The sequence below is a fragment of the Zobellia sp. B3R18 genome (assembly GCF_018860715.1).
Classification (GTDB): Bacteria; Bacteroidota; Bacteroidia; order Flavobacteriales; family Flavobacteriaceae; genus Zobellia; species Zobellia russellii.
Map to the genome: position 1 here is coordinate 230,686 of NZ_JAHKQG010000010.1, position 57,671 is coordinate 288,356.

Below are 57,671 nucleotides of genomic sequence, written 5' to 3' on the forward strand. Positions count from 1 at the left end.
AATTAGACAGTTTCTTGATCAACTTTTAATGGAGTAGCAGATTATGACCTGTTCTTGAAATACTTAAAGGGAACGATTAGCATACCAAAACATTCCCCATCTTTTTTACCTAAGTGTTTATGATGCATTTTGTGAGCTCTGCGTACACCCTTGGCATACCAGTGGTTCGCATTTCTAAATAGTTTAAACCGTTGGTGAATAAAAATGTCGTGGACTAGAAAATAAGCTATGCCATAAACCAATATACCAAAGCCTAAGGGCCAACCGTACCAAAAAGATGTCTCTGCACCTAAGTAAAAGAGTACGATGCTTACGATGGCGTAAAAAACAAAAAAAGCATCATTTCTTTCAAACCATGAATCGTGGTCTTTTTTATGATGATCGCGGTGTAAATTCCAAAGAAAGCCATGCATAATATATTTATGGGTAAACCATGCCATAAATTCCATAAAGGAAAATGTGCCAACAAATAGGAGTATCCAAATAATCACTTTCATTTAAACCAAGTTCAATTTATAATTCACGTACGATTTGGCCAATACACCAAACTTCTCGTAGTTGGGAACACGAATACGCACTTTTCTAATCTCCAAAGAGGGTGTACGCTGTAGTTTTTTCAGTAATCTATAATAATACTTATAGGCTGTGTAGACGCCAAATTTGGCTTCATTAGGTAACTGAAGAATACCTGAGTAGGCCAGTTCAAAATCTGCTTTAATTTCATTTACGATTCTTGTTTTTGATTCTTCGTCCAACATAGCTAAATCCGTATTTGGAAAATAGCTTCGGTTTAAATCTTCAAAATCGCTTTTTAAATCTCTGAGAAAGTTCACCTTTTGAAAAGCGGAACCTAATGCCATAGCTGTCTCCTTTAGATTGTTGTATTTCTCCATATCGCCTTTTACAAAGACCTTTAAACACATGAGTCCCACTACATCTGCAGAGCCATAAATATACGCTTTGTACTCCTCATCTGTCCTATAGACATTCTTGTAGAGATCCATTCGCATACTCTTCATAAATGCTGCAACCAGTTCGTAAGGCAAGTCATATTTGTGATAGGTATGCTGAAATGAGTTGAGAATAGGATTAAGGCTTATTTTTTGTTCCAAAGCATCCTTTAGGCTTGCCTCAAACTGATTAAAAAGTTTTTCCTTGTTGTATTGATCAAACGTATCAACAATTTCGTCCGCAAAACGCACAAAGCCATATATGTTATAAATATCCGCTCTAATGGTAGGGGATAACATTTTGGTAGCCAATGTGAACGAGGTGCTGTAGGACTCTGTCACAATCTGACTACACTGGTAAGAAACTTTATCAAATAGGGCTTTCATAGTATTGGCTTTTAGACGTTCTTATTGATTAATTCGGATACGAGTTTGCCCGATATTAAAGCCGGAGGAACGCCAGGACCTGGAACGGTCAACTGGCCGGTAAAATATAGGTTTTTTACTTTTTTACTTTTTAGACTAGGTCTCAGAAAAGCTGTTTGACTGAGAGTATTGGCCATGCCGTAAGCATTTCCCTTATAGGAATTATATTGCTCAACAAAGTCATTTACACAAAAAGACTCTTTAAAGATAATGTTATTTTTTACGCTTTGGTCTGTTCGTTTTTCAAATCTATCTAAAATGATATCAAAATATTGCTCACGTAATTCAGGTGTGTCAGTTAAATTAGGGGCAATTGGTATAAGGAAAAATCCTGTTTCGCAACTCTTAGGAGCCATGCTCAAGTCTGTTACCGATGGGAAATTAGCATAGAACAAAGGGGCTTTGGGCCAACTTGGGTTATCGTAAATTTCCTGTGCATGACGTTCAAAATCGGTATCAAAGAATAGATTGTGGTGGTTTATGTTTTCTAGCTTCTTGTTGAAACCTATGTAGAACAATAATGAAGATGGAGCAAAAGTTTTCTTGTTCCAGTAGGCTTCTGAATATTGCCTGTGTTCGGGGTCTAACAAAGTTTCGGAATGATGATAGTCGGCTCCACTTAAAATTACATCGGCAGAAATATCTTTTCCGTTAATTGTAGCTCCAACGGCAATATTATTAACCACCTTTATTTTTTCTGCTGCTGCATCGGTACATATTTCTACGCCCAATTCTTCCGCTAGGTCATTCATGGCTTTAACCACCTGGTACATACCACCTTTTGGATGCCACGTTCCTAAACCAAAATCGGCATAGTTCATAAAGTTGTAGAAAGAAGGTGTACGATTGGGTTTAGCCCCTAGAAAAAGCACTGGAAACTCTAATGTAGAAACCAATTTAGGGTTCTTAAATTTTTTACGAACTTCTCCGCTAATCGTTTTAAAAAACTGATCTACTCTTAAGGCCGTCTCAGGGGTAATGAGCTCTAAAGGTGATAGACCTGGCCGTAACACAACTTTATTTATGGCTATATCATAGTTCTTCTCTGCCTTTGCAATGAAATCCTTTAGGTGATTAGCACTTCCAGGTTCAATACGTTCAAATTCTTTGCAAATATCATCCATGCAATCACCAACGGTGATATTGTCGTCCGTAAAAAATATTTTATAAGCAGGATTTAATTTATCTAGCTGATAAAAATCTGCTGTTTTCTTTCCAAAGTCATTGAAGAACGAGTCAAAAATGTCCGGCATCCAGTACCAACTGGGCCCCATATCAAAAGTGAATCCGTCTCTGACCAGTTGTCTGGCCCTACCACCTACGGTTTTGTTCTTCTCATATATGGTTACATCATGACCTGCTTGTGCCAAGTAGCATGAGGCCGATAGTGAAGAGAAACCTGAACCGATTATGGCAATCTTTTTTTTCATTATTAGAGTAGATTCATTTTAAAGCTGTTCAATAATTTTATCCATTGAATTAAAAATCTCTACGGTACCGGGTAAACTTTTTGAATCAATATGCTGGGTTTGGTGACCTAGTAACCAGAGCTTTTTATTTGAATAGTTTGATGCGAGTTTGTCAAATTGATAAACATAGTCGTTTATTTTGTCCTTGGTAGGTGAAACTGTAAAATAAGACACAAATGTTGTGTTTGAAAAGGTCTTCATTATTTCTTCTAGGTTCTCTAAGGGAACGGTTTGACCCAGGTAGACAGATTTGTACCCGTGCAGGGCAAATTCATAGTTAAGATAGAGCAATCCTAATTCATGAATTTCATTTTCCGGTAAATAGGCTACAAAAGTTGTGCTATTGTTGCTAGCGTCCCTTTCTTGAAGTTCTTGGCTGTTGATAAGAATTTTTTGTTTAATAAGGTTAGATACAAAATGCTCGTGAGCAGGACAAATGGTATCTGTTTGCCATAAAAGACCCAATTCGTTCAGGAGTGGTATAAAAACTTCTTTAAACACTTCAGAAAACGATTTTTCAAAAAGAAGAGTTCTATAGGTTTGGTTAAAGAGCTGTTGATCAAAATTGATCATAGCAAGTTTAAACTCATTAATAACATTACTCTTATCATTTTTAGAGGTTAACTCCGTAACCAACTTTGGAATCTTTCTCTCATCCAATTTGGCAATTTTTGATATTTTATGACCATAATTATAAAGTAGAGTGATGTTTAGAAGTTTTTGCAGGCTTTCTAGGCTATACCTTCTAATGTTAGTATCTGTTCGCTCCGGAGAAAGCAAGTTGTATCTTTTTTCCCATATTCTAATGGTATGAGCTTTTATTCCAGAGAGGTTCTCAAGATCCCGTATTGTGAAGGTTTTTTTTAAAGTGTTCATTCTTTTTGTAAAAATGTTAAACGAAATTACGTTTTTTTTCCCAAGATGCTCACTTGAAGTGTGCTCTTTCGCGGAAAAAATTGATTAGATAAGGAGAAGATAAGAAATATAGATAGAAAAAAACCATCAATGAATCTCATTGATGGTTTAATGTGCGCACGAGAAGACTCGAACTTCCACGGCCTAGTGGCCACCAGCCCCTCAAGCTGGCGCGTCTACCAATTCCGCCACGTGCGCATGAGGGTTTGTCAAAAACTTTGCAAAGATAGAATAACTTTCTAATTAAATTTTAATAAAAGTAAAGATAGTGGGATGTTTTATAATTGCTTGACCTGAGCATCAGAAGTAAACATTTCGTTAGTTTTAAGTATCATAAGGGTTCGTAAAGCTAGCCATTGATTGCTTAAAGGGCCTGCTTTTAGTTTTGAACGAATTTTATTTTCTATTGATTTAGGTAAATAAGCAATAATGAGCCTTCTCATTTTTCTTCTTGCAGACTGTGTTCTCTGATCCTTATTATAATTCTTTACTAATTTTTCAATAAAGGCTTCAGGAAAAATTCCTAGCTCTTTTTTCTGTTCCAATGATTCACAAATATAAGACTGTACTTCAGGAAGATTTAGAATTTGCCCAACCTCTTGAACGGCTTCTCTTTTTGCAAAAGGAATTTCGGGAAACATTTCAGAAACAATTGACCTCCATATCTTTTTATTTGTTCTTAGTTCAATTGGCACCTGTTGAATTGATGAAACAATCTTTTGACTGAGTAAAGGGTTGATAACTTCAACATAAGCAAGTTTTATATCTTCAAGAGCAGCTGTTGTAATTGGGGTTCTATGTTGCAACCATAACCTGTCTCTCCAATCTCCTAAGGATTCGTTTTCCTTCTGATGCAAATGTTCTGGAATATCTTCATAATTAACGATAAAATCTTCCGGAATATCCGAGGATGTATAGTCAAAACTTGTCATAAGATTGCATGTGCGCCTGACTTGATAGGAATTAGTGACGGGCGGCTTTCTACCAAAGGCATCATACCCTCTAATTACTCCTCTTCCAGAAGCAGATAGTTGTCCCCATAACTCTAAACCATCTAAATATGCAGCAAGATGGTCTAGCCGCCCCTCACCAGCAGCTAAAAATCTTTCGAGGAGAATAGGAAAGCTGTTAGGGTTAAAATCCATTTTTGCATAAGAATGTTCCATATTGCAATTTTGTGCTAGATTCTTTGCGATGGATGCGTCGCTGGTGGGTAAGTCTAAGGCTTTGTCTAATCCCCATGTTACGGCATTAAGATTTTTGCCTTTTAGATGGTATAGAAGACTTCTGCTGTCCATTCCGCCCGAAAGAGCTAATGTCCATTTAGAAGTGTCTAATTTTAGACCTTTAATTGTTTCTTCTACAGCATTTTTCAATTGGGCTTCATGTGATAATTCCGTTTTTTCTTCATTTTCGGTCCTATCAAAATTGAAGTTTTGATTATGGTCTATTTCAACCTTCCAATTACTGCGGTTTAATTTTAAGCGGGTTCTAGGCGGCACTATTTTTATTCTTTCGTCCCAAGAAAGGCCGGGTCCTAAGGTTCCAGTGCATAGAAACCAGCTACATGCTTTGCTGTTCAATTTAAAATCTCCCAAAAATGATACAATTAATCGTTGTGAGGTAGACGCCATAAAAATTTCATTATCATGGTAATACCATAAAGTTCTTGAAGCTGCATAATCTGATGCTATTTCGACTCTTTCCTTTTCTACACGGAATAAAGCATAGCTACCGTTTGGTAAAGGAGCGTTATATTTGAATAGTGAATCATCATGTTCACATGTGCCTAGGCAATAATTTACACCATCTTTTAGTATAGTTAATGCTGGATTGTATATTAGGCTGATGGTATTTTCATTTTTTGAAATATATGGTTGTTCGGCATGTACATTATTCGGTTCTATACGCTTTGCAATTTTTTTGGCAAGGGTTGAAATATCCTTTTTAACAGGGTTTTTAAAACAGACGGTTATCGCTTTGGCCATAATTTGTTAAGGAATTTTATTGAAAATGAGTGTTTGAGTAGACAATGAGCCAACTCATATAGTCTAAAGAAAATAAGGGGGAGTTGTCTAAAATAACGTATTTGTCTGATATTGAATACTAAAACTATATTTTTGTTAAAATTTACTTTCTGATTTGAGTTATCCTTAAATAGTTTTAACCAATATAATTTTCCATTCGTCTACAGTTGTAGGCTATTCGTCTACACCTAATAAAAATTACATTATTTATTTAAGAGTTTTGTAGTTCACATTAATAATGAGGCTATGGATATTTTATTGATTGAAGACGATGCTATTGAAGTAATGAAATTACAGCGAACTGTAAAGAAACTAGAACTCAAGCATAATATCATTGAAACGAAGAACGGTGAAGATGCTTTAAAAATCTTAAAATCAGGGAACAGATTACCGGATATTATTCTACTTGATTTAAATATGCCTAGAATGAACGGTATTGAGTTTTTAAGTATTCTAAGGGCAGATGATGTTTTAAAATACCTTCCTACAGTTATTCTTACAACTTCCGAAAATAGAGCGGATTTATTGGAGTGTTATAAAATTGGAGTGGCGGGCTACGTTATTAAGCCTTTGAAATACGAAGAGTACGAATCCAAACTACATAAAGTTCTTGACTATTGGAACATCAACCAATTAGTGAAAGGCTAACAATATATTGACTTTCACAACAAAAATTCGTTAGTACATACTACTTTTCCTACTTTTATTAATAAATAGAAGTATATGAAAGGTATAGTTTTTACGGAATTTTTGGAAATGGTAGAGTCTAAGTTCGGTCTTGAGACTCTAGATAACATTATAGAAAATGGTCAGTTGGCCTCAGAAGGTGTTTATACATCTGTAGGTACGTACGAATTTAATGAGATGGTTACGCTCATAACCAACCTTAGTGAAGAAACTAAAATTCCGGTTGGTGATCTTATATATGCGTTTGGTCTATACCTTTTTGCAGGTCTGGCCAACTCGCATCCTGAGGTTATTAAAAATTACAACACTCCACTAGGTCTACTTTATTGTATTGAAGACCATATTCATGTGCATGTCAAAAAGTTGTATCCTGATGCGGAACTACCTTCTTTTAAAATTTTGGAAAAAACGGACACCACAATTTCTATGGTATATTCTTCTTCTAGGGGTTTGTATCGCTTAGCACATGGTCTAATAGAAAAAGCTTTTGAACATTTTGGTGGTACGGCAACAATTACCTATGACCTCTTGAAGGAAGATGGAACCGAGGTTAAATTTGATATTGTTCAAAATGGATAGCAGTAAAGAGATTGAACTTCTTAAAAAAGCCTTAGAACGTCAGAAAAAAGCGCGCCAACAAGCTGAAAAAATCTTAGAGCAAAAATCTACAGAGCTCTATGAAACGGCACAGCGCTTAAAAGAGGCCAATGGCAAGTTAGAAAATTTGCTTACAGAAAAAGTTTCGGAGTTAGATGGTGTATTCGTTAATATTATAGATCCTTATGTAGTCATGGATCTGCAAGCCAACGTTATAAAGATGAATACTTCGGCCAAAGATTTTCTAGGGTATGACAATACCAAGGAAGACGTTAACTTAACAGGCCTTGTACATAAAAAATACCTTCAATATACTGCTGAATCTTTCAAATACCTTTTAGAAGTAGGGACACTTAAAAATTACCGAGCAAAAATTAATGTTAAGAACGGTGATGAGAAATGGATAGAGATTAATAGTAGTCTTATTTATAATACCAAACAAGAACCCATAGGGGCTCAAGGTATCATTAGAGATATTACCCAAGAAATGGAAATCAAGGAGTTGTTGGCACAACAACGCAAGCAACTGGATGTCATTGTGGAAAACTCGCCTTTAGGCATTGTTCTAAGCGTTGGAGGTGAAATCATAAAAGCAAATACTACCTTCACGGAACTTCTGGGCTATTCGGAAAGTGAACTCAAAACCATGAAGTTGGATGACTTTTCCAAGGAGGAGGAAAGTTCTGGATCAGAAGATGTTGTACAGCAAATGCAGGAAGGAAAAACCGATAAGGCAGTTGTAATAAAAAGATACTTCAAAAAAGGAGGAGGCTGTTTGGTTGCAAAGACATCCGTAAGTGCTGTTAGAGGCGGAGACGGTAAGTTAAAGTACTTGTTGGCCATGATAGAAGATATTACAAGAGAGCGTGAGGCCGAGGAAAGACTGAGATACGAACGGGAAAAATATGCAAACATCATTGCAAACATGAATCTTGGTCTGGTAGAGGTAGATACAGATGATGTCATACAACTGGTAAACCAGAGCTTCTGTAACATGAGCGGTTTTAAAGAAGAAGAACTTTTAGGTAAAAAGGGAACCGAGATGCTAAGGGTACAGAATAAGAACGTTTTAGAGCACGAGGATGAAAAACGAATGCGGGGCGAACCCGATTCGTATGAGCTGGAGGTTATTGATAAAAGCGGAAAAAAGAAACATTGGTTAGTTAGTGGAGCTCCACGTTATGATAATAATAAAAAACTAATTGGTTCTGTAGGAATACATCTAGATGTCACTAAGCAAAAGTTACTGGAACTTCAAAAGGAACAATTGGTAAAAGAATTAGAACAAAGCAACCAAGGTCTTCAGGAATATGCACATATTGTTTCCCATGACTTAAAATCCCCTTTACGGAGTATAAGTGCATTGGCAACATGGATTCAGGATGATTATAAAGATGTACTGGACGAAGCAGGCCAGCAGAACTTAACCTTAATGCAAGAGAAAGTTGCCTCTATGGATAAGTTAATTCAAGGTATCTTGGAGTATTCTACCGCAAATAATTCGGAACTGGACAATTCCAGTGTTGATTTAAATGAAGTAGTAGAAAATATTAAAGAGAGCATCTTTATTCCAGAGCATGTATCCCTTGTGGTGCCCAAGGTCTTACCAACAATTGTTGCGGATAGTACAAAGATGCATCAGCTGTTCCAGAATATACTTTCTAATGCAGTGGTTCACATAGAAAAGGAAGTAGGGTTGGTAGAGGTGTTATACGTAGAAAATACTACGCACTGGCAGTTCTCTATAAAAGATAATGGTGTTGGGATTCCAAAGGAATACCATAAAAAAATATTCGAAATTTTTCAGTCTATCGGAGCAAATGAAAGATCAACAGGAATAGGGCTTTCTATTGTTAAAAAAATAATTGACCGCTATGAAGGCGAAGTATGGGTAGAGAGTGAAAAGGACATGGGTACGGAGTTTCACTTTACCATAAAAAAAGAACCAACTAACCTTAATAGCTAAAAATGAAGATCAAACAGGCCGTAAAGGAACCGGGGCAACCGTTCAAAATTGTATCAAAAGTAGAATCTACTTTAAAGGAACCTCTTGTTTTGGTCTTTGGAAATAGATACGCGTTGGAAGATGCCAAGCTTTATGATGAAGTAAGAAGTATATTTCCGGACGGACATATTGTGTTTGGTAGCACGGCTGGTGAAATCATAGGCGATTCCGTAAGGGAAAATACAGTCTCCTTGACCGCTATTGAATTTGAAAAATGCTCATATTCCATAAAGAGAAAGAACATATTGGAAATTGAAGATGATTTTAAATTAGGCGAAACTCTTCTTGAGGAATTTCCTAAGGAAGGTTTAAAACATATATTCTTGGTATCCGAAGGAAGTTCTGTTAACGGCAGTGCTTTAATCCAAGGTTTTGAGGGTGTTAGGATAGATAATATTGGCCTTTCGGGAGGTTTGTGCGGAGATGATGACCGTTTTGAAAGAACTCTCGCTTCCTACAATGAAAGCCCAAAGGAAGGCGAAATTATCGCTATCGGGTTTTATGGGGAGTCCCTAGAAATTACAAGCGCCAATTTTGGCGGGTGGACCCCTTTTGGTCCCGAACGGATTATTACAAAATCTAAGAACAATATACTTTATGAACTAGATGGTCAGCCGGCATTAGATCTTTATAAAAAATATCTGGGGGATAAAGCAAAAGAATTGCCAACATCGGCTTTGCTATATCCGCTTAATGTACGCATTAACGAAGACGAGGAACCTCTGGTTCGTACCATTCTTACCATTGATAATACTGCAAATACTATGACCTTGGCAGGAGACGTGCCTGAGGGAGCCCGTGTGCAATTAATGATGTCTACTGTAGATGATATAGCAGATGGGGCAAATACGGCCGCTCAATTTGCTATGAAGGACAGAAAAAATAAACCGGAACTGGCTATCTTAATAAGTTGCGTAGGAAGAAAATTGGTAATGGATCAGAGAACGGAAGAAGAGGTAGAGGAAGTAATATCCGTCATTGGTGATAATGCAGCGGTTACTGGATTCTATTCTTATGGAGAAATGGCACCATTTGCTGGCCAAGATGCCTGTAAGTTACATAACCAAACTATGACATTAACCTTATTTAGCGAATAATGCACGCTCTACTTAAAAGACAGCTAAAGAAAAACCTACCGGCCCACCTTATTGAAAATGAGGAGATGCAGGAGTTTTTTGCTGCTGTAGAAAGGTCATATGAAAATTATGATGATAAGTTAAGTATGATACAAAGGGCTACCGCCATTAGCTCAGAAGAATTGTTCGAAGCCAATAAGGAGTTAAGAAAAGAAGCGGAGAGACAGAAAAAAATATTAGCGTCTTTGGAATTGGCAATGAACAGCTTAAATTCAAATTTGGATGCGGGCGAGCAATTTCAGAACAATTCCGATCAACAGTTTGATGTAGAAAAACTGGCCAAGCACATTAGCCATTTGGCCGAGGAGGTAACCAAAATTTCAGAAGAAAAAAAACTGCTTTTACAGGATTTAGAGACTAGGAACGAATCTCTTAATAATTACGTGCAAATGGTATCGCACGATTTAAAGTCGCCTATTCGCAATGTAAACGCCCTGTTGAGTTGGATCAAGGACGATAATGAAAATACCCTTACCCATGACAGTAAGGAAAATATAGAGTTGGCATCAAGTAATTTGATTAAAATGGACAATTTAATCAATGGTATTCTGGAACATGCCACAATAGGCATCAATATGGAATCCAAGATGAATGTTGATGTAAATACTCTTCTAAAAGAAATAGAAAGTTATGTGCCTTTGCCGGAAAATGTATCTATGGTTTATGGGGCTGGTTTTCCTGTAATTCATATTGAAAAACATTTGATAGAGCAGATTTTTGCCTATTTGATAACAAATGCAATCACAGCTACAAAACATCTGGAAAAGGGCTTGATTACCATAAGTTTTGAAGATGAAGATCAGTTTTGGAAATTCTCGGTAAAAGACAATGGAAAAGGAATACCCCAAAAGCACCAATCCTCTATTTTTGAAATGTTTAAAAAACTTGAAAACAATGACAGTGCCGCAGGTGTAGGCCTGGCATTGGCCAAGAAAATAGTAAAGTTGTACAACGGTTCCATAGAATTGGAATCAGAAGAGAATAAGGGAGCCAATTTTTCGTTTACGATTAAAAAATAATACTATGGAACAGCCCAACCTTAAATATATAAAGGAGTTATCCGGAGATGATATTGAGTTTGAAGAGAAATTTATTTCTATCTTAAAGGACGAATTTCCTTCGGAGAAGGCATCGTATCAAGAACACATAGTCAACAAAGAACTAGCTTTGGCCGCTGATGTTGTGCATAAACTGAAACATAAGTTCAATATTTTGAGCATGGAAGACGCGTATAGGTTTGCGGTTACATTTGAAGAACAGTTAAGAGCCGGAACAGCTGATATGGATTCGGATTTTTTAGTAATTTTAAACAAAATAGAAGATTTTCTAAAAACCATTTAATAGTATGACCTGTATTATCGTAGACGACGAAGCAACGGCACGCGCCATAGTGGAAAAGCATTGCTCTACCGTGGCAGATTTAAATGTCGTTGGTGAGTTTGATAATGCCATAGATGCTATTAAATTCCTAAATCAGCAAGATGTAGATGTGGTTTTTTTGGATATACACATGCCCGGATTTAGTGGTGTAGATTTTGTTCAGACCTTAAAAAATTGTCCTAAAGTAGTGTTGACCACATCAGATACGGAATTTGCCATAGCTGCTTATGAATATGAATCTATTGTAGATTATATGGTCAAGCCCCTAACGGCGGACCGGTTCAATAAGTCTATTCAGAAAATAAAAAATGCACTCGCCAAAAAAGAAACTCCTGTTACGGATATTAAGGCCAAAAGTAGTTCAGATACCGCTCAAGATCTATATATTAATATAGACAAAAGGCTTATAAAGCTTAAGTTTGATGAAATTTTGGTCGTTAAGGCGCAAGGCGATTATATTGATATTAACACAGAGGCAAAAGACTATCGCGTACATACCACGCTTAAAAAAATAAAGGATAAATTACCTGAGAAAACATTTCTACAAATACACAGGTCCTACATAATTAACTTTACGAAAATAATTGATATTGAAGACAACAGCGTCCTCATTAAAAAAATGGTAATTCCCATTAGTCGATCAAATCGTCCGGAACTCATGAGACGATTAAATTTAGTTTAGATTATTTCTACAGTTTTACACCGTTCACCTATAGGTTAAAGCAATTCATCGTAAGTGCTTTCCTATTTTTGAACATGAGGTGTAAATTTGTAATGAATATTTAAGCCATCTACACATGAAAGCAAATCTTTTATACATTTTAAGCTCAAAAGGAGCCGCTATACGTTTGATAGGTGTACTTGCTTCTGTTATTATAGGAATTGTTTTGGCTATTGTTAGCCTATGGAACTATTAAAACTTAGAACCGGTTGGTTCTAAGGATTACACTTTTCAATTCTAAATCTTCACGTAAGATTAAAATCTATAATTAGGAGCTAGAGTTCCTAGAAAATATTCTCATTTTAATTTGGGTTCGTGAGAATACATTTTGTCTCAAGACAATCTTGCTTAATTGACAGGTTGTCTTTTTTGGTTAGACCGATTTTTTTTGTGCAAGTACTATTTGGCGATTTTCTTATAGAATAAAGGTTTTTTGGTCATTAGCCACTTTAATTTTAACCCGATTTCCGTAAACTCAAAACCAGCTGCCGTGGCCGAAGCAATATTGCTATACTTCCCGTAAATGTTGCCGGTAAAGCGTTTAGAAAATTTATGGGTTACACCGGCTTCAGCCCTAAAAATCACTGTATTGGGGTCTTCTTCTACTTGTTGCAAACCTGTAGCAGCACTCATCATATATTGGGTGTTCTTAGAAAAATCCCCTCTAAGGTCACCAAAAATCTCTACGGCTTGGTATTTTTCTGGACTAAAATATATAGTAGGTACTTGTTCCGCAAAAGAAAGGTACTGATAATTGAGCCCAACTTTCAAAGCTGGTTTCTTCATTACGTTATAATATAATGAAGTAAATAAAAGGTTACGGGTATTATTGTCACTTTGGGTAGTGTGTATGGCCTGCGTGTACCAACCCAAATTAAAATTAGTACCCAGGTTATAATTCAACCCAAAATGGTTCATGACAATTTCCCGTTCAATTAGGTCTGCATTAAAGCTTTGAATTTCTCGTTTGTAACCTAATTCCAGGTTTTGCAGTTTAAAGGGCTGCAATAGTAGTTTAGCATCTATTACCGGTTGGGAATAGGACTCAGAACCAAAACTGGATTTATTCAAACCTAATACCCCTTTAAATAATGTTTTAGGGAACAGCTTATAATCCAACCCTGCGGAAAGCACATGGGAGCTCGCCTTATTATCTGTAATGGAATTTGAGGTTGTTCTAAAGTTATAAGATAAGTTGGTGCTTAACTTTGTGGATAACGGTACAGTAGCCGTGGTATTCGTTGAAAAAGCAACATTTTTACCATTATCAAAAGTATAGGCAAGGTGTTCTTCTAGAGTAGGGGTAAAGGATATGTTCAACTTATCTATAAATCCTAAAGCGTCTTTTTGGTCTTTGAAAACCTTTAAAGTTCCAAATGCAGCTTTGTAAGCTGGAATTATACGATCAGCAGCAAAAAGTGCATTGGCTTTACCTAGATTTCCATCAAAAGATGCACTGTCATTTTTTAAAATAGCATCGTAATTGGCGCCACTCTTTTTTGGTGAGCCCGTATAAAGACCGTGCATAGCTTTTAAAGCATAAATCCAATTACGGTTCTCGTATTTGGTTTCTAATACTTCTATTTCTGCTTTTGCCTTTACATACTTTTGATTCCATATCAAGGCTTGAACATAACGGTCATACGTTTGTTCCTTCAACTTTTCATCATCAACTAACTCAACTTTTTGTTTTGCAGTCGTTGCTACAGTTAAAGCTTGTTTATCATCTTCTGCTATATGTTCGGCAAGGGCAATTCCGTTTAGTGCGGTAATGGAATCTTTTTGAGAAGTAGCTAAACGCCTGTAAGTTGATTTTGCCTTTTCGGTACTTTTTGTAATTAAATAAAGGTTGGCAAGGTTAAGTAATGCATCTTTATCTTCGGGAAAATCAACAAATATTTCTTTTAAAAGCGTTTCTCCCTTTTTGTAATTCTGTTTGTTCACATAAGCATTGGCGTAGCCTAACCTCATATACTTTCTTGAAGTTTTAGCACTTGGGTTATCTGGTTGTATTTCTAAAGCCTTTTCTACCCATTGTAAAGCTTTTTCATATTTTTGGAGGTTACTCAGTGTATTAGCATAGCCTAAGACAGCGCCAAAGTTTTCAGGGTACTCTTTTACGAGTTGGGCATACAAAGGTTCTGCTTCTTTAAATTTTTTGGCCCAAAGGAAAGATTCGTTATAGTTTATCTGTATTTCAAAATCTCCTGGATAATCTTCTAAAAGATTGGCGAACATTCCTGTAGATTTCTCAGGTTCTCCACTTAGACCAACTGCACGTCCATAACACAGTAGAGCAGTTTTATTCGTTGGGTCATCTATAAGGTAGTCTTTAAAAAAAGTTTCGGCTTGCTCAAAATCCCCTTTTTCCAACAGGGTAAATCCGGGTTGAAGCGGACTTTGTGCTATTCCATAGAGCGATAATAACAGGAAGAAGCAGAATAATTTAAATTTAAACATTAAAGTAGGGTTTTTACCACAAAGATATAACGCCCTTAAAACTGATTTATTGGTGTTCAGTGGATAAATGTTGAGAAAACCTTTTTCAGGGTTAGATACAATAAAAGTTTCTCATTTACAGTTATTTAAAGTCCATTAATAATGCTTTTTGATCTCTTAAGACCTATTTTGTTATTTATTGTGCTACGAGCGAAAATTAACCTACAAAACTTTAAGATATGCCATTACAAATTACAGAAGCACGTGGAATATTCTGCGTCCATGGAAACTTGAACAGTACTAATGCAACCATTCTTATTCGTCACATTGGTAGATATTTGGGGTCGGATAAGCAGATAGTGCTCAACTTGGAACGTTTAAAAGGGATGGATGCGAACGGAGCAAACGCATTGAGGCAGTTTTATGATTATGCCATAAATAAGAATAGGCAAATAACAATTTTAGGAAAGACCAATGAAAATGTGCTTTCATCTTTACAAAAGATAAATTCTACTTACATTCTTGGGGCTAATCAAGCCTAGTTTTCTTATATGTAAATTTTGTTTGATTGAAAAAGTCGTGGTTTGACTTCATAAAATCGACTCTTTTACGGTTGGTTGTTTATGAAAATATCGTAAACGGGCTTTTTCTCACCATTATCGTCCAATAGGCCAAAATGACGCTGGCGGACTTTTCGCCACGGTAGCCGGCCAACAACCGAAGTGGGAATATTTCTGAAATCATAGAGTGTCCATATCATATGGGACAGGTTCTCTTTTTCTACCACGTTTTGAATCGTCTCCATATATTCTTTTTGCTTTTTGTCCGATCCAGTATAAGCGTTCCATATTCCGTCGTAGGAAGAATATCCGTATTCTTGCAATAGCAAGGGCTTATCGGCTATTTTATTTTTTAAGGTCGTAAAGGCTTTTTCAAATTCTAGAGCTTCACGGTAATAGTGAAAAGAGACAATATCCAGCTTATCCTTTAAGTTTGTTGCCGCCTCCGGACTAGACCATCCTATAGTTATAGCATGTTTTGGGTCTATTTTGCGAATACGTTCCACAGTCTGCTCCAACCATGCCAATACCTGTTCTTTCCCTCTAGATTCAAAATCCAGATCGGGTTCGTTTTTAACGTCCCAAGCAATTATTGCTTTATGGTCTTTTAAAGCATCTACAACTTGGTCTACATGCCGGTTGGTCATTGTCCAATCATGAATACTGTAATTACCATAGAAATCAAAAAGTGTGGGCATGATGTCCAATCCATTTTTCTCTGCTATATCTAAGGTGAGTTTTACCTTTTCTATTTTTTCTTGGTTTACATATTCTTTGCCAAAGGATTCGTAAGGAATAAAGATTCGTAAGCTGTTTACACCCATTTTGGCCATGAGCTTAAAATCATGCTCGATAATGGAGTCATTGAATTTTTTACCGAACATATCCCATGGAGTATCCTGTGGATAATAATTGATACCCTTAAAATGGAAGTTGTCTAGATTCTGAACCTGAGATTCTACGGCTTTAGGCTCTTCTGGTAAAGAGGTTTCCACCAACTGCCGTATTCTCCAAAAACCGTCTTCCAACAAAAGCATTACTTTGTAATCCGATAGCAGTTTTCGTTTGGTAACCAAGCTTTCGTTTTGGTACACTTCTTCATAGGCTTCAACGTTTTTATCCGTGAAAACCACAAGTTTTCCGTCTGTACTGTAAAATTCCAATTTAGGGTGATGTTCTAGCGTAGTGGTCTTTAAGGTTACCTTTTTTTTAAGGTTGAGGTCTGTGATTTTAAATAGCTCGGTACGCATACTATCGGTATAATAATCGGCTATACCATAAGGCACATTGTTAGCATATGCTGCGTTGCGCACTTGCCAAGCACTCATGTAATCTCTCTCAATTTCTCCTAGTGTCTGTTCTTCCATGGGCCTACCTTCGTTCATCGCAATCTCCCACTTTATTTTTGGTAAATAGCTAGCGGAAATATCCTCATGCAAATGAAGCATAGAGGTACGGTCCGCACCCGTATTCAAATACGTCCACGCGCTACTAATGCCGAAAAGAATTAAACCGTTGAGGGCTAAAAACGTTACCAGCAGAAAAATGCGATATAAAGTTCTGTTTATTTTCATTTTAGTTCTACTGATTTTGTCTTTGTTATTCCGGCAGTTTTTATCTGTAACTCATAATTTCCCGGAGGAAAGAAATCCGGTGACAGCTCAAATTTTCCTTCACCCTGTATTGATGTGGTTCTAAGTACGTCCAATACTTTTGCATCCGAATTTTTGACCGTTAAGGACATTGGCATTCCATCGGGTACCAATTGATTCATGAAACTTTTTAGCGGCCCGATAATCAGGGTTCTGTAATTGTCCAAGAAGCGGATATCGTAGTCGGTCACCGAAGCCTTAAAGGCAATTGTTACGGGTTTGCTCCTTGCTGCACCGGTAACAAAAGCTTCAACGGACCAAGTAGCTTTATGTTCAGGATGCAACAATCGTGCTTCCGCCTTTCCATTCAGGGTCGTACCCTGAGCTTTAAGTTTTGCTCCTTTATCGTCCGTAATGATAAAGGAAACCAAAGTACCTTCACTGGCAACATTACCAAAGGTGTCCCTGATAATATCGGTTCTGAAAGTAATGACTTGGTTACCATCTGCATATTCATGGTTTCGTTCATAGAAAATAGTAAAGTCTACCGGATTTGCAGGATAGATAATGGTTGTAAATTCTTTGGAGTCCGTTTCATTGCATGCTGCGGAAATGAGCATACGACCGGATTGCTCTGGTGACCGTACCTTGGTCCATGCCATGAGGTTTTTAGAACGTAAGACTTTTTCCGATTGAATGTCTTGAAACTGAACTTTACTCAAAATGGCGGTACTATCGTTTAGTGGATTGTCATATAAATCTGTGGCCACCATAACGAACATGGAGTAATCTTCAGGACCTGCCGTAAGGCTCCTTGGACCTAGATAAGATTCTAAAAATGTACCTCTTTTGGTGTTCACCTGAATGTTTAACTTCCCGCTCATTTTCTCTTGGGAATTGGAAATTAATGACCAATAGCAAATACCCGATTTTTCATAGAAATTTTTGGGGACGTCAAATTCTAGGGTATCATCAGTATACGAAGCGTTTAGAAGGGTAGTTCCCACAGCATTTCTAAAGACCAAATGCGGACTAACTTTTTCCGAAGCTTTAAATTTTAGGGAAAAAGGTTCTCCGGCGATAAAATTTTCTTTGTTTGTGAGCAGTTCAAAATGTGCATCTGCATCTTTTTTTACTTCTTCCGGTTCTTTTGAACACCCTAGAAATAGCATAATAACCAAAATACCAATATGTAGAAGGTGCGTTCTCATTTGGGATTCCCTATGTAACTGTTCAACTCAAATTTTAAATAGTCAAAACCATTTCCGGAATAAGGTTGGAGTTGGTCTTCCGCATGCGATGTATCTCTATCGGGAAAAAGCTTTTTACTGATTTCCGAGTTGGGACTTCCGTTTACGAAACAATTCTCTAGGCTGCTGTTTATAAGTTTTATATCCGTTAAACAAGCGGGTTCATACTCAAAATAACGCTTTCTTTGAATTCGTACTCCATCGGTCAAAAACTCGTGTTCCACCCACAAAAGGTCTTTGTTTTCACCATAATAGGAAATCAAAAGCTGAGGGATGGTCACTTCCTGTATTCCGGAATTAAACAGCGTCCCGCTGATTTTATCGCCTTCAAAAACCAATTCCTGTAGGCTTACCTGTTTGTATAAATCTGTATTAGCAACATTACCTGCACATTGTAAATTGAATTTAGTGGGTTGCTCTTCAAACGTCATTGGGGTAAACTGGTCAGGATTGAATGTAGGGGGCAAAGTATCCTTTGTAGAAGACCATGCGATACCTTCAAAATCTATCCTGAACGTAGTAGTTTCTTTGGGCATTAACTTATGTTTGGCTACGTCCTTGGCATTGTAAGTAGCCAATTCTTTGTTCAGATCATTGTATAAAGTTCCTTTTATAACCACATCCGCAGGAACATGGTCTACATTTTGCAACTCGCCTATGATGCTATAGCTCCCTTGGTACTGCACTAGTTTGGCTTTTAGTACCTCAAGAACCGGTTGTTTCAACACATCTTCATGATGCGTTTGCTGGGTGGTTATTTTTCTCCTACCATGATTAAAGAAAGTAGTGTTGTTAGAAGTAAACAATTGGTCCGGAGGCAAATCATTATCTAACGAAGAGGGTTCAATATACCACTTACCCTTCTTTTTTATAAGACTGTGATAATAGTCTTTGTTTATACTTTCCAAAGGGGTAATCCATCGTGTGGCCGCTTTTACTCGTGCACTGGTATCGTTTTCCTGTAAAAATTCAATACCCAATGAATCCAATTTGGCATAAGAGCTAAGAATGCCATCCGTAACGGAAACTTCTAGCATGTACTGCGCAATGGTTTTTCCGCTATCGGGATTCAGAAATGAATGTGCTTTGTTGAACTCTTTAAAATCCAAGGCATCATAATAGGCTTCCACTACATTGGTAGGAGCTATTTGGTCTACATTTTTGATATAGAATAGGTAAATACCGTACCCAAGCACGATTAATAGTATAAAGGCCCAAATGTGATTTATAACCACTAGTTTCTTTGGAAAATTTTTGTGCTCAATGGCATACTTCATAAATTCTCCTTGCGGCAAAGCTTTAGCCTTTAACGCCCTGATCCATATCCATTGAATATTGATCACAAATGCAATCAGCACGGTTAAAATGGGAATGATGCCCCACATCACCTTTAACGCCACGTGAACATCTTCCTTGGGCATAATGGTTGGAAAGGGCGGAACGTTCAGCTTTTCCCAGACCATGATACCGTTCTCCAATTGTTGCAGTCGTTGCCATCCGCAGAAATAGAGAATGGGATCATAGAATTTATCGTTGGAAAAAATGTATTTCAGGTTGTATTTTTCGGGTACGGTCAAAAATTGCTGTAATGAACCAATACCTTCTACGCCCCTAAATTTTGAATTTTCAAGACGTTCAATAGCTCTTGTGGTCAACTCGGGTAAACGCCGTGCAGAATGGTAATTTCCGTCTACGGTCATAGCTCTGGTCTGTGCCGATAACCATGCCATTTGATCTCCGAATCCCAAGGGTAGATAGCGCCAATGGTCATGTGAATCCTGACTCAAGAAATTAACAATAGGCTGCATCTTTATTTTCTGCGGTTGCGATGGTCTAAAATAACCCAAGCTCATAGTGAAAATAACCATGAACAAGATACCACCCATAATGACGCCACCAAGCATACGGTGGTAAACGCGCCCCCAATTTTCTTGAATACGATCTTTTAGGTCTCCTTCAACCATACGGTAGGCAAACTCCCCAAAAAGTGGCAATGCCATTATGGTAGCCCAGAGTGTAAAGCGGTCCAACGTCAAAATATTAAAAGCAGTTTCACCCAACAGTATTAGGGGAAGAGGTGTTGTTCCTCCTGTACCCAAGAGTGTAAGTGCGGAAAAGGATAAACCAAAAAAGATGTATCGCCTGCTGTAATATCTATAGAATAGAAAAGGTAGGATAAACGTTAAAATCCCCCAAGGGATAACAAAAAACACGAGTCCGGATGAAGTAACCTCAAGAAAATTATCACGGGAACCATGTGGTATGGGTACTTGGGTAATCGGGTTTTTCTTTGAATTTATCCAGTAGGGCAGGATACAAGTAACGATAAGTACTAAAGAGGAAAATCCAAAAATAACTATTCTCCAAAAGCACTTTTTAAATTGTTTGAAAAAGACCCAAAAACGAACTTCCTTAAAACTATTTACCTGATCTCTGGCAGAATCCATTACAGCCATCCCCAGAAGCGGGAATATAAAAAAAACCATGCCGAATATTGGGGTAACATGATGAGAAGTTACGGTTACCGCTATTAACGACAGACTGGTGGCTATGTATCTGGATTTTCCGGTTTTTACCCATAGATATATCTCTGGCAAGGAGTGCAGAAGCACCGATAAACCAACGATACTGGGCAATTGGCCAAAAATATGAAGGGTTTCCACAAACGTGGAAGAAAATACCGCTAGAAGCGCTGTGTACCCGGCAATTTTTCTGTCTCCGGTCATGAGAAGCCCAAACCTATAGGCGCCCGTAATAAAAAGGATAATGCCAACCAGTGCTACGCTGAACATTCCAAATTTGAGTCCGCCAATATAAGATAAGATTCCAATGGACTGATGTACGAGTGGAGGATAGGCCTGTACCGTAAAACCTGTATACCAACGATAATCCCAAGGTTCAAACCAACTATTGGCGTAATGGTCCGCAAAAAATAGATGTATCAAAGCGTCATAGGTAGTCTCAAGGGTAAAGAAGATACTAGACCCGTGAAAAGCGATACCTATGACCAGTGCTAAGATTAATAAAACATTGGTGCGTTGCATTCCTGAATAATTATCAGAAAATATAACATTATAATGCTATTAATATTGTATTTCGTCGATGGTATTGCTTGTCTATTGCTTTAAGCCATTCATCTACGGTTAAGTGTAGATGGACTTTTATAGGTCTAAATTACGGTAGATTGACTGAAATTTGTTTTAAAAAAACGGCCTATCTAAAGCCATTAAAGAACTGTTTTAGTTTCCAATTATTGATTTTAAAGGGTTCTATAACAGACGTTAGAAGGCATCCTTGGAATAAATCATTAATACTCTAATGAAATATGAAGGTTCTGCTTTTGCATGTACATTTTATCGATAAAATGCCGATTAGTTCTATGAAATGCTACATTTTATCGATTATAAGTTTAATCCTACAATAATCTTATAAAATTCCGTTTAGGTATCAAGCTTATATTTTGAACAAAATATTGCTGCTACATATTTGAATCCCAGATAGCTATATATTTTAAATACTAAAAATGTTCAAGAAAGCACATAATAAAATAAATACAGCATAAACTAAGACCACACCAACTATGACCGCCATTAAGTTAATGTTTAAGAAAGTTTCTCAGGAACAATTGTTCATGGGAAGCGTGCTTTTGGTCAATGGGGGAAACTACTTGTATAACCTTTTATTAGGTAGGCTATTAGGGCCGGCTGCATTTTCAGAAGCGGCACTTCTTGTCACCTTATTATTGGTACTATCATTTATGGGAATGACCTTTCAACTGGCAACGGCAAAATTCGCGGTTATATTCTCTGGTAAGGAATGGGACATTTTTAAGAATATAACCTATCGTCAAGCTAGTGTAGTTGGTCTCATCATTGGAGTACTCATTCTTATTTTTTCTAAACAATTACAAGCACTTTTCAATACGGAAAGTCATTGGATGTTTATCATATTTGGTCTAGGTATACCTATTTACTTTTTTATGAGTGTAAATAGAGGAGCATACCAGGGCAGACAGGAATTTGGAAAACTGTCGATCACCTACCAGACGGAGATGTGGAGTAGGTTAGTACTTACAATGCTTTTACTTTTTCTTTTGGATATTGAACCAGGAACATTGGTGGCATTAGGTATATTTCTATCTTTTCTGTTTGGACTTTTTCCATCTGACAGTACCTCGGTATCCTTTAGGGAATCTAGAAAACTCGATGATGAAAATGCTAAGCGGGTTTCACAGTTTATTTGGTTGACCGCCTGCTATGAGTTTACACAAATTATAATCAATAATAGCGATGTGCTCTTGGTAAAGCATTATTTTGAACCTATGGAAGCCGGTCTTTACGCTTCACTGGCCTTAATTGGTAGGGTGGTGTATTTTGTAGCATGGATGTTTGTAATGTTGTTACTTCCGGTAGTAGTGCAAAAGCAAAAAAATGGTGAGCCAACAGCGCCGGTTTTATTTAAATATGTATCCTATATAGGCTTACTATCCGCAGGTATTGTAGTAGTATGTTATTTATTTCCCGAACTGATAATAACATTGATGTTCGGTGATTCCTATATTGCTATGTCCAGTTTATTATGGCAATATGCTTTGGCAACATCGCTCTTTGCCATCTCCAATATTTTCGCTTATTATTTTTTATCGTTGGATCATTATGTGCCGGTTATATTATCCGGTGTATTGGGTCTTTCGCAAATTGTGTTAGTGGTATTGTATCATGACACTTTAGAAAGTGTGGTGTATATGCAATTAATAGCCATGAGTATATTATTGGTAGTCCAGTTGATGTATTTTTCGAATAAAGAAATAAGAAAGAAAAGTATATCCGAAAGTTGAAAAAATTAAAATCCAGAAATATAATTAAATAGTCCCAAATCTATCAAACCTATAGTATGAAACTAGCCATTGTAACTGCATATCCGCCCAGTAAGGTAACCTTAACGGAGTACGGATATTATCTTGTAAAGCATTTTAGATTACAAGAAGAAGTAACTGAAATCATTTTAATGACGGATAAGACCAAAGCTCCAAAGGATCTTTCTTTTGAAGGGGAAGGTTGTAAGATAACCGTTTCGGAATGCTGGGAGTTCAATAGCTATTCTAATTTACTTACAGTAAACAAAGCTATTAAAACCCATAAGCCAGATGCCGTACTTTATAATTTACAGTTCCTGAAATTCGGTGATAAAAAAATACCTGCAGCTTTAGGATTAATGCTGCCTTATGCAACCAAATCTAAAGGAATTCCTACCATATCATTACTGCATAATATTTTAGAGCAGGTAGATTTGGATAGTGCCGGGTTTACCAAAAGCAAAATACTACAAAGCATATATGGTTTTATAGGTACGACCTTGACCAAGTTTGTTCTTGCATCGGATATTTTAGCCGTGACCATAAGCAAATACGTAACCATCCTTGAGAAGAAATATAAAGCAAAAAATATAGCATTAATTCCTCACGGCTCTTTTGAAACTCCACCAGAACCGGATTTTAATCTTCCAGCTGGACCAAAACAGGTAATGGCTTTCGGGAAGTTCGGGACCTATAAAAAGGTTGAGGTACTTATTGAGGCAATAGAGGTAATTCGTAATAGGAGCAATGAAGATATAGAAATTGTAATTGCCGGAACGGATAGTCCTAATACACCAGGCTACCTTAAGAAGATGGAAGAAATATACAGCCATGTATCGCAAATACGATTTACAGGCTATGTAGCCGAAGAGGACGTCCCCGTTATTTTTGGAGAAAGTGCGGTAGTGGTCTTCCCGTATACCTCTACCACAGGTAGTTCGGGTGTATTGCATCAAGCAGGAAGCTACGGGAAAGCAGTTGCTCTTCCTGATTTGGGAGACTTGAGCGTACTAGTTAAGGAAGAAGGGTATAGGGGCGAGTTCTTTTTACCCGAGGACAAAAATTCATTAGCGGACGCCATAGAAAAAATACTCACGGATGATGCCTATAGAACGGAGTTGGCCCAAACCAATTATGCGGCTGCATGTTCATTGCCTATGAGTACCATTACCCAAATGTATCTGGATTATTTTAAGGCTATTCAGGTTCAAAAATCCAAAGGGCAGATTATAGACGTTAACGCCATTGGACTAACCCACGAAAAAGTAAAAGCATAAAAAAAAGGTTCCCACTTCTTAATAAAATATACCACCATGAAAATATTAACCATAGACGACCAGCAATTGATTTTGCTTTCAGTTGAAAAGAGACTATTAGAATTAGGTTATGAGGTTAAAACGGCCAGTTCTGGAGAGCAGGGCATAGAAGTATTTGATAGTTTTCAGCCAGATTTAGTTTTGGTAGATATAAATATGCCGGGCATGTCAGGCCTTAGGGTAGTTGAGCATATAAGGATTGAAAAGAAATCCGAAACACCTATTCTGGTCATGTCAGGTAATACCGATGAAAAAATCATTGTAGATGGTTTTGATTTAGGAATTAACGATTACATGAAAAAGCCTGTGAGCCTAGACGAAATGGCGGCACGTATAAAACGAATTATCGGGGCACCTGATATTCAGAAAGAAACGGTAGCGAGTGATAATGCACGTATGCTTCAAAAGAATTGCGTGGGTGTAATAATTCCTTGCTATAATGAAGAAGACCGTTTGTCCGGTCCTGAATTTAAGGAATTTGCACACAAGAATTTGGGCTACCATTTATGCTTTGTAAATGATGGAAGTACAGACAGAACTTTAGAAGTACTGCATGAACTACGCAAAGGACATGAATCCAATATAAGCGTTTATGATTGTGAAAAGAACGGTGGTAAGGCAGAAGCGGTACGACAGGGAATCTTGCACATGATAAAAGATGAGCAGTTAGATTATCTAGGATATTTAGATGCTGATCTTTCAACTGATTTTAGGGATTTTGATGATTTAGTAAAAACCATTGAAAACTCGGATTTTAAAATTGTAAGTGGTTCCAGAATCAGTAGAATGGGGGCGAACATCACCAAGGAGTCGGCTCGTAAAATTATAAGCATGACCATCAATATGATCATACAGACTATTCTTGGTATGCCATTTAAGGACACCCAATGTGGAGCCAAAATAATGGACCGTGAGATAGCTTCTACCATGTTCAACAAAAAATTTATTACCAAATGGCTCTTTGATGTGGAGATTTTTATGCGCATGAGAAAACACTATGGTAAAGAAGAAGCAAAACGCGTTATTTGTGAGCAACCATTAAAACGATGGATTCATGCAGACGGTTCCAAACTTTCTATGAAGGATTCAGTTAAAATTGTTGGCCAACTCGCCAAGATTGCTGTATCGTACAGATAATTCAATATATTCCTTAATTAGTTGACAGTTCAAAATTTTAATTCATGGGGCTATGAATTAAAGGTTTGAGCTGTTTTTTTATGCCCCAAAGCTAAAGTATTCTTAATTTTTTGTTCGTTTCAAAGCAAGTGCTTAGTTTTGTATCGTAGTTTAGAAATAATGGCTAGAAAAAAACAATATAACGAAGATGAAGTAATTGAAAAGGCCACTGCTCTTTTTTGGAGAAATGGTTATGAGGCTACTACGGTTCGTATGCTTGAAAAGGAAATGGGGATCAACCAATTTTCTATTTATTCTAGCTTTGGGAATAAGCAAGGGGTTTTTGTTGAAAGCATTAATGCCTACCGGAAACGTGTACGCGTCATAACGGATAAACTTTCTAAGTCTAATAATGGTAAGGAAGGTATTAAGCAATATTTTTATGATTTCTTGGAGTTTGCAAAGGAAGATGGGAAGAATAAGGGATGTTTGGTAACCAATACCGTAAATGAAATTAACGCAGATGCAGACCCAGTAATTATGGAACAGTTAATAGAATTTGCCAATAGCATCAAGCAACTATTTGTAGATAATCTTTTGCAAGAGGAAGGAAAAACTCAAGAAGAAGCTATTAGGCAGTCAAATTATTTAATGAATACTTTGTTGGGTTTGTCAGTTTCATCAAAAGTTTTCGACCAAAACCAAATCAATGATACGATTGAAATAACGTTTTTAAACATTTAAAAATTTTTTAACCCTAAACTAAGCGTTTGCTTAGAAATATAAATAAATTAAAATTAGAACTATGAGTACATTAACGATTCACACTTTAGAAACCGCACCGGAAGATAGCAAGCCATTATTGGAAAAATCAATAAAGGCGTATGGTAACATACCTAATCTACATGGCGTATTGGCCTCGGCACCTGGTCTTTTGGAAGCATACCAATCTATACACGAGCTTTTTGTAAACTCTTCATTTGATAATGATGAACTTACGGTAGTATGGCAAACCATTAACGTGGAGCACGAATGTCATTATTGTGTACCGGCACATACCGCAATCGCAAAAATGATGAAGGTAGATGATGCTATTACGGAAGCATTAAGAAACGGAACTCAATTGCCATCCGAAAAGTTACAGGTACTTCATGAGACTACCCTTAAAATTGTTCGCAATAGAGGGTATATTGACCCTAAAGATGTTAAAGCATTTTATGCAGCGGGTTATGAGGAAAGACAATTGTTGGAAATCATTTTGGGACTTTCTCAAAAAGTAATCAGTAACTATGTGAACCACATTGCAGAAACTCCGGTTGACGCTGCGTTCGAGAAATTTGCTTGGAAAAAGGAAAACGAAGTTGCCTAATGTTGTAAGCTAATGAAGCTTGATGGCAACATATAAACCTTCCGTTTTATGCGGGAGGTTTATTTTTTCATTTATAAATAAGGATTGAACACACAATGCTTATCAATTTTTTCGCATAGGTGGTCTATTCATCAACTTTTTAAAAAAAAGTATTATGATAAAGTTAACCGTAATGTACCCGAACAGTGAAGATTTAGAGTTCGATAAAGAATATTACACAACAAAACACAGTCAATTATTGGAAGACTTAATGGGGGATGCCATTAAGGGGTCGGATATTAATTTTGGACTTACCGGAGCAACCCCTGCGGATTAAGCCCCATACGCGGTTATTGCGAATTTACTTTTTGACTCGTTAGAATCCTTCCAAGAATCGTTCGGTTCCAATGCAGAAAAGATTTTAAGCGATTTACCTAATTTTACAAATGCTAAACCTCAAGTTCAAATTAGTAAGGTTGTATAGGCAAAATCGTCTTAGATAGAGAGTTTGCCAAACGAGTTCGGCAAATTGTTTATTGGTTAAAAATGATATGATATAAATTATGGCAGAAAAGATAAAGATAGATTTGGTTTCGGATGTGGTTTGTCCTTGGTGTGTAATTGGTTACAAGCGTTTAGAACGTGCTATTTCCGAGTTGGGTGTTGAGGATAAAATCGAATTGGAGTGGCAGCCTTTTGAACTAAACCCGAATATGCCTGCAGAAGGACAAAATGTTCAAGAACATATTGCCGAAAAATATGGTTCATCTCTTGAGGAACAAAAATTGTCTCAGGAACGTATGACGGAATTTGGTGAAGATTTAGGTTTTACATTCGATTATTTTGATGAAATGAGAATGGCCAATACCCGAGATGCACATGTTCTGTTGGAATACGCTCATGAAAAAGGAAAGCAGACCGAACTTAAGATGCGTTTGGTTGCCGCATTTTTTAGCGAAAGAAAGAATGTGTCCGATAGAGAAGTTCTAGCTCAAGAATTGAAAGCCGTTGGCTTAAATGTGGAAGAAGCAATGTCCCGTTTAGATGATGATACCGCCCGTTACGAGGTAGCTTCCAAGGAACAGTATTGGCAAGGGCTTGGCGTATCTTCCGTGCCCACTTTTGTTTTTGATAAAAAGAGCGCACTTACAGGTGCACAACCCGTAGAAACGTTTAAGAAGGTACTTGAAGACCTTATAGAAAAGTAGACCGGAACGGGGTACGCAAAATTGTGAGTTACTCATAAACGAATGCCTGTTTGGCCTGAAAGCCATAAACTAATTTTAGTTTATGGCTTTTTTTAGTGAGCTGTTTAAAGAAATAGGGTTGGAGAAATGAATTTCTTATTCTATTTTCGGACTTGCGGTAAAATATGCTGTACTGTCTTTAGGCGGATCAATGGGCAATAAAATGCCTTTTTAATATAAGATTCCCTAGAGTGTTCAGTTCAAAAGCCAATCTGCTTAATTAATTAACCTATGTCAATGAAAATACATTCATTCTCCAGAACACATTTTTTAGTATCAAAGTGCATCACTATGTTGGCACTGCCCGTATTTTTTATAGTATCAAGCTGTAATGTGTCCAAAACCGGTACGGACAATTCAAGAAGCGAATCAGAACCGGTAGCCACAGAAGTATCAACTGTAGACTCTAATACCGCCCAAACCATCAACACTAAAATATCTAGTGGAATTTACCGGCAATGGCACACGGTAGAAATAGATTTTGAAGGTCCTGAAACTTCTGAGGATGCAGAAGACAATCCGTTTTTAAATTATCGTCTAGAGGTGGTTTTTACAAATGCACAGACCAGCTATAAAATTAGAGGGTTTTATGCGGCAGATGGGAATGCTTCGGAGACTAGCTCAAAAAAAGGAAATATTTGGAGGGTACGTTTTTCACCGGATTTGCTGGGAGATTGGAGTTATTCCGCAAAATTGTACCACAAAGACAGCATCGCCATTCAGGAAAACGTGTCAGAAGCAAAAGAGGTGTCTATTTCAAATGCCAAAGGCATTTTTAAAGTAATTGAATCCGATAAAGAAGGTGCGGATTTCAGGGCAAATGGTAGGCTTGTGGTCTCCAAGGGCTACTACAAATTTAAAAATACGGACACCTATTGGTTAAAAGTAGGGGCCAACAGTCCAGAAAATCTGCTAGGCTACGTAGATTTTGATGGTACGTATAGGATAGCTTCTTCTAACGATGAAGGAGAGGCGAGCACTACAGATGAAATACATTCCTATCCATCTCACATAACTGACTGGAAAGCGGGAGACCCAACGTGGAAGGATGGTAAAGGAAAAGCTTTGATCGGGGCTTTAAATTACCTTGCAGATACAGGAATGAATACCGTTTATTTCTTGACCATGAATATTCTTGGTGATGGAAAAGACGTATGGCCATATACAAAACCGGAGGAGCTTAGCCGTTTTGATGTGAGCAAACTGGAGCAATGGGAAATTGTTTTTCGTCATATGCAATCAAAGGGGTTGATGCTTCACGTTGTATTACAAGAAACAGAGAATGAAACGCTATTGGATAATGGAGAAACCGGGCCAATGCGAAAGCTTTATTTAAGCGAGTTGATAGCCCGTTTTGGCCACCATTTGGGCCTTACTTGGAACTTGGGAGAAGAAAATGGACCTGCGGAATGGTCGCCTTTGGGCCAGAACGATGCGCAAAGAAAAGCTATGGCCAAATTTATTAAGGAGACAGACCCTTACAATCATCCGCTGTTGTTACATACGCATGCTCATGCCCCTTTGAGAAGCGAAATTCTAGACTCTATTGTGGGCTATAGATATGTAGATGGGCTCTCATTACAGCAAGACGAAAGAAAGCATGCTGCTAATGTTGTTGAAGAATGGAGGACGAAATCTAAGGAAACGGGTCATGAATGGATGATTACCATGGATGAGATTGGGAAATGGTTTCAGGGTGCTGTTTTGGATAGTGAAGATCCAACCCATGAAACTTTACGAAAATACGTGCTTTGGGGAAGTTTACTTTCTGGTGGAGCCGGAGTGGAGTGGTACTTTGGAGCCAAGCATCCGCACAATGATCTTACTTCAGAAGATTGGCGCCAACGGGATAGACTTTGGAAAATATCAAATCACGCACGTTCGTTCTTTCAAGAAAACCTGCCGTATTGGAACATGCAGCCACAGCACGATTTGGTCAATATAGATGAGGCGTATTGTTTGAGGGAAAAAGGTAAGGTCTATGCGGCATTCCTTCCCAAAGTAAAAGAGGCCACAATCAACCTTTCAGAGGAATCAGGAGAGTTTGAGGTTTTTTGGTTTGACCCTTTAAATGGAGGAGAACTTCAAAAAGGCTCTATCCCGATCGTTGCCGGAGGTGCTGTTAGAACTCTCGGAAATCCGCCGGCTACATCCGGATTAGTACATGAAGACTGGGTGGCTCTTTTAAAAAAGATGTAACCGTCGTCCGGTCAGTCTGGTTTTAATTTTAGTAATTGAGGCTTAATTAGCTGTTGGCACATTCAAGGAAGTGGGAAGCTCAAAAACCTCTAAATTAAAATAGGGCAATGCGGCCAAGAGGTGGTCAAAAATATCGGCCATGATATACTCGTAATTTTCCCAGCGCTTATCCGCACTAAAAGCATATATTTCCAAAGGAATACCTTGTGCTGTTGGTGCTAGTTGGCGTACCATTAAGGTCATACCCTTATTTACGGCAGAATGTTTTTGAAGATAATCATTTACGTATTTTCGGAATACACCAATATTGGTCAGGTTCCTGCCGTTAATAGCTAGATTTTTATCTATTTTATTGGTGGTATTGTATGAGTTGATTTGCTGATTCTGATTGATAAGATAAGGCTGTATAAGCTGAATTTTTTCAAGTGATTCCATATCCTCATCGGTTAGAAAACGTATGCTTTTTTGACTGATGATCAAAGCTCTTTTAATGCGTCTTCCACCTGAAACTTCCATACCTCTCCAGTTTTTAAAAGAATCGGAAATTAGGGAATAGGTAGGAATGGTGGTAATGGTCTTATCAAAATTCTGGACTTTTACGGTGGCCAAGGTAATTTCTATAACGTCGCCGTCTGCACCAAATTTTTCAAAGGTAATCCAGTCACCAATACGCACCATATCGTTTATACTAACCTGTATGCTGGCAACCAGACCTAAAATGGAATCTTTGAATATGAGAAGAATAACGGCCGAGCCTGCACCAAGTGCCGTGAAAAACTTCCAGATGAGAACATCTGTGATTATGGCAAATATGGTTAGGATACCAATGAACCATGCAAAAATCATAAAAACTTGAATGTAACTGTCCATTGGTTTATCTCTAAACCTAGGCTTGGTCTTTAAGTAATCATTGGTACTTGTAAAGAGACTTTTAACTATTAAGATCGTTAGGACAACAAATAAAATCTGCAGCAATTTAAGCGCCAGTTGGCCTGCATAGTCAAAATGAAAAAATGCAAAAGGAATAAACTCGAACAGAATTAGCAGAGGGATTATGTGGGCTACGTAGCGAGGTACTTTGTTGACTACAAGAAAGTTGTCAAAGTTGGTTTTTGACTTTCGGGCAAACCTTAAAGAGATGTAGCGTAAAACGCGCCAAATAATTAGGTCTAAGAACCAGGCTAGGATAAGTGCGACCACCAGTACTATTCCTAAATTTAGGTATGATGCTAGGCTGTCGCTCATTCCTGTTTTTAATAGGTAATCGTATAGTAATCTGTGTAAACCTTCTTCCATGGAGTTTATGCTCTTTATTGCCGGTGCAAAATTACATCAAAGAAAGAATAAAGGACGGATAAAAGGGGCAATAATTAACGGGTTTAGAAAGGTGATAGACAGATGTAAATCTGCTCTTATAAGGTAGTTTAACAGACGTGTTCTACTTATCATTTAATGCGAGTACGGGTATATTTTCAAAATAGCCTAATTTGCCCAATGTATGTTTTCCAAAACCTAGCCTCTCCCAAAACGTTCGTTTTTTATTAACGTAACTTACCATGTTACTTTTTCTAATTTTAACGAAACAGTTTAATGCAATATCCATTTTTGCATTATGTACTATGTTGAAGCCAAGATCTATATCTTCAAAATATTTGATAAGCATTATTTTATTCTCTTTTTGCTTAGGATTTAAAGTAGCATCGCTTTCTAAACTGAGTACTTGAATACTGGATTTGTTCAATTTTGCTATTTCAGCCAATTGCTTAACATCAAAAAAATTGAAATCGGTTTTAAAGTCCGTAGCAAGAACGATTTCTTTTGGATGATTAAAGATTGCATTTCTAGGCACTACTAAAACAGGACATTTTCTAACGCTTTCTATTACAGAGAGTGTGGTCTTTCCGTATTTTCCAGTTCGCTTGTTTGTCATGCCTTTGGCCCCCATGATGACCATGTTTATATGCAGAGATTTAATAATATTATCTATGGCATCTAATAGCAGTGTGGAACGAGAAAGAACATGAAAGGCATGTTTGGGGTTTTTATCCTCAAAAGTCAAGTGAGTTAAAATATCTCCTAAACCTTGTTTTGAACGTTTTTCGGATAGCTTATTAAAAGCATCGTCCGGGTCTAGACGGTTGAGGCTATCAAGGCCATATCTATCTTGGGAATAGATGTTGAGAATATAAAAATCGCATTTTTCATGCGCATATAGTTTTATGGCATATTCAATTGCGTTCAAAGAATTTTTTGAAAAATCTGTTGGTAATAGAAGCTTTTTCCCCATGATCATAATTTTTTAATTGTTTTCCTCAATCCAAGATGAGTAGGTCTTGGATTTCACAAACTTCTGTTTACGGTATTTAGATGTACTAAGACCTTATGGTTTTCATAGATTAGTATGAAGTATGGGGAACAAGTACATTCTTTTCTATGATACCTAAAGAATTATAAGCAAAGAGCGTGCCTTTGTATGTTATTTTTGATTTAAACAATTGATTGTAAGTGAATTATATTATTTTCTTAACGAATGATTATATAACCGAGTGAGGAAAATTTACCCGGTTGATTCATTATAGGCCAATGGATAGTTGGACCTTTCTAAAGGGGTAAGATTAAAATTTATGGGTTTAACTGTAAAAACCTCGTAAATCCATGATTTACGAGGTTTTTACTTTAGGTTTTTCCCAAATTGTGACCTGGCTGGGGCTCGAACCCAGGACCCTCTCCTTAAAAGGGAGATGCTCTACCAACTGAGCTACCAGGTCATAATGTCAAAAATTAATGTGTGTATTTTTCTAAAAAAAACGGCTCACATAATTAAATAAAAAAGCCTCTTTATTTGTTCAAGAGGCTGTTATTTAATTGGTGACCTGGCTGGGGCTCGAACCCAGGACCCTCTCCTTAAAAGGGAGATGCTCTACCAACTGAGCTACCAGGTCAATAACAAATAAGGATTGATTCCCTCAATGCGGGTGCAAATATAAGTCGATTACTTTATTTTCCAAGCCCTTTTTGAGATAAATTTATTTTTTTTTGAAAACCCCTAGAAATAAGCCACTTTTACATTAAAATAAAATTGTGAAAATAGTATTGTTGGGTTATATGGGTAGTGGCAAGAGCACAATTGGCAAGTTGCTATCCCAAGAAAGAGGTTTAGAATTTATAGATCTAGATAACTACATTGAGGAAGCAGAGCAAATATCCGTACCCGATATTTTCAAAACTAAAGGCGAACTTTATTTTAGAAAAAGGGAATACGCATACCTAAACGAAGTACTTGCCCAAAAGGACAATTTTGTTTTATCCTTAGGAGGTGGTACCCCGTGTTATGGTAATAATATGCAAGCAGTTCTGGATGCTACAAAAAATGCTATTTATCTAAAGGTATCTATAGCAGAACTTGTTAATCGTCTTTTAAAGGAAAAGGACCAACGTCCGTTAATAATGAATATACCGGAAGATGAATTACCGGAGTTTATTGGTAAGCACCTTTTTGAAAGAAGTTATTTCTATAACCAAACAGATAAGGTCATTAGTTCGGACGGAAAAAACCCAGACGAAATTGTGGCCGAAATGGGAGCCTTATTAGTCTAGGTAGACCATATCATTTTTAGCCTGAAACAGTACATGTACATGCTCTTGCAGTGAGGTAGATAAGGAAATACCTTTATAATCTGCTTTCACAGGATATTTTTTATGGTTTCTATTTACTAGAACAGCGGTCTTAAGTTGTTTTACCGGTGTTTTTAGAAAATGATGAACACCGTAAATAAGGGTAGTACCGGAGTTAAGCACATCATCTACCAACACAATGGATTTATCTGTGTATTCCGATTCTGGAATAGAAGTCTGTACGCCACTTTGTAATGGATTTTCTTTGTCCATCATAACCTTGCAAAGTGTTATTTCGGCATCGGTTACTTTTTTGAGTACCCGTTGCAATTTTTTGGCAAAATTGAGTCCTCCACCATCTATACCTGCAATAATAATTTCTTTTTCCTCAACATTGGCCTCGTATATCTGATAAGCTATACGCTCTATTTTATGCTGTATTTGCTGGTGGGTAAGTATTTTGTTCTCCATAAACGGGTATTTTCAATTCAAAGATAGCCAACGCTATGCAAATTCGCTCTTTTTATTCTGTGCTTTTAAAATCTTCAGGAGCTTGGTTCGGGTCTTCCAAATACTCCTCAATATCACGACGGTCTTTTTTAGTAGGTCTTCCGGTTCCTTTCTTGCGATAATGTTCTTTGGCCTGTTTAAGAAGTTCGTTATGTTCAAAAGCTTCTTTAGGAGTCGTATCCGTACGGTAAATATCAACCAATTTGGCGCCCACTCTGCTTTTAGGAATGTCCAGAACCGTTAGTTGTAGGTTAATTTGTTCCTTCCTCACTATAATTTTATCCATTGGGTACACTTCTCGAGAAGGTTTCGCCACTTGGTCATTAATTCTTACCTGACCTTTTTTACAGGCCGTAGAGGCAATGTTTCGGGTCTTAAAATAACGGGTACTCCACAAGTACTTATCAATTCGCATAACTATTAAAAATCTTTGTTAAGGCTCTCTACAAAAATAAGGGAAAATTGTATCTTGCCGCCTGTAAAAATGAATTGATGAATTTGAATCGAATAGTTGCCTTATCGGCGTTAGTGGTTGTACTGTACTCTTGTAATAATGATGATGGAGGTGTAACGATTGAACCACCAAGACCGTTAAGTGAAGTTTTAAGTGAAGATGAAGCGGAGATTCAAGAATATCTTAAAACGCATTATTACAATTACGCAGAGTTTGAAAACCCCGCTGAGGATTTTGATTTTAAAATTGAAATAAAGGAAATAGGTGAGGGTGATTCTGATAAAACACCTCTTTTGGACCAAGTGGTTCCTGTTGAAGTAAACGTACCTTCTACACATTTCTTGATTTCTGGGGAAGAAACGAATACAAAACACACGTTGTACTATTTGGAAGCTCGGGAGGGTGTTGGTGATGCTTTAAGCGTGGCCGATTCTGCTTTTGTACGCTACAGTGGAAATCTTATTGATGGTACTGTCTTTGACGATAATAATGAAAATGATCCAGTATGGTTTGATTTGGCAAGTTTACAAGCGCCCGCAACATCCACTGTTTCAGGTACTCCTGCTAGGGGTTTTTCTGAGGGAGCGGCACTTCTAAAAGGAGGAGCACCTGCGGAGATTAATGAAGATGGTACGTATTCTGTAAACGGATATGGTGTTGGAATGATAATTTTTCCATCTGGTTTGGGTTATTTCAATATAGCAAGAGGTAGTATACCTGCCTACAGCCCATTAATTTTTAAGATGGATATGTTTGCGGTAAATCAGTCAGACCATGATGGTGATGGTATTCCGTCTATTGAAGAGGACACGAACAAAGACGGTTACTTGTTCAACGATGATGCCGATGGAGATGGTATTCCTGATTATCTAGATGCCGATACAAACTAAGAAGTAGAATTATTTACTACCTATAAATAAAAAGAAATCCCGAAACATATGTTTCGGGATTTCTTTTTATAATAACAGTTTCATTATAACGTCAAAGATAAACTAACGATCAACTGGTCTGGGCGCGCATCTACACGACTAGGGCCTAAGTTGGTAATGTTCGTATTGATAAAGGTAGCCTCGTTGCTGTTAAAACCTCTTTCGTACCTAATATCAATTCCCAGCTTTCCTAAATCTACACCGGCGCCTATATTGGCTCCTACGCTAAAATCATTTTCAATATCATCTATTGAGATACCATCAAACTCGGTATCAAGAATATACTGAAACGAAGGACCTGCAAATACGTGCAGCGGACCTATAATTTTTACACCTACCAGTAAGGGCATGTCTAACTTACTTATGTCAAACTTATCACCGCTATAATCAGACTTGGTTTTGGTGTACATTAACTCAGGTCTAAAATAGATGCGATTAACGCCTATTTTAGTGAAAAGACCTAAGTGGTAACCCATGTTTCGGTCTGGATCTCTGGCCGCATCACCAATAGATTCAAAATAATCTCCGTTGGCGCTATAGTTAAGACCGGCCTTAACGCCAATTTCAACTAAATCTTTTTGTGAAAATGCAGCAATGCTTATCAAAGCAAAAACTGCCGTAAGGAGTGTTTTTCTCATATGTTCTCGTTTTTAATACCACAACAGTATCAAAAACGATACCATTGTTATTTCCTTTTCAATACCTTTAAAACGGCCTTTTCAATAGCTTTATTGTTTAAACCGTACTTCTCCATAAGCTGTTCAGGAGTACCACTTTCACCAAAAGTATCTTGGGTTGCAACAAACTCTTGAGGCGTAGGATTATGAATACTAAGGGTTCTAGCAACACTCTCTCCAAGTCCGCCTAAGAAATTGTGCTCTTCAGCAGATACAACACAACCTGTTTTTTTAACGGATTTTAACAGAGCTTCCTCATCAAAAGGCTTAATCGTATGGAAATTGATAACCTCTGCAGAAATACCTTGCTCTTCCAATTTCTCAGCAGCGATCAGCGCTTCCCAAACTAAATGTCCTGTAGCAACGATGGTAACATCTGTACCTTCGCTAAGCATAAGTGCTTTTCCAATTTCGAACTTTTGGTCAACCGGAGTAAAGTTGGCCACTTTAGGTCTACCAAAACGTAGGTAAACAGGTCCTTCATGCTCGGCAATGGCCAAGGTAGCTGCTTTTGTCTGGTTGTAATCACATGGGTTGATAACGGTCATGCCCGGAAGCATTTTCATCATACCGATATCCTCTAAAATCTGGTGGGTGGCACCATCTTCACCAAGGGTTACACCAGCATGCGAAGCACATATTTTTACGTTCTTTCCAGAGTAGGCGATAGACTGACGGATCTGGTCGTAAACCCTACCTGTGGCAAAGTTGGCGAATGTACTGGCAAAAGGAATCTTTCCACCAATGGTAAGTCCGGCAGCGATACCCATCATGTTGGCTTCGGCTATACCTATTTGAAAGAATCTCTCGGGATTCTCGTCAATAAAAGGTTGTATTTTTAAAGAACCTACTAAATCGGCACAAAGGGCTACTACATTAGGGTTGGTTCTTCCCAACTCGGTCATGGCGTCTCCGTAGCCACTTCTAGTATCGTTTTTTCCTTGATCTATATATTTTGTCATTTTATTCAGTTTTTGTCGTTTCCGAGGCGGAAAGCTAAAATTTTAAGATAGTTTCGGAATTTTAATAATCACCTAAGGTTTCAGGGTTCTGGCTTAAAGCGTTCGCTAATTGCTCATCGCTAGGTGCTTTACCGTGCCATGCGTGGGTGTGCATCATAAAATCTACACCGTTGCCCATCATGGTATCTAGAATGATACATACGGGTTTTCCTTTTCCTGTTCTGCTCTTGGCCTCGTTCAATCCGTTGATTATGGCTTCAAGGTTGTTGCCTTCGGCTACTTCAAGAACATCCCATCCGAAAACTTCGAATTTCTCTTTTAGGTTTCCTAAAGGAAGTACCTCTTCGGTAGGGCCGTCGATCTGTTGTCCGTTCCTATCTATGGTAGAGATCAAGTTGTCTACTTTATTTCCTGCAGCGTACATAATGGCTTCCCAGTTTTGGCCTTCCTGTAATTCGCCATCACCGTGAAGACTATAGACCAAATGGTCGTCTCCGTTCAATTTCTTGGCCAATGCCGCACCGATCGCTACAGACATTCCTTGACCTAAAGATCCCGATGCTACACGGACCCCTGGTAGGCCTTCGTGGGTAGTCGGGTGTCCTTGAAGACGGGAGTTCAATAAACGGAAGGTGTTCAATTCTTCCACGGGAAAGTACCCCTTTCTTGCCAAAACACTGTAAAATACAGGTGATATGTGACCGTTTGAAAGAAAGAAAAGGTCTTCGTCCTTACCGTCCATATCAAAACCTTCTTTAAGGTCCATTACTTCATTGTAAAGCGCGACCAAAAATTCGGTACAGCCCAAAGAGCCCCCTGGATGACCTGAATTTACCTTGTGTACCATGCGTAGAATATCCCTTCGGGTCTGTACTACGATATCTTGTAGTTCGTCTAATTTTGCCATTTGTAAATGTTCGTTTTTAGTAGTTTTCAAATGTAATCGCAATCTTTTGGGAATACAAATCGCACCTTGTTTATTTTTGCCCTCAAATCAAAAAAAGAGTGATAAAAGCAACAGTTGGCAAGGTTTTGGCCTAGAGCCGTTTATTTGGACGGAATTTATTGAAAGAGAGAGGCAAGGGCAGTGAAAAAGCCAGATTTGGTAGTTGGAAACCCGGGTATAGGACAAACTTTATTTTTTCCTTAGGCCTTTTATGCTAGGCAGTTGTTTATCTTTGCGCCCATAAATAATATTTTGAAGTTTACCTTACACCATACAGACCCTAAGAGTAAAGCCCGTGCCGGAACCATGGTTACCGATCACGGCGTAATAGAAACACCCATATTCATGCCGGTAGGTACCGTTGCTTCGGTAAAAAGTGTGCACCAGCGTGAATTGAAGGAAGATATCAATCCCGATATTATTTTGGGAAATACCTATCACCTTTTCCTTCGGCCCAAGACGGAAATTCTAAAGAAGGCCGGGGGACTCCATAAGTTTATGGGCTGGGATAGGAACATCCTTACCGACAGTGGGGGGTATCAAGTGTATTCCCTTTCGGGCAACCGTAAGATAAAGGAAGAAGGGGTGAAGTTCAAGTCGCATATAGACGGTTCTACACACCTTTTTACACCGGAAAACGTAATGGAAATACAGCGTGTGATCGGGGCCGATATTATCATGGCCTTTGATGAATGCACACCTTACCCCTGTGATTACCGGTATGCAGAACGTTCTATGCACATGACACATAGATGGTTGGAGCGTTGTATTGCGCACTTAAAGAAAACACCTTTTGAGTACGATTATTCTCAAACGTTCTTTCCTATTGTACAAGGTTCTACCTATAAAGATTTAAGAAAACGCTCTGCGGAGTACATTGCCGGCGTTGGTGCCGAAGGTAATGCCATAGGCGGTCTATCCGTTGGGGAACCTGCGGAAGAAATGTATGGTATGACCGAGGTGGTCTGTGAAATTTTACCGGAAGACAAACCCAGATATTTAATGGGGGTAGGTACGCCTATTAATATTTTGGAGAACATAGCCTTAGGAATTGATATGTTTGATTGTGTGATGCCTACGCGAAACGCTAGAAACGGAATGTTGTTTACCGCTCATGGCACTATAAATATTAAGAACAAAAAGTGGGAAGATGATTTTTCTCCGGTAGATGAAATGGGAATTACCTTTGTAGACCTAGAGTATTCAAAGGCCTATTTGCGTCATTTGTTCGTAGCTAAGGAGTATTTGGGCAAACAAATAGCCACTATTCACAACCTAGGATTTTATCTTTGGTTGGTTCGTGAAGCTCGAAAGCATATTTTAGCAGGAGATTTTACGGAATGGAAAGACCGTATGGTTAAACAAATGGATAAACGATTGTAGTGCTTACCATATTAGATAAATATATACTTAAGCGATATTTGGTCACTTTCTCGGTGATGATCTTGCTATTTATTCCTATTGGGATCATGGCGCATTTGGCCGAGCAGATTGGAAAAATGCAAGCCAATGAAGCTCCGTTGGATGAAATACTCGTCTATTTTGGAAACTTTACTATCTATATAGGAAGTCTTCTATTTCCTATTTTCCTCTTTCTGTCTATAATTTTCTTTACCTCTAAATTGGCGGGAAATACGGAAATTGTGGCCATTCTTAGTTCAGGTGTATCGTACTCTAGATTCTTGCGCCCCTATATTATTGGAGCCTCTATTATTGCGGTAATTATGTTTGTTATGGGTATGTTCATAGTACCTAATGCTAGCAAGGGTTTTAACGAGTTTAAATACAAGTATCTTAAGAAAGGAAAGCAGGACCGGGTTACCAATAATATTTTTACACAGTTAAACGCCAATGATTTTATTTATGTGAGCAGTTTTGATCCTGCTAGACAGATTGGATACAACTTTACTTTTGAAAGGTTTAACGAAGAAAATGAGTTGGAGTTCAAAATATCGGCGGCCAATATCAGATATGTAGATAAGGATAGTGTGTACCGTTTAACTACCTATAAAAAACGAAAGATTCTCAATGATACGGCTTTGGTGGAAACCAAGCGTCGTTTAGATACCCTTTTCTCTTTTCAAATTGGAGACCTTACCCCGGTGTCCTATGCCGCGGAAACCAAGAATATTTTTGAACTGAACCGGTTTATAAAGGACCAAAGGTTAAAAGGGGCATCCAACATCAATACCTATATCTTGGTAAAGTATAAAAGATGGGCTCTGCCTATTACAGCTTTTATATTAACGATAATCGCTGTAGCTGTGTCGTCCGTAAAGAGGCGTGGAGGTATGGGGGTTAACCTTGCCTTTGGAATTATAGTGGCCTTTGTCTTTGTTTTCTTTGATAAAGTTTTTGGTACGCTTGCGGAGCAGTCTGGCTTTTCGCCTTTATTGGCAGTACTTATACCCAATATGATTTTTGGAGTGCTGGCTGTAGTTTTACTGCAAAAGGCAAAGCGGTAACGCGTTTTCCTTTAAATAGGCTTTTATGGGGGCTCAGCTAAAAAATTACCTGCACTTACATCTTATTGTTTTTATTTGGGGCTTTACGGCAGTACTGGGTAAACTTATTACGTTAGAGGCTATGCCTTTGGTATGGTACCGGATGCTTATCGCCTCAATATTTATCTTGATCTATGTTATAGCCAAGAAATACTCCTTAAAGGTTTCGAAGGGTATGTTTTGGGCACTTATAGGAGCAGGAATCGTAATAGCGCTACACTGGGTAACTTTCTTTTTGGCCATTAAGGTATCTAATGTGTCCATTGCTTTGGCCACGATTTCTACGGGTGCTTTTTTTACGGCGATAATTGAGCCCTTTTGGTACAAGCGGAAGATGATTTGGTATGAAATTGTTTTTGGTATCGTTGTTATGCTTGGACTGTACCTGATTTTTAAGGTAGATACGGAGTATCTGTACGGTATAGTTTTAGCCTTAATATCCGCGTTTTTGTCGGCGTTTTTCTCATTGATCAACGGGAAGCTCATACAAAAGGAAAGACCTTCTGTAATTTCTTTTTATGAATTGGTAAGTGGGGTGGGGCTATTGACTATATTTTTAGCGTTTCAAGGAAGGTTTACTACAGAGTTTTTTAGTCTATCGCAAAACGACTTGCTCTATCTGTTTATACTTGCATCAATTTGTACCGCCTACGCTTTTATAGCATCGGTTAAGATTTTGAAATATATAAGTCCGTATACGGTAATGCTCACAATAAATTTGGAGCCTATTTATGGAATAATTCTGGCGTTTATTATTTTTGGCGAGTCGGAGAAAATGAACCCCCTATTTTATGTTGGTGGAGGCATCATCCTATTGACGGTCATTGCCAACGGAATACTGAAAAATAAGAGAAGGTTTAAAAAACCCTTCAGGACATAAGCTTAAAATCCTATATTTGCCTATCAAACTAAACCTATTACACTAATGGAATATCTCGATTTTGAACTCCCTATAAAAGAGCTTGAAGACCAGCTGGATAAATGCATGATTATTGGGGAGGAAAGCGAAGTAGATGTGTCGGAGACCTGTAAGCAGATTGAAAAGAAGTTAGCCGATACCCGAAAAGAAATATATAAAAACCTTACCGCATGGCAACGCGTACAGTTGTCCAGGCACCCTAATAGACCTTATACTTTAGACTACATCAACGCTATTTGTGGCGATACATTTTTGGAACTTCACGGTGATAGGAATGTAAAGGATGATAAGGCTATGATTGGTGGTTTAGGTAAAATTGGTGATCAGAGCTTTATGTTCATTGGTCAGCAAAAAGGGTACAATACAAAAACTAGGCAGTACCGGAATTTTGGTATGGCCAATCCGGAAGGTTACCGCAAAGCTTTACGATTAATGAAATCTGCGGAGAAATTTAATGTTCCTGTAGTATGTTTCATAGATACCCCAGGTGGTGCCGCTGGTATTGAAGCGGAAGAACGTGGTCAAGGAGAGGCAATTGCCCGTAATATTCTTGAGATGACTCGCCTTAAAGTACCTATTATAGTGGTTATCATTGGAGAGGGAGCTTCCGGTGGAGCTTTAGGCATAGGAGTAGGAGACAAGGTATTGATGTTGGAAAACACATGGTACTCCGTAATATCCCCAGAATCCTGTTCTTCTATTCTATGGAGAAGCTGGGAGTATAAAGAAGTAGCTGCAGAAGCGTTGAAACTTACGGCTACGGATATGAAAAAATTAAAGTTGATCGATGAAATCGTGCGCGAACCGGCAGGTGGTGCCCACGCAAATCGGGAAAAAACTTTTGAGGTGGTAAAAAACAAAATATTGACTCAATTTGAGGCTTTAGAAAAGTTATCCCCAAAAGAATTGGTCAATACCCGAATGGAAAAATACGCCCAAATGGGTGTTTTTAACGGTTAACGGACACTTTTATCAAGCTGACTAAAATCTGAGAAAGACTTTTCTCAGATTTTTTTTGTTATCAACATAAAATTGTAACTTATTAACAGTATAATGTTCATTACCTGTTAACTTTACTTCGCTTTATTTTTTAGTTAATTGTATAATTTCGTGAAATGGAAAAAATTAATCCGGTCGTAGCCCGTAAAATAGATAAATCTACCCTAATCAATTTAGAGCGTGGTAAAATTCCGCCACAATCAGTTGATTTAGAGGAGGTTGTTCTTGGTGCGATGATGATTGATAAAAAGGGGGTAGATGAAGTAATAGATATCCTACATCCTGATGTTTTCTATAAAGATGCCCATCGTTTTATCTATGAAGCCATTTTTAAGCTGTTCGAAAGTTCCGAACCAGTGGATTTATTAACGGTTTCGTCACAATTAAAGCGAGACGGACGATTGGATGCCGTAGGAGGGGATTTTTACCTTATAAAACTCACTCAAAAAGTGGCTTCATCCGCCCATATTGAGTTTCATGCGCGTATTATTCTTCAGAAGTATATTCAGCGTAGCTTAATAAAAATATCCAACGAGATCATTGAAGAGGCTTATGATGAATCTACGGACGTTTTTGACCTTTTAGATAGTGCGGAATCTAAATTGTACGACGTAACCCAAGGTAATCTTAAACGTTCTGCGGAGACAGCTATGGATTTGGTAATCCAAGCCAAGAAAAAGATTGAGGAAATTTCCAATAAAGAGGGGATGAGCGGTATTGCTACCGGCTTTGATAAATTGGATAAATTAACCTCTGGATGGCAGCCCAGTGATTTAATTATTGTTGCGGCGCGTCCTGGTATGGGTAAAACGGCACTAACCTTATCTATGGCGCGTAATATTGCGGTAGATGGTGGGCAGGGTGTTGCTTTCTTTTCCTGTGAGATGTCATCTGTACAGCTAATTACCCGTTTGATTTCTTCGGAAACCGGACTGTCGTCCGAAAAATTAAGGACCGGTAAACTGGAAAAACACGAGTGGGAACAATTGAACGTAAAGGTAAAAGCGTTGGAGAAAGCCCCATTGTTCATAGATGATACACCGTCCTTATCCATTTTTGATTTACGTGCAAAGGCCAGACGTTTGGCTTCGCAGCATGACATTAAGATTATTATCATTGACTACTTGCAGTTAATGACCGCCGGTGGAACCGGTAAAGGGGGTAACCGTGAACAGGAGATTTCTACAATTTCGCGTAACCTTAAGGCCCTGGCAAAGGAATTGAATATTCCTGTAATTGCACTTTCTCAGCTGTCTCGTGCCGTTGAAACCCGTGGTGGTAGTAAAAGACCTTTACTTTCGGATTTACGTGAATCTGGTGCGATTGAGCAGGATGCGGATATTGTTTCGTTCATTTTCCGTCCGGAGTATTATAAAATTGATGAGTGGGATGACGAAGAAAGAAGCCCAACACAAGGTCAAGCTGAGTTTATTGTAGCAAAACACCGTAACGGTGGTCTTGAGAACATTCGTCTGAAATTTATCGGTAACCTTGGTAAGTTTGACAACTTGGATGATTTTGATTCTCCGTTTGAGTTCCAATCCAAAATGAACGAAAATGAGGATAATCCGTTTATCACAAAGAACCTGCCCGATGCCAATCAGGCTTTCGGTAGTTCTATGAATGATTTAAGTGCAGATGAAGATAATGATGTGCCATTTTAAATTTATTTAATATGATTTTAAAAGATTTAGTTCATCTGGGTATAACAAGGATTGAAGCTAATTCGATGAGCGATTCTTTGTGTGGTATTCCTTCTGGTTTTGAGAAATTAGATAGGTTGACATATGGCTGGCAAAATTCAGAGTTAATTACTATTGGGGGACGAGCTGGTATTGGTAAAACAGCATTTGCTTTGTCTATGGCACGAAATATAGCTGTTGATTGTAGTATTCCAATTAAACTGTTTACTCTTGAATCTAGTTCTGAGTCTATAATATTTAAGCTTATTTCTTTGGAATCAAAATTATCCTTGAAACGTATTAAAAGTGGAAAGCTTGAAAATCATGAGTGGGCGAAAATGAACGTCGAAACTAGAAAACTCAAAGAAGCTCCTTTATATATCAATGATACCCCTGCTATCTCAATTGAAAAATTAGTCTCGGAAATAAGATATGGTTATGAAGAGGAAGGAATTAGAATAGTAATCATAGATTATTTACAATTAATTGAAATTGAAGACAAAAATGTTAAAGCTTCAAATAGAGAACAGTGTGTATCCATCATTGTAAAAAAGCTCAAGGCATTATCTAAAGAATTGAAAATTCCTATTTTGTTGATTTCTCAACTGAATAGGGCGTTGGAGGAAAGAAGTGCTTCCAAAAGACCTATTTTGTATGATTTAAGAGATTCCGGAGCGATAGAGGATGATTCTGATATTGTTGGATTTATTTACCGTCCCGAATATTATAAGATTGACGAATGGGATGATGAGGATCGAGATCCGACACAAAGTCAAGCAGAATTTATTATAGCCAAAAACCGTAATGGCGGTTTGGGAAGCATTCGTTTGAAATTTACAGAAGATATTGGTGAATTTGATAACTTAGATGATTTTGAGTCTTCTTTTGAGTTTAAGTCTAAAATGACTGATAACGAAGGGAACCCGTTCATGTCGAAAAATCTACGAGATGATAATCAAGCTTTTGATAGTTCTATGAATGATAGTTCACCTTTGGACGATAATGATTGCCCATTTTAATTGAGGGGATATATATAATTAATTTTCTAATAGCTTTAACTTTGGCTATCATAAAAAGCGCACTTTTTCAAGTATCTTTAGAAAAAATCAAAGTGCTAGAAATATGGTAAAATCGCTTTTGTCTACTCTTTTTATCTTGGTAGGTGTTTTGCAGGTTTCCGCTTCTGCCATTCTGATCCCTATGGATGCCGAAGGGCAGAAAGACCACCTCAAAGCATACGGTATCACCTATTGGGTGCTTTCCAAACAGCAGAAGGTGCAATGGCTCCTAAATTATAGGGGAGGTTCTTTTTTGTTGCCCGATGGGGAAGTCATTAGAAAGGAATGTCAGATACGCGGGGTTTCCTTCGAAATTTTGTCCGATAGTCAAACCGAAGGGATACTGAACGAAATAAGTAGTCCTTCCAAAAATCAAGATGCGGTCATTTTGGAGAAGGCCCCTAAGATTGCTGTCTATAGCCCTAAGGGAAACCAACCTTGGGACGATGCCGTTACCATGGTTTTGACCTATGCCGAGATTCCTTATGTTACCGTTTATGATGATGAGGTGCTGGGAGATAAATTAGCCCTTTATGATTGGTTGCACCTGCACCACGAAGATTTTACCGGTCAGTATGGAAAGTTCTATGGCGCATACCGTGCCGCGCCTTGGTATATAGAACAAAAAAAGGAGGCTGAAGCAATGGCTGCGGAGCACGGTTTCTCTAAAGTTTCGGAGGAGAAAGGTGCGGTAGCGCAAAAAATTAGGAAATATGTCATTGGTGGAGGGTTCATGTTCGCCATGTGTTCGGCTACGGACAGTTTTGATATAGCGCTTTCCGCGGAAGGAGTGGATATTTGTGAGCCCATGTTTGACAATGACCCCAGTGATGCCAACTACCAAAGTAAGCTGGATTATAATAAAACTTTTGCCTTCACGGACTTTACTTTGGAGCGAAACCCACTTAAATACGAGTTTTCTTCCATAGACATGACCAGCAAACGGGGCAACGTTCCCAAAGAATCCGATTATTTTTCGTTAATGGATTTTTCCGCCAAATGGGATGCCGTGCCCACCATGCTTTGCCAGAACCATACGGCTTTGGTAAAAGGTTTTATGGGGCAGACCACCGCCTTTAACAGAGATGAGGTAAAACCCACGGTAATGGTGTTGGGAGAAAATAAACTGAATGGCGAGGCACGATATATTCACGGGGTTAAAGGAAAGGGCTTTTTTACGTTTTATGGCGGCCATGACCCAGAAGACTACCAGCATAGGGTAGGGGACCCCAAAACGGAACTGGAGCTGCACCCCAATTCTCCGGGGTATCGTCTAATTTTGAATAATGTTTTGTTTCCTGCGGCACGTAAAAAGAAGCAGAAAACTTAATGCTCTAACTTTATTGTTCAAGCTTAATATCCTACTTGTCTAATAACAGTCCATTTTAATCTGCTTTCGGTTTTGATAATGGCTAAGGTCCTTACCTAAATATGCGTTGCTCAATTCCTGTAGTTCTTGTAGCACTTCTTTTTGCATGGCTATGGAACCACAGATCATAATGCATCCCTTATTCTTCAAAACCTCTAAAAACAATTCTTGATCTTGTTTAATTAGGTGCTGAACATATATTTTATCGGCTTGCTGGCGAGAATAGGCGGTTTTAAAATTGGTCAACTTACCTTCTTGCAAAGCCGTTTCAATATAATCTTTGTAAAGATGGAAAGCGTCTTTGGTGCGTGCTCCCCAGTACAAGTGAATTTCCTTTCTTTTTATATTCTCCTGTATCATCCCTAAAAAAGGACCAATACCTGTTCCGGTTGCTATAAATACTGTTTTTTTAGAGTTTTTAGGAAAATGGAAATTTCTGTTGTTTACAACTGTGGCGGTCAGTTTTTGTCCATCTTCCAGTTGATGCAAGTAGTTGGAACATAGTCCATTTTCGTGTCTACGAATGCTGATTACAAGGGTGTCCGTATTTAGCTTGCCAATGGAATATAACCGCTCTCGAGCTCCATCGGCAGGTACGACCGATAATAAATCCCCCGAAACCGGTTTTGACCCATTCAAATTTTTAAGGCTCAATAAGAAGGTACCGTCTTCAGGTAGTTCCGCTTTATGAATGACTTTAAAAGTGGAGGCAGGTTTTGAGCTGGTAGCCAATTTTGGTTTTTTGAGTTGAACAGGCAATCCCATTTGATTGGCCCAAACCGAACACCAATTGTTGAAAGACTCAAAAGATTGGTCGTTAACCGTAAAGACTTCTTGTAGAGCAGTACTGTTATTTACCCCTTTTAAAGCTTCATGGGTTTCATAAGCAAACTGACAAAAATTGGGGTAGGCGGTAGATCCAAAACCTACTACGCTAAAATCAAAAGGCTGTTTCTGGGGATTCTTTTTGACCAATTGTATAAACTTTTCGGCAGATGCCGGTGCTTCTCCTTGTCCGTATGTAGCTGTAATGACTATTAAATGCTCCATTTTCTTGAAATGGGTGTATTGGTTCATTAATGCTAAATGACTTTTTTTACCCGATTTCAAAATTTGTTTGTGTAACTCTTGAGCAAATTGAAGCGTAGTGCCCCCTTCGGTGCCTACCAAAACCACATATTCACTTTCATTTTTTGAATGCTCATTTTTGATATTGGTTTTAGGCCTTTTAAAATAAACGATAAAGCCGGTAACCGTTAAAAAGGGAATGGCTAGACTTCCCAAGCCAAGTACGATGGACCATAGAATGCTTCCTTCTCCGGTGTGTAATACCGTTGCCCAGAAAGACATGACCTGTACAGTGGGATATTTTTCTTCCGCTAGAATATCTCCGGTAACTTGGTTGAGATATAATTCCCTATCTCTTAGGCGGATGATATAGTAATCCTCTACAAACTCGGAAAAGGGGTATTCCAGTTCACATAGTTCGGAAAGAGAGGTAGTTTTAAAAAAGTCAAATTCCGTATATTTTTTAACAGGTTCTTCTTGGATAGCATCAAAATCTACTTGTAATGAAACTTTGGAATCCGGAATAACATCAAACCGAAGAAGTGAAAGATATACGCCCGTAATGGCTAGCACTAATAACGGAAGTAAAGAAAACCTGGCGTATACAACATGATGGTATTGTGAAAAATTTTCACGAACAACGGGTGCAAAGAATTGCTTATACCCGCCTTGTCTCTTGGCAATTAGAACAATACCCGAAATGCTGATGAGAATTAGTAAAAACGAGGCGAATCCGATTAGAAAACGCCCCGTAGATTTTAGAAATAGCGATCGGTGTAGGTTGGTAGCAAACTGGAAAAGAGGTTTTTTTTGAATAAGATTCCCCAATTTTTCACCAGTAAATGGATCAATATAGAATTCTTCATTCTTTCCATCTAAGATAACCGTAATGCTTACAAAACCATTTCGGTCTCGTTTTACCGCAAGTACTTCTTCATATTTTGTATTGATATGCTCTATGGTTTCCGACAAAGAAAGTTTATCTGCGTTGGAAATACTGTAGGGTTCAATTTTGTTGGAAATTGGTTCTACAGCTAGAATAACACCGGTAACCGATGCAATCAAAAGAAAAACAGAAGAGGCAATGGCAAAAAGCAAATGGCTATACCTCCATACCGATACAATCATAAAAATTATCTGTTTGGTACCATTCTAATATAACGGATGTAACCTTTACCGTCTACTTTCTCTTTTATAGTTGCCGAATTCAAGTCTATCTCTGCATCTATGGCATAATATTCCTGGTTTTCTACAGCTGACTCAAAGCGAACTTTGTAACCGGCATCAATATGCGAGGCGTTAAAACCTAAAGAAATGATATTTCTTTCGCCGTTACCAATGGTAGCGCCCGAAATGGCATCAACGTTCTCTTTGGTGCCATCGCTAAATTTCCACCATTCCTTTAAATCAGGGAACCACTCTTTATCATCTCCTTGAACGTAAAGTGTCTTCTCGTATTTTCCTTCAGGATTGATCAATGAAACCACTACATAGGCTTTCTCACCTGTGTAGTTGGTCATTTGAATCATACATTTGTAACTTACTTTAGGCTCGTTTATAAAAGAAGATAATACAAAGAATGCAGAAGCCAAACAAAGGGCACCAACCGTCTTAACAATTATATTTTTCATGTACTATTAATTTAAAAATTGAAGATTAACCTTGTTTTTGGCCAACAGTTCATTTTCGCTTGCCAGGTCGTGTGCAGTTTCACCAAACTCTGTGGTAGATTTTAGGTCGGCACCATTAGCTATCAAATACTTTAAAATTTCTGCATTTTCGGTTTTCATTGCCGCGTAATGCAATGGGGTATTTCCGTCTTTGTCCTTACCGTTGATGTCAGCACCAAATGCTTTAACCTTTTTTAGAAGGCGCAAATCATTCTTTGCAACCGCTAAATGCCATACGGTACTGTTATCGCCTTGTACTTGCGTAAAATCAAGTCCTTTGTCTTTTAATACGGCAACCTTAGCATCAAAATCACGAGGTTTACCACGACCGTTAAAAAGGTAAGAAACTAAATTGTTTCCTTTTTTGTCAAGCACATCAACACTGGCTCCTTTAGAGATTAAATAGGTTACTACGTCTGCGCTGTTATTTTGAATTGCAGCGGTTAAAGCAGTATGTCCGTCTTTATCCGCATGGTCTATTTTATCCGTTTTTTCGGCAAAATAGGAGATAGTTTCCAAATTATTTCTTCCGGCAGCTTTAATTAAGGCGGTTTGACCTTCTCCATCTACCGCATTAGGATCGACTCCTTTTGATATGAAGTAGTCTAGAATTTTAATGTCTTTTGATGACGCTAAATTGTGCAAAGGAGTAGTGCCACTTTTAGAAACAACATTTGGAGAAATACCAAGTTCTTCTAAATACTTGAAAACCTCTATACTATTGCCACCGCCACGGCCAACTCTACTTGCTGCAAGCATAGCATTGTCTCCGGTTTTATCATTTTCAGCTATTGAAACCCCACGTTCTTTTAAGGATTTAAGAACATCAATGTTTCCACCTTTTGCGGCATAATAAAAGATACCATTACCGTCATTATCCGTAGTGTTGATATCTAGTCCTTTGGAAATTAAATAGTCTGTAAACTTAAGGTCTTTAGCGCTGGATGCTGCCACTAAAAGTATATTGGCACCATGATGGTCTTTTTCATTTTTTAAATCGGCACCATTTGCAATAAACAATTCATAAATTTTTGGATCGGTTTGTCCGCCAGCTGAAGCAAACGAACTGGGGTAGTACCCATGAGAGTCTACTACGTCTAATTTGGCACCCTTTTGAATAAGGTATTCCATTGCTTCTACGTTTCCTTTGTAAGCAGCCCAAAAGATATAAGTACGGGAATCATGTGTTTTTTTGTTAACGTCGTTACCATGCTCAACCAAATATTTAATTGTAGATAGAGGATTATTGGCCAATAGAGCATAAGTGGTTGCATCAAAACCACCACCGTTGGCTACAGTGGCCGAGTGACCCTCTTTTATGTTAGCTTCAATAGTGCTGATACTTGGTTGTTTTTCCCAATAGTCGCCACTTAAGAATGGATTTGGGTCTTTGGGAGTATTCCTTTGTGCAAAGGCACTTAAAGAGATAAATGCAAAGCTGAGAACTAAGGCAAAAGTTCTGATACTATTATTTTTCATGGTCGTGTATATTAGATTCTAAATTACTAAAACCATTACCAGGCTTTATGCCCGATAATGGTATAGTTTACTAAAAGTTATAATGGTTTACCAAGCGCCGATAAAATGGCTTCCTTCCACATTAATTAGCTCGGCACCTTTGGTTACAGCTCCAGTTTTGGTGTCTATAACATAAATATTTCCGTTTTTACCAACGGGTGCTTGTGTAAGGTAAATTTCGTTTCCGTCTACAGCATACCCTTGGTACTGGAATAACTCAAAATCTACTTCGTAAGGAATATCGGTTATTTTGGTTGCTGTTTTTGCATTCAAGTCTACTAAGGCAAAATAGCTTTCTCCTCTCCCCGAAATACCTTCTGCAGAACCATCATGACGGTAAGCTAAAACTGCTTTTCCGTTTGCGGCTGGTCTCCAAGCTAGTACATAAGCACCTTCAACACCCAAGGCATCATCCAAATTAAAATCATACGAATCGTCATATAAGTTGTCAGCTCCAATTTTTAAAATATGAGAACCTTCAGGATCACTCTGGTTAGCTTGGTATACACTTCCGTCATACAAAAAGGCGTTGATGCTGCGGTAACCGTTGGTATTACCATGTCCTACGCTAGAAGCAATTAGTGTTGGATTTAACAAAGAGGGATAGTCCAATACAATGGTTTTGGAACCAAGAATCTCATAATCGCCGCTATCACTTTCTAGGGTAGTAGGGTCTACCTTGCTTAGGCGCGCACCAATATATAATTTGTCTCCAGCGGCATTAAGCGTTGGCATATCTATTCTAGAGATGTAGTAGCCTGCTGCAGATTCTTCTTCGCTTAACGTAATAACGTGCTCTTCAAAGTTGTTGATTTGAGAATCCACTAAGTCTAAAGTAACAACGCCAATGGTAGAATTTGTGTGCAGATAGGTGTCATCGGTTACATCATCAGGAGTGTCGTTGTCATCAACTTGATGTTCTGTAGAGACGTAAACAGCAGCACCGGTTTTGTCCCCATCAAATAACTTGATCCATCTAGGAGCAGTACCAACGTAAGGGGCTATACTTATTTCAGACCCGGTTGGATTGAAAGTTCCACCACCTTCTACGGTATATTTACTGTAATTTCCTCCGGTATCTCCGGCATAACTAATATTAAAAACGGTATTGCCGTCTTCAGAAGCTTGTAGTCTTGCCGTTCTGTTAGATGGTGCTACAAAACCATTGTTAAAAGGATCTATTTGAACCGTAGGGTCCTTAGCCTCTTTACTGGTTACGGAATAAATTAAGGTTCCCCCGTTTCCGTCACCTGGGTTATCACCCATTTTGGCTCCGGCAATGGTTATCCATCTACCGTCTTCTTCGGCTTCCGTTTCTGTTTCTGTTTCGGTCTCAGTTTCTGAGTCGGTATCGGATGTAACTGTACCATCATCGCTACTACAAGCGGTCATTAAACCGGCTAGAAGCCATACGGAAGCCAAAGTTTTAAAGTTCAAAAAAGTTGTTTTCATGTTAGTTCTATTAAGTGATTAAAGATTATTGATTATGTAGTTCAATTTTAAATAAAAGCTTAGTCCTGGTTTTTGTACGGATAGGTTATCATAAATGGCTTGGTCAAAAATATTCTTGACATCAAAACTCATTACAAAATTCTTTTTGGGAAATGTATAGCTCAATCCAAAGTCATGAGATATCTGTTCAGGAATAAAGAATTCCTCTTCTCCTGTAGTATTAGTACCTGCCGCGAATTTGAATGCAAATTCATCTGTATAGTAGGTGTTATAAAATAGGTTTAAGAGTGATTTTGATTGTATAAAATCCTTGATAGTATGCCGTAATCCGGCATTCATGGTAAACAAGGGAACGTTGGGAACATTTGTTTCAACTCCCGAATTTACCGTGGTTAAGCTCATGCGGGTTATGTTAAAATTGAAGCCAAGATTATTGTCATACGTATAAAAGAATTCGGCTTCAATTCCTTTGGATTCCGCAGTGTTCTCTAGATTGGTGTATTGAACAAACTCATCACTTTCCCTTAGTCCGTCTGCATTGGCCGGTAACCCTATTCTGTTTTCAATATTTCTAGCAAAAAAGTTAGAGGTCAATGTAAAACCGTGTTTGTCAAAATTGAATTTGCCAAGCCTAAAACCAATGTTTAGATTATTACTGGTTTCCGGTTGAATGGTTAAGTTGGGGAGCAAATTGTCTCCTGCATCCCCAAAAACCTCATTTTCACTCGGTAGACGAATGGCTTTTTCAGCCGAGGTTAATAGAGTAAGGTTGGGGAAAACAATATATGAAGCCGCAAAACCGTATCCGGTATAGTCTTTATCGCTTTGGTAAACTTCATTTATTACTTCCGTATTATCCTCGTTAAATACAGGCCTAGTGTTCAGTACTTTTTGTATATACTGTTTTCCAAAAGCATTGATTTTAAACTTATTGTCAAACGCTTTAAGTTCGTAGCTTAACGAAATAATATTCTTGTATAGGTCACTAGTTTCTTGAAACGTGTTTTCTAATAACGATACCATTTCATCACTGTCTTCACGGTCTACACCACTATAGACATGGTTTAGTAAGACTTTATGGTTGTCATTTATAGCATACGAAAGACCTGAACGGATAGAAGAAACATTTCGGGTTATCTTGGCTAGTGTTGGGCCATTTTCACTTTGTGAACCCCAGGTATATTCATGTGGTTCTCCGTCAAAACCAATTAATCTGGTTCCTGCCCAGGTATAGGCTTGTGCCACCGTATCATTAATTATACGATTACGTTTGCCGTACACACCGGTAACGTTTACGTCTAAGCCTTTAGTGAACAAATCTTTCATTTGATAGGTTAGATTGCCCAGTACGGCATCCGACTCTAAAAAACGACCTTTATAAGGTGATATGGTAACGAAAGTACCATGCTGCACTTCATTGTATTCATCAGAAGCGGTAACGCCAACTAAAAATTGATCGGCCCAATTAACATTGGTAAACCCTATTTGGGCCATGCCTCCCGTAGACCGGTAAGCGTCATTGAACCTTCTGGCTACAATTGGAGTTTGAACTCCATTAGGAGCTATATCTACAATAGTTCTGCCCCAGATTTTATAATCGTTGTCCGAGTAGTTGTGAAAGGCCGATGCTTTTACGGTGAATCCGGATGTATCATGTCTATAGGCTCCGTTCAGATTGGTTTGTAAGGTGTTGAAAGATCCGTAAGAAACCGAAGCATTTAAATTGTTCTTTCCACCTTCATGGAGTACAATATTAATGGCCCCACCAACGGCGTCACTGGATAAGTGTCCTGGTACTACACCTTTGTACACTTCAATGTTTTTAATCATAGATGGCGGAATGCTGTTCAAGCTAAAGGAAGAACCATATATAGAAATAGGGATACCATCTATAAAAATGCTGACCGATCTGCCGGACAAACCGTTTAAACTGTATTGTACATTAGAACCCAAACCACCGTTCTGTCTAATTTTTACACCTACTGTAGTGTTCAGTAGTTCATTAGTTTGAATACTTCTAAGCCCAGCTTCTTTGGTCTCAATGGAATTTACCGAGAAACCCTTAGTCTCAAGGGCTGTTTTCTCTGTTTTTCCGCTTACGGTTACCTCGTCTAGATTTTCCACATTTTCCCGTAGAGAGAAATCAAGGCGTATGCTGTTTGTGTTTTCATTGACTTCAATAGTCCGTGACCGGGTGCCGTACCCGATAAAGGAAATCATTATCCTGTGGTTTCCACTGGGGACTTTTTCAATAGTATACGCCCCGTTATCATCTGTAAGAACACCCAGTTTTAGTTCTTCTAAAACAACACTAGCAAAGGATAAAGGTTTTCCGGAAGCATCGGTAACAATACCGGATATTGTTGCGGAAGGTTCTTGGCCCAAGACGGACAAGGAAATTAGAAATAGGAAAGCCGTAGCTAGGTTCTTCATGATTAGTTTAAAAAAAATCAATTGTTTTTATTAAGATTTAGTCTAAATAAATAACTTTGCAAAACTAATCTAGGATTTCAGGTAGCACTAACGCAAAAAGAAGTTTTAGTTACGAATTAGGAATAAATGAGAATAGGTCTTTTTCCGTCTGCAAATTATAGTGCCAAAAATGGTATTGATCCCATGAAACAGATGGGTGATACTCATGTGATATCTGATGAGCTTACTTTAGGAAAAGGGGTTGCGGGAAGCCAACAAGTATTGTGTTTAGATGGCGCTTCCATACTATTGCGGAAGTTAAGTTTAGATAGTATTTCTAAGGTAGAATATGAAAATAGTCAATTCTGTTTTGGAGTTCATTTTTTGCTTGAAGGCAATTATAGCTTTGTTAGTACGGAAAGTAAATCTAGACTGAACATTACTTCTGGCAGCTATAACCTTGTGCAGTGGCCAAAAACTATTGGAGTTGAAAAGCTTAAGGGAAGGGAATATACTTCTATAGAAGTTTTCTTTACTCAGGAGTTTCTTGAAGATTTATTAGGAACTGAGTACAATTCGGCTTTTATAAAATTTGCTGATGCCTTCGTGGATAAACCTAAATATCTGTGGCATGAAATGAAACCAATACCAAGTAGGTTAAGGTTGTTGCTACTGGATATTTTACATTGTTCATATACCGGAATCGCCAGAACCAATTTTATAGAATCTCAAATACGATGTTTGCTGATAGAGGTCTTTTTAGGAAAAGAGAATGGTATGGAGCGGATAGGAGGGGAGGCAACACTATCTACTTTGGATAAGGAGGGCATAGATGAAGTGGTCTTATACATTAAAAAGAACCTTAAGCGGAAATTAACCATTAAGGAACTGTCCGAGGTAGCTGGATTTAATACTACCAAACTAAAAAGTTGTTTCAAGAAGGTGCATCAAACCACAATCTTTAAGTTCATTACACAGCTTCGCATGGAAAAGGCAAGACTTCTGGTGTTAGAAGAAAATTACACTGTTGCTCAAGCATCTTATGAAGTAGGGTATTCCAACCCACAACATTTTACCGTAGCCTTCAAGAAGACTATGGGGTATTTGCCTAGTCTTTTGCTTACCAATTTGTCTTAGATTTTTTTATCGCTAATATGTAATTCCAATCATATCGTTGTTCATCCCATTAGATTTGATTAGACACGCTTTCTAGTGGTAAATTGATTTCGGTTTTCAATTGGTAAAAATTTTAAGAGTTAAGGCGCTTTTAAAGAGACTCTTGGTAAAAGAGGTAAAAATTGTGTGACTTTTTAGAGAACATTGGTGTCTTAAATATTGAAGGAAGAGGGATATTTTACTAATCCCATAATTAGAACTATTTAAATTAAAACGATAAAAACTATGATCGATCAATTGAAAAGCTTGGCTTTTGATAAATTAAAAGATGCGATGGCATCCAACTCTTTAGGTGAAGGTGAAACTACAGCTGCAGCGGAACAAGGTTCTGCTGCTTTGGTGAATAGTTTGATGGAAAATATATCGGCCGGGGATTTGGGTTCCATTACCAGTTTGTTTTCTAATGATGGTAATGCTTCTGAAGACAATGGTGTTTTTAAACTTATTGTAGGTAAACTTGCTGGAATTTTACAAGGACAGGGTATGGACGCATCAGCGGCACAATCTGAAGCAAGTAATATAGCACCGGACTTAATAAATAGTCTAAAAGAAAAATTCATGTCAAACGACGCTACTGATAGTAGCTTTGACCTAGGAAACATTGGAAGCCTTCTTGGAGGAGGCGAAGCTGGAGACCTTCTTAGTAAGGCTAAAGGCTTGTTTTAGTAAGGTTGTATTTGAGTTGGTAATTAAAAAGGTTGCTCTTTACAGGAGCAACCTTTTTTATATATGTGAATCAATTAGTTTTTGTAATACTGTTTCTACGCCAAATTCGTCATTGTTCAAAGTTTCAAATTTTGCTGCTTTTTTTACATTGGGATGCGCGTTTTCCATGGCAAAACTGAAATCCGAAAGAGCTAACATTTCAAGATCGTTATTGTAATCGCCAAAGACCATGGTTTCTGCCGGGGTAATGTTAAACCGTTCCTGCATTTTTTGAAGAGCGTAACCTTTATGGGCATTTGGGCTGGATATGTCTACCCAATTTTCTCCGGATACCTTAACTTTTAAAGACCCTTCTAGATGGGATACGGATGGATAAATGTACTTTTCCGAACTTTCAAAGTGGTAGATGGCAATCTTGAGTATTTCACCATCAAAATCCTTTAGGTCGTCAACAACTTTATAATCGGTGTAATACTCGCGTAACTTGGCTTCAAATTCCTTGGAGTCACTCTTTATATAAGCATTGTGTTTACCGCAAAGTACAGGGTGAATGTTGCCTACGGTGTCCAATATCTTAAGAACTGAATTTTTGGCATCATTGGGCAATGGTGTAGCAAGTAGTTCGGTAGTCCTTTGCATGGCAAATGCACCGTTCTCTGCAATTACGATAATGTCGTCCTTAATGGGTTCTAATTTATCAACTATACTATGGTATTGTCTGCCACTGGCAGCTATAAAAATGATGCCTCTTTCTTTCATTTGTTCAAAGAGCTCGAAAAAGCGACTGCTCACTTCGTGATTGGAGTTTAATAGCGTGCCGTCCATATCCGTGACGACCATTTTTATATTT

The 57,671-nt window shown here is 38.1% G+C and carries 51 protein-coding genes and 3 tRNA genes (2 of these 54 only partly in view); 29 read left to right on the forward strand and 25 right to left on the reverse strand.

The genetic code is table 11. The features are described 5' to 3' along the window. Positions 1-37 carry the 3' end of a TlpA family protein disulfide reductase gene (locus tag KO513_RS06285; protein ID WP_215912723.1) on the forward strand. Its footprint begins 428 nt before the window's first position, so the window shows 37 of its 465 coding nt (coding positions 429-465); the start codon falls outside the window, past its left edge; the stop codon is at positions 35-37. A gap of 4 nt (positions 38-41) precedes the next feature. On the opposite strand, the gene KO513_RS06290 is transcribed toward KO513_RS06285, so the two are convergent. From KO513_RS06290 to KO513_RS06315, 6 genes are all read right to left on the reverse strand, one after another. Then, the gene (locus KO513_RS06290; RefSeq protein WP_215912724.1) at positions 42-497 is read right to left on the reverse strand and encodes a sterol desaturase family protein; all 456 of its coding nucleotides are present in this window, start codon (positions 495-497) and stop codon (positions 42-44) included. Further along, positions 498-1,337, reverse strand: coding sequence for a phytoene/squalene synthase family protein (locus KO513_RS06295; RefSeq protein ID WP_215441822.1), 840 nt, complete (start codon positions 1,335-1,337; stop codon positions 498-500). 11 nt (positions 1,338-1,348) lie between these two features. Beyond that, positions 1,349-2,806 (reverse strand): phytoene desaturase family protein, encoded by a 1,458-nt coding sequence (locus tag KO513_RS06300; protein WP_215912725.1) that lies wholly within the window; start codon positions 2,804-2,806, stop codon positions 1,349-1,351. Between the two features lie 18 nt (positions 2,807-2,824). Beyond that, positions 2,825-3,721, reverse strand: a complete 897-nt coding sequence (locus KO513_RS06305) for a MerR family transcriptional regulator (RefSeq protein ID WP_215441824.1) — start codon at positions 3,719-3,721, stop codon at positions 2,825-2,827. Positions 3,722-3,874: 153 nt separating this feature from the next. Continuing rightward, positions 3,875-3,958, reverse strand: a tRNA-Leu gene (locus KO513_RS06310). 80 nt (positions 3,959-4,038) lie between these two features. Continuing rightward, a complete protein-coding gene (locus KO513_RS06315) occupies positions 4,039-5,748 on the reverse strand; it encodes a hypothetical protein (protein ID WP_215912726.1) in 1,710 nt (569 codons plus the stop codon). A gap of 285 nt (positions 5,749-6,033) precedes the next feature. Between KO513_RS06315 and KO513_RS06320 the strand changes: the two genes are divergently transcribed. The 7 genes from KO513_RS06320 to KO513_RS06350 all read left to right on the forward strand — a co-directional run bounded on the left by KO513_RS06320 (position 6,034) and on the right by KO513_RS06350 (position 12,274). Further along, positions 6,034-6,435, forward strand: coding sequence for a response regulator (locus KO513_RS06320; RefSeq protein WP_215441826.1), 402 nt, complete (start codon positions 6,034-6,036; stop codon positions 6,433-6,435). 75 nt (positions 6,436-6,510) lie between these two features. Further along, positions 6,511-7,053 (forward strand): heme NO-binding domain-containing protein, encoded by a 543-nt coding sequence (locus KO513_RS06325; protein ID WP_215912727.1) that lies wholly within the window; start codon positions 6,511-6,513, stop codon positions 7,051-7,053. Continuing rightward, the gene (locus tag KO513_RS06330) at positions 7,046-9,037 is read left to right on the forward strand and encodes a PAS domain-containing sensor histidine kinase (RefSeq protein WP_215912728.1); all 1,992 of its coding nucleotides are present in this window, start codon (positions 7,046-7,048) and stop codon (positions 9,035-9,037) included. The genes KO513_RS06325 and KO513_RS06330 overlap by 8 nt, the downstream gene beginning before the upstream one ends. A gap of 2 nt (positions 9,038-9,039) precedes the next feature. Next, entirely contained in the window at positions 9,040-10,173 is a 1,134-nt protein-coding gene (locus tag KO513_RS06335) for an FIST signal transduction protein (RefSeq protein ID WP_215441829.1), read from the forward strand. Continuing rightward, positions 10,173-11,231 carry a sensor histidine kinase gene (locus tag KO513_RS06340; RefSeq protein ID WP_215441830.1) on the forward strand — a complete coding sequence of 353 codons (1,059 nt, stop codon included), beginning with the start codon at positions 10,173-10,175 and terminating at the stop codon, positions 11,229-11,231. Before KO513_RS06335 ends, KO513_RS06340 begins: the two co-directional genes overlap by 1 nt. A gap of 4 nt (positions 11,232-11,235) precedes the next feature. After that, a complete protein-coding gene (locus KO513_RS06345) occupies positions 11,236-11,553 on the forward strand; it encodes an Hpt domain-containing protein (protein WP_215441831.1) in 318 nt (105 codons plus the stop codon). A 4-nt stretch (positions 11,554-11,557) separates the two neighbouring features. Beyond that, positions 11,558-12,274, forward strand: a complete 717-nt coding sequence (locus KO513_RS06350) for a LytR/AlgR family response regulator transcription factor (RefSeq protein WP_215441832.1) — start codon at positions 11,558-11,560, stop codon at positions 12,272-12,274. Positions 12,275-12,712: 438 nt separating this feature from the next. Here KO513_RS06350 and KO513_RS06355 read toward each other — a convergent pair whose 3' ends face one another. Next, the gene (locus KO513_RS06355) at positions 12,713-14,773 is read right to left on the reverse strand and encodes a tetratricopeptide repeat protein (protein ID WP_215912729.1); all 2,061 of its coding nucleotides are present in this window, start codon (positions 14,771-14,773) and stop codon (positions 12,713-12,715) included. A 218-nt stretch (positions 14,774-14,991) separates the two neighbouring features. Here KO513_RS06355 and KO513_RS06360 point away from each other — a divergent pair, with 218 nt between their 5' ends. Continuing rightward, positions 14,992-15,294, forward strand: a complete 303-nt coding sequence (locus KO513_RS06360; protein ID WP_215912730.1) for an STAS domain-containing protein — start codon at positions 14,992-14,994, stop codon at positions 15,292-15,294. Between the two features lie 65 nt (positions 15,295-15,359). Here the strand turns inward: KO513_RS06360 and KO513_RS06365 are convergent, their stop codons facing one another. From KO513_RS06365 to KO513_RS06375, 3 genes are read right to left on the reverse strand one after another with little or no spacing between them, the layout of a single operon-like run. Then, on the reverse strand, positions 15,360-16,886 hold the full coding sequence (locus KO513_RS06365; protein WP_215912731.1) for a cellulase family glycosylhydrolase: 1,527 nt from the start codon (positions 16,884-16,886) through the stop codon (positions 15,360-15,362). Continuing rightward, the gene (locus KO513_RS06370; protein ID WP_215912732.1) at positions 16,883-18,115 is read right to left on the reverse strand and encodes a hypothetical protein; all 1,233 of its coding nucleotides are present in this window, start codon (positions 18,113-18,115) and stop codon (positions 16,883-16,885) included. The genes KO513_RS06365 and KO513_RS06370 overlap by 4 nt, the downstream gene beginning before the upstream one ends. Then, positions 18,112-21,198 (reverse strand): hypothetical protein, encoded by a 3,087-nt coding sequence (locus KO513_RS06375; protein WP_215912733.1) that lies wholly within the window; start codon positions 21,196-21,198, stop codon positions 18,112-18,114. The genes KO513_RS06370 and KO513_RS06375 overlap by 4 nt, the downstream gene beginning before the upstream one ends. Positions 21,199-21,734: 536 nt before the next feature. Here KO513_RS06375 and KO513_RS06380 point away from each other — a divergent pair. From KO513_RS06380 to KO513_RS06420, 9 genes are all read left to right on the forward strand, one after another. Then, entirely contained in the window at positions 21,735-22,991 is a 1,257-nt protein-coding gene (locus KO513_RS06380) for an oligosaccharide flippase family protein (protein ID WP_215912734.1), read from the forward strand. A 56-nt stretch (positions 22,992-23,047) separates the two neighbouring features. Then, a complete protein-coding gene (locus KO513_RS06385) occupies positions 23,048-24,286 on the forward strand; it encodes a glycosyltransferase (protein ID WP_215912735.1) in 1,239 nt (412 codons plus the stop codon). 36 nt (positions 24,287-24,322) lie between these two features. Further along, entirely contained in the window at positions 24,323-25,462 is a 1,140-nt protein-coding gene (locus tag KO513_RS06390) for a response regulator (protein WP_215912736.1), read from the forward strand. 159 nt (positions 25,463-25,621) lie between these two features. Then, positions 25,622-26,185, forward strand: a complete 564-nt coding sequence (locus KO513_RS06395; RefSeq protein WP_215912737.1) for a TetR/AcrR family transcriptional regulator — start codon at positions 25,622-25,624, stop codon at positions 26,183-26,185. Between the two features lie 61 nt (positions 26,186-26,246). Further along, positions 26,247-26,810, forward strand: a complete 564-nt coding sequence (locus KO513_RS06400) for a carboxymuconolactone decarboxylase family protein (RefSeq protein WP_215912738.1) — start codon at positions 26,247-26,249, stop codon at positions 26,808-26,810. 154 nt (positions 26,811-26,964) lie between these two features. Continuing rightward, positions 26,965-27,126: a hypothetical protein gene (locus KO513_RS06405; protein ID WP_215912739.1), complete on the forward strand. Its 162-nt coding sequence runs from the start codon at positions 26,965-26,967 to the stop codon at positions 27,124-27,126. A gap of 15 nt (positions 27,127-27,141) precedes the next feature. Beyond that, on the forward strand, positions 27,142-27,273 hold the full coding sequence (locus KO513_RS19815; protein WP_215912765.1) for an EthD family reductase: 132 nt from the start codon (positions 27,142-27,144) through the stop codon (positions 27,271-27,273). 79 nt (positions 27,274-27,352) lie between these two features. Then, complete coding sequence (locus KO513_RS06415) at positions 27,353-27,997, forward strand: DsbA family oxidoreductase (protein ID WP_215912740.1); 645 nt, start codon at positions 27,353-27,355, stop codon at positions 27,995-27,997. Between the two features lie 276 nt (positions 27,998-28,273). Further along, entirely contained in the window at positions 28,274-30,235 is a 1,962-nt protein-coding gene (locus KO513_RS06420) for a DUF5060 domain-containing protein (protein ID WP_215912741.1), read from the forward strand. 42 nt (positions 30,236-30,277) lie between these two features. Here KO513_RS06420 and KO513_RS06425 read toward each other — a convergent pair whose 3' ends face one another. From KO513_RS06425 to KO513_RS06440, 4 genes are all read right to left on the reverse strand, one after another. After that, positions 30,278-31,531, reverse strand: a complete 1,254-nt coding sequence (locus KO513_RS06425) for a mechanosensitive ion channel family protein (protein ID WP_215912742.1) — start codon at positions 31,529-31,531, stop codon at positions 30,278-30,280. 142 nt (positions 31,532-31,673) lie between these two features. Beyond that, positions 31,674-32,522, reverse strand: coding sequence for a universal stress protein (locus KO513_RS06430; protein WP_215912743.1), 849 nt, complete (start codon positions 32,520-32,522; stop codon positions 31,674-31,676). 408 nt (positions 32,523-32,930) lie between these two features. Next, positions 32,931-33,003: transfer RNA gene (locus tag KO513_RS06435), tRNA-Lys, on the reverse strand. A 98-nt stretch (positions 33,004-33,101) separates the two neighbouring features. Next, positions 33,102-33,177 (reverse strand) — tRNA-Lys (locus tag KO513_RS06440). 139 nt (positions 33,178-33,316) lie between these two features. On the opposite strand from KO513_RS06440, the gene KO513_RS06445 reads away from it, so the two are divergent. After that, positions 33,317-33,832, forward strand: coding sequence for a shikimate kinase (locus KO513_RS06445; protein WP_371735436.1), 516 nt, complete (start codon positions 33,317-33,319; stop codon positions 33,830-33,832). Here the strand turns inward: KO513_RS06445 and KO513_RS06450 are convergent. Together KO513_RS06450 and KO513_RS06455 are read right to left on the reverse strand one after the other, a co-directional pair. Further along, positions 33,824-34,321 (reverse strand): phosphoribosyltransferase family protein, encoded by a 498-nt coding sequence (locus tag KO513_RS06450; protein ID WP_215441854.1) that lies wholly within the window; start codon positions 34,319-34,321, stop codon positions 33,824-33,826. The genes KO513_RS06445 and KO513_RS06450 overlap by 9 nt on opposite strands. 52 nt (positions 34,322-34,373) lie before the next feature. Continuing rightward, the gene (locus KO513_RS06455) at positions 34,374-34,775 is read right to left on the reverse strand and encodes an RNA-binding S4 domain-containing protein (RefSeq protein ID WP_215912744.1); all 402 of its coding nucleotides are present in this window, start codon (positions 34,773-34,775) and stop codon (positions 34,374-34,376) included. Between the two features lie 77 nt (positions 34,776-34,852). On the opposite strand from KO513_RS06455, the gene KO513_RS06460 reads away from it, so the two are divergent. Next, complete coding sequence (locus KO513_RS06460; protein ID WP_215912745.1) at positions 34,853-35,704, forward strand: FKBP-type peptidyl-prolyl cis-trans isomerase; 852 nt, start codon at positions 34,853-34,855, stop codon at positions 35,702-35,704. Between the two features lie 83 nt (positions 35,705-35,787). Here the strand turns inward: KO513_RS06460 and KO513_RS06465 are convergent, their stop codons facing one another. The 3 genes from KO513_RS06465 to KO513_RS06475 all read right to left on the reverse strand — a co-directional run bounded on the left by KO513_RS06465 (position 35,788) and on the right by KO513_RS06475 (position 38,319). After that, positions 35,788-36,381, reverse strand: coding sequence for a porin family protein (locus tag KO513_RS06465; RefSeq protein WP_215441857.1), 594 nt, complete (start codon positions 36,379-36,381; stop codon positions 35,788-35,790). Between the two features lie 47 nt (positions 36,382-36,428). Beyond that, positions 36,429-37,382, reverse strand: a complete 954-nt coding sequence (locus KO513_RS06470) for a transketolase family protein (RefSeq protein ID WP_215912746.1) — start codon at positions 37,380-37,382, stop codon at positions 36,429-36,431. A 61-nt stretch (positions 37,383-37,443) separates the two neighbouring features. Next, positions 37,444-38,319 carry a transketolase gene (locus KO513_RS06475; RefSeq protein WP_256439066.1) on the reverse strand — a complete coding sequence of 292 codons (876 nt, stop codon included), beginning with the start codon at positions 38,317-38,319 and terminating at the stop codon, positions 37,444-37,446. A 261-nt stretch (positions 38,320-38,580) separates the two neighbouring features. Between KO513_RS06475 and tgt the strand changes: the two genes are divergently transcribed. The 7 genes from tgt to KO513_RS06510 all read left to right on the forward strand — a co-directional run bounded on the left by tgt (position 38,581) and on the right by KO513_RS06510 (position 46,820). Next, positions 38,581-39,711 carry a tRNA guanosine(34) transglycosylase Tgt gene (gene tgt, locus KO513_RS06480; RefSeq protein ID WP_215912747.1) on the forward strand — a complete coding sequence of 377 codons (1,131 nt, stop codon included), beginning with the start codon at positions 38,581-38,583 and terminating at the stop codon, positions 39,709-39,711. Beyond that, positions 39,711-40,793, forward strand: coding sequence for an LptF/LptG family permease (locus tag KO513_RS06485; protein ID WP_215441861.1), 1,083 nt, complete (start codon positions 39,711-39,713; stop codon positions 40,791-40,793). Before tgt ends, KO513_RS06485 begins: the two co-directional genes overlap by 1 nt. 25 nt (positions 40,794-40,818) lie before the next feature. After that, entirely contained in the window at positions 40,819-41,712 is an 894-nt protein-coding gene (locus KO513_RS06490; RefSeq protein ID WP_215912748.1) for a DMT family transporter, read from the forward strand. A gap of 45 nt (positions 41,713-41,757) precedes the next feature. After that, entirely contained in the window at positions 41,758-42,711 is a 954-nt protein-coding gene (locus KO513_RS06495; protein ID WP_215441863.1) for an acetyl-CoA carboxylase carboxyltransferase subunit alpha, read from the forward strand. 155 nt (positions 42,712-42,866) lie between these two features. Next, the gene (gene dnaB / locus KO513_RS06500; protein WP_215912749.1) at positions 42,867-44,414 is read left to right on the forward strand and encodes a replicative DNA helicase; all 1,548 of its coding nucleotides are present in this window, start codon (positions 42,867-42,869) and stop codon (positions 44,412-44,414) included. A gap of 11 nt (positions 44,415-44,425) precedes the next feature. Further along, positions 44,426-45,451, forward strand: a complete 1,026-nt coding sequence (locus KO513_RS06505) for a DnaB-like helicase C-terminal domain-containing protein (RefSeq protein WP_215912750.1) — start codon at positions 44,426-44,428, stop codon at positions 45,449-45,451. A 103-nt stretch (positions 45,452-45,554) separates the two neighbouring features. Continuing rightward, positions 45,555-46,820, forward strand: a complete 1,266-nt coding sequence (locus tag KO513_RS06510) for an asparagine synthetase B (protein ID WP_215912751.1) — start codon at positions 45,555-45,557, stop codon at positions 46,818-46,820. A gap of 39 nt (positions 46,821-46,859) precedes the next feature. Here the strand turns inward: KO513_RS06510 and KO513_RS06515 are convergent, their stop codons facing one another. From KO513_RS06515 to KO513_RS06535, 5 genes are all read right to left on the reverse strand, one after another. Continuing rightward, positions 46,860-49,055, reverse strand: a complete 2,196-nt coding sequence (locus KO513_RS06515) for a PepSY domain-containing protein (protein WP_215912752.1) — start codon at positions 49,053-49,055, stop codon at positions 46,860-46,862. Between the two features lie 5 nt (positions 49,056-49,060). Then, complete coding sequence (locus KO513_RS06520; RefSeq protein WP_215912753.1) at positions 49,061-49,558, reverse strand: DUF2271 domain-containing protein; 498 nt, start codon at positions 49,556-49,558, stop codon at positions 49,061-49,063. Between the two features lie 6 nt (positions 49,559-49,564). Beyond that, positions 49,565-51,076 (reverse strand): ankyrin repeat domain-containing protein, encoded by a 1,512-nt coding sequence (locus KO513_RS06525; protein WP_215912754.1) that lies wholly within the window; start codon positions 51,074-51,076, stop codon positions 49,565-49,567. 87 nt (positions 51,077-51,163) lie between these two features. Next, complete coding sequence (locus tag KO513_RS06530) at positions 51,164-52,567, reverse strand: hypothetical protein (protein WP_215912755.1); 1,404 nt, start codon at positions 52,565-52,567, stop codon at positions 51,164-51,166. A gap of 18 nt (positions 52,568-52,585) precedes the next feature. Further along, positions 52,586-55,000: a TonB-dependent receptor gene (locus tag KO513_RS06535; RefSeq protein WP_215912756.1), complete on the reverse strand. Its 2,415-nt coding sequence runs from the start codon at positions 54,998-55,000 to the stop codon at positions 52,586-52,588. Between the two features lie 126 nt (positions 55,001-55,126). Between KO513_RS06535 and KO513_RS06540 the strand changes: the two genes are divergently transcribed. Both KO513_RS06540 and KO513_RS06545 read left to right on the forward strand, forming a co-directional pair. Next, on the forward strand, positions 55,127-56,116 hold the full coding sequence (locus KO513_RS06540) for a helix-turn-helix domain-containing protein (RefSeq protein WP_215912757.1): 990 nt from the start codon (positions 55,127-55,129) through the stop codon (positions 56,114-56,116). Positions 56,117-56,380: 264 nt separating this feature from the next. Beyond that, positions 56,381-56,821, forward strand: coding sequence for a hypothetical protein (locus tag KO513_RS06545; RefSeq protein WP_215912758.1), 441 nt, complete (start codon positions 56,381-56,383; stop codon positions 56,819-56,821). 57 nt (positions 56,822-56,878) lie between these two features. Here KO513_RS06545 and KO513_RS06550 read toward each other — a convergent pair whose 3' ends face one another. Further along, positions 56,879-57,671: the 3' portion of an HAD family hydrolase gene (locus tag KO513_RS06550; RefSeq protein ID WP_215912759.1), read on the reverse strand. 11 nt of this gene lie beyond the right edge of the window; the window shows 793 of its 804 coding nt (coding positions 12-804); the start codon falls outside the window, past its right edge — the gene reads right to left on this strand; the stop codon is at positions 56,879-56,881.

Excerpts from the sequence above, each read along its gene's own strand:
- KO513_RS06295 (WP_215441822.1), bottom strand. The coding sequence starts at position 1,337 with ATGAAAGCCCTATTTGATAAAGTTTCTTACCAGTGTAGTCAGATTGTG.
- KO513_RS06490 (WP_215912748.1), top strand. The coding sequence starts at position 40,819 with ATGGGGGCTCAGCTAAAAAATTACCTGCACTTACATCTTATTGTTTTT.
- dnaB (WP_215912749.1), top strand. The coding sequence starts at position 42,867 with ATGGAAAAAATTAATCCGGTCGTAGCCCGTAAAATAGATAAATCTACC.
- KO513_RS06525 (WP_215912754.1), bottom strand. The coding sequence starts at position 51,076 with ATGAAAAATAATAGTATCAGAACTTTTGCCTTAGTTCTCAGCTTTGCA.
- KO513_RS06520 (WP_215912753.1), bottom strand. The coding sequence starts at position 49,558 with ATGAAAAATATAATTGTTAAGACGGTTGGTGCCCTTTGTTTGGCTTCT.
- KO513_RS06450 (WP_215441854.1), bottom strand. The coding sequence starts at position 34,321 with ATGGAGAACAAAATACTTACCCACCAGCAAATACAGCATAAAATAGAG.
- KO513_RS06330 (WP_215912728.1), top strand. The coding sequence starts at position 7,046 with ATGGATAGCAGTAAAGAGATTGAACTTCTTAAAAAAGCCTTAGAACGT.
- KO513_RS06465 (WP_215441857.1), bottom strand. The coding sequence starts at position 36,381 with ATGAGAAAAACACTCCTTACGGCAGTTTTTGCTTTGATAAGCATTGCT.
- KO513_RS06495 (WP_215441863.1), top strand. The coding sequence starts at position 41,758 with ATGGAATATCTCGATTTTGAACTCCCTATAAAAGAGCTTGAAGACCAG.
- KO513_RS06360 (WP_215912730.1), top strand. The coding sequence starts at position 14,992 with ATGCCATTACAAATTACAGAAGCACGTGGAATATTCTGCGTCCATGGA.
- KO513_RS06370 (WP_215912732.1), bottom strand. The coding sequence starts at position 18,115 with ATGAGAACGCACCTTCTACATATTGGTATTTTGGTTATTATGCTATTT.
- KO513_RS06350 (WP_215441832.1), top strand. The coding sequence starts at position 11,558 with ATGACCTGTATTATCGTAGACGACGAAGCAACGGCACGCGCCATAGTG.
- KO513_RS06455 (WP_215912744.1), bottom strand. The coding sequence starts at position 34,775 with ATGCGAATTGATAAGTACTTGTGGAGTACCCGTTATTTTAAGACCCGA.
- KO513_RS06470 (WP_215912746.1), bottom strand. The coding sequence starts at position 37,382 with ATGACAAAATATATAGATCAAGGAAAAAACGATACTAGAAGTGGCTAC.
- KO513_RS06510 (WP_215912751.1), top strand. The coding sequence starts at position 45,555 with ATGGTAAAATCGCTTTTGTCTACTCTTTTTATCTTGGTAGGTGTTTTG.
- KO513_RS06405 (WP_215912739.1), top strand. The coding sequence starts at position 26,965 with ATGATAAAGTTAACCGTAATGTACCCGAACAGTGAAGATTTAGAGTTC.
- KO513_RS06415 (WP_215912740.1), top strand. The coding sequence starts at position 27,353 with ATGGCAGAAAAGATAAAGATAGATTTGGTTTCGGATGTGGTTTGTCCT.
- KO513_RS06380 (WP_215912734.1), top strand. The coding sequence starts at position 21,735 with ATGACCGCCATTAAGTTAATGTTTAAGAAAGTTTCTCAGGAACAATTG.
- KO513_RS06365 (WP_215912731.1), bottom strand. The coding sequence starts at position 16,886 with ATGAAAATAAACAGAACTTTATATCGCATTTTTCTGCTGGTAACGTTT.
- KO513_RS06340 (WP_215441830.1), top strand. The coding sequence starts at position 10,173 with ATGCACGCTCTACTTAAAAGACAGCTAAAGAAAAACCTACCGGCCCAC.
- KO513_RS06545 (WP_215912758.1), top strand. The coding sequence starts at position 56,381 with ATGATCGATCAATTGAAAAGCTTGGCTTTTGATAAATTAAAAGATGCG.
- KO513_RS06325 (WP_215912727.1), top strand. The coding sequence starts at position 6,511 with ATGAAAGGTATAGTTTTTACGGAATTTTTGGAAATGGTAGAGTCTAAG.
- KO513_RS06530 (WP_215912755.1), bottom strand. The coding sequence starts at position 52,567 with ATGAAAACAACTTTTTTGAACTTTAAAACTTTGGCTTCCGTATGGCTT.
- KO513_RS06420 (WP_215912741.1), top strand. The coding sequence starts at position 28,274 with ATGAAAATACATTCATTCTCCAGAACACATTTTTTAGTATCAAAGTGC.
- KO513_RS06305 (WP_215441824.1), bottom strand. The coding sequence starts at position 3,721 with ATGAACACTTTAAAAAAAACCTTCACAATACGGGATCTTGAGAACCTC.
- KO513_RS06425 (WP_215912742.1), bottom strand. The coding sequence starts at position 31,531 with ATGGAAGAAGGTTTACACAGATTACTATACGATTACCTATTAAAAACA.
- KO513_RS06320 (WP_215441826.1), top strand. The coding sequence starts at position 6,034 with ATGGATATTTTATTGATTGAAGACGATGCTATTGAAGTAATGAAATTA.
- KO513_RS06355 (WP_215912729.1), bottom strand. The coding sequence starts at position 14,773 with ATGTTTAAATTTAAATTATTCTGCTTCTTCCTGTTATTATCGCTCTAT.
- KO513_RS06290 (WP_215912724.1), bottom strand. The coding sequence starts at position 497 with ATGAAAGTGATTATTTGGATACTCCTATTTGTTGGCACATTTTCCTTT.
- KO513_RS06430 (WP_215912743.1), bottom strand. The coding sequence starts at position 32,522 with ATGGGGAAAAAGCTTCTATTACCAACAGATTTTTCAAAAAATTCTTTG.
- KO513_RS06540 (WP_215912757.1), top strand. The coding sequence starts at position 55,127 with ATGAGAATAGGTCTTTTTCCGTCTGCAAATTATAGTGCCAAAAATGGT.
- KO513_RS06300 (WP_215912725.1), bottom strand. The coding sequence starts at position 2,806 with ATGAAAAAAAAGATTGCCATAATCGGTTCAGGTTTCTCTTCACTATCG.
- KO513_RS06390 (WP_215912736.1), top strand. The coding sequence starts at position 24,323 with ATGAAAATATTAACCATAGACGACCAGCAATTGATTTTGCTTTCAGTT.
- KO513_RS06345 (WP_215441831.1), top strand. The coding sequence starts at position 11,236 with ATGGAACAGCCCAACCTTAAATATATAAAGGAGTTATCCGGAGATGAT.
- KO513_RS06460 (WP_215912745.1), top strand. The coding sequence starts at position 34,853 with ATGAATTTGAATCGAATAGTTGCCTTATCGGCGTTAGTGGTTGTACTG.
- KO513_RS06335 (WP_215441829.1), top strand. The coding sequence starts at position 9,040 with ATGAAGATCAAACAGGCCGTAAAGGAACCGGGGCAACCGTTCAAAATT.
- KO513_RS06535 (WP_215912756.1), bottom strand. The coding sequence starts at position 55,000 with ATGAAGAACCTAGCTACGGCTTTCCTATTTCTAATTTCCTTGTCCGTC.
- KO513_RS06400 (WP_215912738.1), top strand. The coding sequence starts at position 26,247 with ATGAGTACATTAACGATTCACACTTTAGAAACCGCACCGGAAGATAGC.
- KO513_RS06375 (WP_215912733.1), bottom strand. The coding sequence starts at position 21,198 with ATGCAACGCACCAATGTTTTATTAATCTTAGCACTGGTCATAGGTATC.
- KO513_RS06515 (WP_215912752.1), bottom strand. The coding sequence starts at position 49,055 with ATGATTGTATCGGTATGGAGGTATAGCCATTTGCTTTTTGCCATTGCC.
- KO513_RS06395 (WP_215912737.1), top strand. The coding sequence starts at position 25,622 with ATGGCTAGAAAAAAACAATATAACGAAGATGAAGTAATTGAAAAGGCC.
- KO513_RS06385 (WP_215912735.1), top strand. The coding sequence starts at position 23,048 with ATGAAACTAGCCATTGTAACTGCATATCCGCCCAGTAAGGTAACCTTA.
- KO513_RS06315 (WP_215912726.1), bottom strand. The coding sequence starts at position 5,748 with ATGGCCAAAGCGATAACCGTCTGTTTTAAAAACCCTGTTAAAAAGGAT.
- KO513_RS06505 (WP_215912750.1), top strand. The coding sequence starts at position 44,426 with ATGATTTTAAAAGATTTAGTTCATCTGGGTATAACAAGGATTGAAGCT.